The organism is Moorena sp. SIO3I6 (genome assembly GCF_010672095.1).
In genome coordinates this window covers 1-57,671 of record NZ_JAAHHU010000029.1, presented here as the reverse complement: position 1 = coordinate 57,671, position 57,671 = coordinate 1, and the positions used below count along the sequence as shown (strand labels likewise).

Below are 57,671 nucleotides of genomic sequence, written 5' to 3'. Positions count from 1 at the left end.
AGTCAATGGCCCCTGTCGGGTGATGTATCGCCCTGATAATCCGCTACATTGTGGCGCAAGGGTCTGGATTGAGACTATCTCGGATTTTAAAGTTATTTGAGCCAGGACTTTCACGGGGTGACAAGCAGCTTGAAAGCATGAACCAGTGAGCTTTAAATAACATTGACCAAGCGTAAAAATCAGGATTTGTAATTATCTTTTTCACGAAAAGGACAGGTATTGCATTTTTAGCTTAGATCTAAACCTAAGAGGTATTTTTTTATCCAATAAAACTCCGTATATCTTTCCCCTCCTGGGAGGGGTTAGGGGGGTTCCTCTTGCCTCTTGCCTTTTGCCTCTTGCTTTTTTATGGAATACATGTATTTACAATCCAGATACAAACGCGCTTATGCGATTGACCTTGGCCTTTTGGCCTTTTGGCCACGCTACGCGAACGGCCACGCTACGCGAATGGTCACGCTACGCGAACGCTTAAGAACGATGAACCCTCACCCGCTTATCAGGCTTTTGCTTTCTGACCCAGGCTAAAAACTTCTGCATCTGAGGGTCATTTTTTAAGGCTTCACAGGTATTCAATTCCAGAGCTAAACGAGTATTTGGGAATAAAGCATGTATTTGTCGGTGACAAGCAGGACAAATAGTAATCGTTGGACCAGGTTTCATCTTTTTTCGCTTAGTGTTTTGTCTAGGAATCAAGTGATGAACTGTCAATCGCTCTACATCTCTTCCGCAAAGTTCACAAGTCATTGATAATTATAAAAGTTCTGAATTGGGTGAGGTACTTTCGTCCTAGGGAGTAGGGAGTAGGGAGTAGGGAGTAGGGAGTAGGGAGTAGGGAGTAGGGAGTAGGCAAGAGGCAAGAGGCAAGAGGCAATAGGCAAGAGGCAATAGGCAATAGGCAATAGGGAAAAAATCCTGTGGACTTCATTACTACGATAACCGTAAAATCCTAAGTGTTGAACATCTCAAATAAACATGCTATATCATGAAAGCTTGGTCAATAATTTTATATCTAGTTATCGGTATAGTTATCGGTACTTTTTTAGGTATTATACTACAAAAGTCTGCTCAAGTAGACCAGTTGTTCAGACGCTACGGTATCCTCAGCACTTCCACCATTAAGGATAATCAAAGCAAACCAGTTCCTGCAAATTTTCAAGGGAAGATGTCCCTATTTATTTTGGCAGGACAGTCGAATATGTCAGGAAGTGGTAAGCTGACACCTGCTAGTTCTGTTACTCACCCCAGAGTTTTTGTCTTTGGAAACGATTACCGCTGGCATCTAGCCAAAGAACCGATTGATTCACCAAGTGGACAAGTTGATCGCGTCTCAGAAGATAAGTCAGCTGGAGTCAGTCCAGGGATGGCGTTTGCTACTGAATTGCTCAAATACCATCCTGAACTGATTGTTGGTTTAATTCCCTGTGCTAAATGGGATTCTAGTATTCAACAGTGGCAAAGACATCTAAGTGAAGATACTTTGTATGGCTCTTGCTTAAAACGAGCCTATGCAGCTTCACTAATGGGAGAAATTAAAGGTTTACTATTCTTTCAGGGAGAAAGTGATGCCCTTAATCCTCAAGCCTACCCAAGTCGAAGATTGTTCCCTAATCAGTGGGCTGATAAATTTGTTAGGTTGGTAAAAGATTTCCGTCAAGACCTAGGGAAACCTGAGTTACCAGTAGTTTTTGCTCAAATTGGCACCACTACTGATCCAGAAAAGCTCCCGAACTGGGAAACCGTGAAAGCGCAACAGGAAACAGTCCAGTTACCAGCTACTGGGATGATTACCACAGATGACTTGGTTTTGCAAGACCATGTCCACTTGACAAGGGAAAGTTATTTGATTGTTGGAAAAAGATTTGCTAAAGCGTTTTGGAAACTTACTGATCAGTGACATCATCTTTGGAATTTACTAGTCGAGGATTATGGCATCAATTAATTAATGAAAACCTGGACAGTTATTTCCTTTCTAGCTATCGGTCTTTTTATTGGTATTCTTCTCCAGAAGTATTATCCAGTCGGTAAGTTTATCAAACGCTACGGTATTATTAGTCGCTTCTTAGTTAAGCAGAAATCTGAGTCTCGGGAAATCAATGTGATTCCACCAGATTTTCAAGGCAAGATGTCCCTATTTATTTTGGCAGGACAGTCGAATATGTCCGGAACAGGTAAGCTAACACCTGCTAGTTCCGTTACTCACCCCAACGTTTTTGTGTTTGGAAACGATTACCGCTGGCATCTAGCCACCGAACCGATTGATTCACAAACCAAACAAGTTGATAAAGTTTCGGAAGATAAGTCAGCTGGGGTAGGTCCGGGGATGGCGTTTGCTACTGAATTATTGAAATACAATCCTGAGCTAATCATCGGTTTGATTCCTTGTGCCAAGTCTGGCAGTGCCATTCAACAGTGGCAAAGAAGCCTGAGTGAGGATACCCTTTATGGCTCTTGCTTAAAGCGAGTAGGTGCTGCTTCTGTGATGGGAGAAATCACCGGTATACTTTTCTTTCAAGGGGAAAAAGATGCTCAAAAGCCTTCTCAAGACTCAGATATAACGTTTTTCCCCAATCAGTGGGCTGATAAATTTGTTACCTTGGTAAAAGATTTCCGTCAAGACTTAGGTAAACCTAAGTTACCAGTAGTTTTTGCTCAAATTGGCACTACTACTGATCCAGAAACGCTCCCGAACTGGGAAACCGTGAAAGCGCAACAGGCAACAGTCCAGTTACCAGCTACTAGGATGATTACTACAGATGACTTGGCTTTACAAGACTATGTCCACTTGACAACCGAAAGTTATTTGATTGTTGGAAAACGATTTGCTAAAGCATTTTGGAAACTGACTCAAAGATAATACTCAAAGATAATAGGGTGCATCAAGACAGGGAAAACTAGAGGAAACGTCGCCATTGATTCCGGTCAAGCTTGATGAACATCTTATCTAAAACAGTTCCAGGGTTTTTAATTGGTAGCATCGCCATCATTGCAGCAATTCCCACAGTGGTGATATCAACACCAGCTGCGAAAAGTATTGCGCAACAGATTACTGTCCGGATTGATGGTCCAAAACAGGGTGGGAGTGGGATAATTGTTGAACGCCAAGGAAATATCTATTATATCCTGACTAGTGCTCATGTGCTACAAAAAGCTGGCATCTACAGGATTCAAACCCCTGATGGCAATCGTTATCCTGTAGACTCCCGTTATATCAGACGGATGCCAGGGGTAGATTTAGCGATCTTACCTTTCATTAGCACCTCTAACTACCCAGTTGCTAGGTTAGGGAATTCCCACCAAATCAGTGCAGGTCAAAGGGTTTATGTGGCTGGATGGCCTCGTTCTGGAGGTGCTTCTCAACAACGGCGGTTTATTAATACTGAAGGACTGCTGACGGATGCTGCTTCTAAACTTCCTAGGGGATATGCTCTGAGTTATACCAATTTGGTGAGAGTTGGGATGAGTGGTGGACCGGTATTAGACCATCAGGGGCGGGTAATTGGCATTAATGGCATGGTCAGGTTAGTGGGTGATTCTGACACAATTGTGGCATCTGGGATTAGCATTGACACCTATTTAACCTGGCGCTCTCAGCTGAAACTGCCAACTCCTGTAAAGACTCCTCAAGTCGCTGTCTCTCCTACAGCTGCCTCTGCCAAGACCGGAACAGTTTTCTACAAGTTGGCCAATACCCTTAAAGTAGGGACTGGCTCAGTGAGTTCTGTGGCAATTGGCACCCTTGCTCAAGGGAGATCAGTAAAGGGATTGATGGCCGCTAGTGGTCATAGTGATGGCACTATCTCCCTGTGGAATCTGTCAACTGGTCAATTAATTCGTACCTGGCGAGGGCACGGTGGCGCAGTGAATGCTGTGGTGATTAGTCCGGATGGTCAAACTTTAGTCAGTGGCGGTGATGACCGTATGATCAAGACCTGGAATCTTAACACTGGTAAACCGTTAGTTACCCTGACTGGACATCAAGATACAGTGGCGACTTTAGCCTTCAGTGGCGATAGCAAAACTTTAGTTAGTGGCAGCTGGGACAATACTATTAAGATTTGGCAGGTGGCTAAGGGTCAACTGTTGCATACCCTTACCGGACATTTAGGTTCGGTGAATTCTGTTGAAATCTCTCCTGATGGCAAAACCTTAGTCAGTGGTTCTCAAGATACCACTATTCGGCTGTGGAATCTAGCTACAGGTAAGTTAGTGCGTATCTTTAAGGGACATTCTCGATCGGTATCGTCTGTAGCGATTAGTCTGGATGGGAAGACCTTAGCCAGTGGTGGAGGAGACGGCACGATTCGCTTGTGGAATCTTAACACTGGTAAACTGACTAGAACGTTGACGGGTCACACAGATGGGGTGTGGTCAGTAACGATTACTAGAGATGGAAGTACCTTGATTAGCGGTAGTTGGGATAAGACCATTAAGTTGTGGGATATGAGGAGCGCTCAGTTGAAAAGCACCTTAAATGGTCATTCGGGCTATGTTGTGGCTGTTGCTTTGAGCCAGGATGGTCAAACCCTAGTTAGTGGTGGTTGGGATCAGCAGATTAGAATTTGGAGAAAGGAAATCTCTAATTAACTTGAATTAACTTGAGTTTAAGATAAGCGATTCGGCAAAGCCGTTCGCGTAGCGTGGCCTTCGGCCTCCGCTTCGCGAACGCACTCCTAGGCATTCCTAATATCAAGTCTGGTTGAATATCCATAATTAAGGAGAGGGTGGGGAGATGGGGAGATGGGGAGATGGGGAGATTTTTATTAAGGGTAATTACCCTGACATGATATAAAGCCGTAATTGATATCTGGTTAAAATTGCCATATTATCTCAATTAATATCTCAATTTAAATGTCGTTGTTGTCTACACCATCAACCGGTCAAATAATCCCACGCTTTAATAAATTCAACAATTTGGCTCACTGGAGGCAGGGTTGATACTGGTATTGATGGTGTTGTAGTGTCTTCAGATTGCTCGCTCCAGCTTGATTGATTCATCAGATACTTCCCAAAATATTGATTATAATAAATACTTAATGAGTAGTCTCTAGAGTTAGTAATAATTGTCTGAGTCGGAGCAATAAAGAAGTTAGCAGATGATTTTATTTCTGGTGCTAAATTAGCGGTTTTAATTGGTTTAAGCTGCTCAATAGTTTGGCAAATATTTGTAATTAATTTATGTATTTGCTGTTTGTCTTGATTATTTAAACTGTATATTGAGCGTGAGGGTAGGCTATTTAATAGGGTCACAATATTGCGATGAGTTTGACCTCCATCTTTGAAGGGGACAATTGCCAAGTAAGCGATAATGAATAAGTCAGCGTTGTTGCTTGTAAAGGTAATGGTTGTTCTGCGGACACCAACCTCAAGGCTGGGGGCTTGATTGAAGACTTCAGAAACATTAGCTATCTGATTGTAAATCGAGGCTAAAGCCAAATTCGCTTTGAGGTCTAACGGGGTATCAACGATAATTTTTACTGTTGGCAGGGTCTCGTTGAAAAACGTTTTGGCAGCTTCGGAAGACAGACGGATAATTTGACTTTTATCGCCATCGGGACTCAAGTCAACCCATTCACAGATCAATCCTTCGGTTTTGAGACCAAACCGGGAAACGGCATATAGTTTTGCCCCAGTGAGGGTAGCACCAGTCAAATCTGCTCCAATCCAATTGGCTTTAATCAGCCTGGCCTTACTAAGATCAGCGTGTACTAAACTGGTATTAACTAAATTGGCATTGCTCAAATCAGCCCCAACTAAGGTAGCTCCACTTAATTTAGCGTTGCTGAGATCAGCCCAACTGAGGTTTGCTCCACTTAAATCAGCCCAGCGTAGATTTGCCCCACTGAGATCGGCTCCCCTAAAATTGGCACAGGTGAGATTTCCTTGTCTGATTTCAACCCCTTTAAGATTGCTACCGCTGAAATCGGCTTTGTACAGATTTGTTCCATTTAAGTGGGCTCCCTTCAAATTTGCTTGACTAAGGGTTGCCCCGGCTAAATTGGCTTCATTGAAGGTAGCGCGGCTGAGATTAGCTTGTCTGAGGGTGGCTTCTCGTAAATCAGCACCAGAGAGGTTTGCTGCGGTTAGATTTGCTCCACTTAGGGAACCACGAACCATCTCAGCACGAATCAGTGATGCCTGAATCAGTTGGGCACCTCTTAAATCAGCCCGAATCAAATTTGCTACATTGAGCTGTGCTTGTGTTAACTTGGCTTTAGAGAGATTGGCACCACTGAGTCTAGCAACGTTTAAGTTGGCTCTGCTGAGGTTTGTGCCGCTCAAGTTAGCACCACTTAAGTTAGTTACCCTCAGGTTAGCTTCACTCAAGTCGGCACCACTAAGAGTAGCGCTGCTTAGGTTAAGTTCAGTAAGATCCGCAGCTGTAAAATCTCTTACCCCTGCTGCATATTGTTGGATAATTTCCCTGACATTCATTACAATCTAACAAAAATTAATATTTATCATGGCATAGGCTGAATCCCGCAACAGAGATAATGAAAATTGGTATTGTAGGACTGGGATTGATGGGTGGATCCCTAGGATTGGACTTGAGAGCACAAGGTCACCAGGTCTTGGGAGTCTCTCGTCAACCAAAAACCTGTCAATTCGCACGTGATCACGGCATTGTTGATGATGCGAGTATTGACTTAAGTATCCTAGCCACAGCAGAGGTTGTATTTATTTGCACCCCGATAGCCGCGATCGCCTCTACTGTCAAGGATTTAGTCAACTATCTTTACAAGGATACCGTAATCACTGATATTGGTTCGGTCAAAATGCCAGTGGTTAGAGAAATGGCTCCCCTGTGGGAAAATTTTGTAGGTGGTCATCCGATGTCAGGAAGGGAATACAGTGGTGTGGAAGCTGCGGTGTCGAATCTATTTGCCGGAAACCCTTACGTACTGACGCCGATTGAGACAACACCACCACCAGCACTTGAGAAGGTGGAGGAGATTGTGCGATCGCTTAAGTCATTGGTTTACATCACAAGCCCGGAAAACCATGACCAAGCGGTAGCATGGATTTCTCATCTACCGGTGATGGTGAGTGGGAGTTTGATTGATGCTTGTATGCAGGAGACTGACCCAGTGGTGTTGAGGTTAGCCCAACAGTTAGCTAGTTCTGGTTTTCGTGATACTAGCCGTGTTGGGGGTGGTAATCCAGAACTGGGAATAATGATGGCTCGTTACAATCAGGAGTCGATAATGCGATCGCTTGTAGGGTATCGCGATCGCCTTGACCAGATAATTGAGGTGATTGAACAGGAAGATTGGTCAAGTCTGGAAAAAATCTTTGAAACTACTCATGTAGCTCGGAAAAAGTTTGTTTCCTGAGTTTGTTGAGTTTGTTATTGAGCTAATTAGAAAGCCACCACTGCTAATCCCACCAAGCAGTGTTTATTTTAAGCTGACGGCTGAACGCTGACCGCTGTTCGCGTAGCGTGCGCGTAGCGCATATGCTTACCTTGTTACAGTTTTTCAAATGTAAGCAGGTACACAAAATTAATTACAAATTTGCAAAAACTGAAACTCTTTTAATTCAAGGGTTACAGAGAATTATAGTAGGTAATTAATTCGGCGCGCGGTACTTACTATGATACAGTAATAAGTTACTCTCTCATCACCTGATACTGCGTTCCTAAAAAATAAAGTTTTGTAAAAAAAAACTTCCTGTATACTAACTTGGTATATAGTGTAAATTTGGATATGCTAAGTAGGTGGGCGTAATTAAGTGTAAGAGTTGATTTAGCAGATGGGTGAAGTAGAGATTGGAGTCGGAACCAAAGGGGCCACCAACGTGCCTAGTAGCCCAAGCCATAGAACAGCCGGTACTAGAACTGGAAAATTGGGTAAAAATAGAACAACCCAATGTCCATGTCGATGAAACCCCTTGGGGGGTCATTGGGGTAAAGGAATGGTTATGGCTAGTCGCCAACCAGGATTTTTGCCTATAAAGAGCAGCAGATACACGTTCACGAAAAGAACTAGAGTCACTGCTAGGAGATAAGTATGGTGGAGTTCGAGCGCAGCGACGAAAAGCGTGTATACTAATGGTTACCCTGTAGTAGCCCAACAAAAGTGCTTGGCACATATGCGCAGGCATTTCAAGGGTTTAATTAAATGTCCTGGATTACACAATGAGAGTATTGGCAAAGCATTTATTAGTCTGCAAGATGTGCGCTTTTGAGCATTATCACTTATGGCAAACCCAGGCTGATCATAAAGCTTACGAATTATGGGCCAAGGAATTCAAATCCAAATTAAGTAAAGCTTTCAATAAATGGATACCGCAAGGGGGAGCAAGAGCTTTGAGGCTTTTAAATAATCTCCAAAACAAGTTTGATCAGTGGTGGTATTTTCGCCATGCATCCAGAAGTACCTCCTGAAACAATTTGGCAGAACGTTGTCATTGATTGGCTGTTACAAAGCGTAAGGGAGCGCGGAGGTTCTCGCTCCTTGGAAAGATTTGAAAACACCGCCAGACTTTTGACTGTTGTGCAAACCTGTCGTTCTCAGCAACGTTGTGTCGTCAACTTTTTTGCTGAAGCATTACGTGCCCACATCGGTCGTGACATGGGTTTTCCTTAACTTATCCCTATTTTTACGACCTGAATCCTTACCTCGAATGTTATTTCGAGACACCTGTATTGGAGTAAAAGTTATATTTTATAATTTATAAAATTTGTTGAGCAAAAAGTTTAAGCATTTCAAGCTCTTATAAAACAGGAGATTTATGACAGTAATCGAGAATCTTTTATCTGATCTCAGTCGTTTGGGAATAAAGCTATGGCTTGAATATAGTGATTCAACTCAAGCACCTAGGTTAAAATGTAGAGCTCCAGAAGGAGCTTTAAATCCAGCCTTACGAGATCAGTTGCAACAGCATAAAATAGCAATAATTGAGACTCTACAACAGTGGGATAAATATAAGAATCAAGCAGTTGAAACTATAGTAAAATTTCCTCGTGAAGGAAACTATAGTCTCTCCTTTGCTCAAGAAAGACTGTGGTTTCTAAATCAGCTTAATCCTGGTGATACTAACTACAATGTGGTTCATAATTTTCGAATTTCAGGAATACTCAATGTTTCAATACTTGAACAAAGTTTAAATGAGATTATTCGCCGTCATGAAGTACTACGAACCACATTTTTCATAAAAAAAGGGATCCCAATACAAGCAATTGCACCTGGTTTAAATCTGATCTTATCAGTTGTTGATTTACAATCGCTACCTAGCCAAGAGCAGTTGACTCAAACAGAACAATTCATTCAGGCAGAAAGTCAATATGCTTTTGACCTATCTCAAGAGATATTATTGCGAGCCACAGTGCTTCATCTGTCAGAGCATTTGCATATCTTACTATTAACTTTTCATCATATTATTACAGATGGCTGGTCTACAAAAGTTTTGTTGCGAGAACTCGGAAGTCTTTATACGGCTTTTTTGAATGGTGAGTCTTCACCATTACCTGAGTTACCAATTCAATATATAGACTTTGCCCACTGGCAGCGACAATGCTTATCAAAAGAACGATTGGCAAATCTGGTGGAGTATTGGAGACATCAATTAGCTGGTGCACCACCTTTGCTGGATTTACCTACTGATCATTCTCGCCCTCCAGTGCAAACCTTTCGAGGTGCGACTCAGCTTTTTGACTTCAGTAAAGACCTGACGCAACAAATTAAAGAACTGGGTTACCAAGCCGGAACAACACTATTCATGACATTGTTGACGGCTTTTATGGCCTTGCTCAGCCGTTACAGTAACCAGGAAGATATTATAGTGGGCACCCCAATCGCAGGTCGCAATCATCCTGAACTTGATTCGATGATCGGCTTTTTTGTCAATACGTTAGTGTTGCGGGTTGATCTCTCTGGTAATCCAAGCTTCCGAGAATTAATGGATCGGACACGACAGGTAACGTTAGAAGCTTATTCCCATCAAGATTTGCAGTTCGAGAAGCTTGTGGAAGAGCTACAACCCGAACGAAACCCTGGTTACAATCCGCTGTTTCAAGTAATGTTTGTTCTGCAGGAGAATGAGGTTGATGAGTGGAAGTTTTCGGATTTAACCCTGACTCCTTTACAAACGGAAAGGGTCACGGCCAAGTTTGATTTAACCTTATGTCTTGAAAATCGGGAATCTGGGCTGAGAGGGAAGTTAGAATACAGCACGGATTTGTTTGATCAGGACACTGCTGCTCGAATGATTGGGCATTTTCAAACGCTCCTTGCCGCAATTGTCAGAAATCCTGATCAATCGATCTGTCACCTGCCGCTTTTAAGTCTTGAGGAATCCTATCAACTCCTAGTTGCTTGGAATCAAACCCAAATGGATTCTCTGTGTGACATTTCTGTTCATTCACAGGTTCTAACTCTGTTAGAGCAGCAGGTATCTCAGCATCCAGATGCTATAGCTGTCCAGTTTCAACAGCAAACGCTCACTTATCAAGCATTGCATGATCGGGCTAATCAACTCGCTCATTATCTCCAAAGTCTTGGGGTTGGTCCAGAAGTTGTCGTAGGTCTTTGTGTCGAACGGTCTATAGAGCTAGTTGTGGGTTTTCTTGGCATCCTTAAAGCAGGTGGAGCCTATCTCCCTCTTGATCCGACCTATCCCCAAGAACGGCTCACTTATATGCTTGCAGATGCACAAGTTTCGGTGCTTGTGACTCAGCCCACTCTACTGACTAGACTTCCATCTCACCCAGCAAAAGTGGTGATGTTAGAGAGCGACTCTGCTGTTTTTGCCAACCAACCTGTGACAGCACCAACCTCTGCCATTACTGCAGAGACGCTAGCCTATGTAATCTATACTTCTGGCTCTACCGGACGACCCAAAGGAGTAATGGTCACGCATCGGGGGTTAAGCAATCTAGCAGCAACTCTGATTGCGACTTTTAAAGTCAACCCCCACAGTCGGGTCCTTCAATTTACCTCCTTGAGTTTTGATGTTTCAATCTCAGAAATCTTGATGGTTTTAAGTTCTGGGGCTTGCTTGTGCTTGAATCCATCAGAATCTTTACTGCCGAGTTTAGATTTAGTGCAACTTCTCCAGCAGCAGGCAATTACGCATTTGGCATTACCTGCATCTGCCCTGGCGACTTTACCGCTCATGCCAATCCCCAGTTTACAAGTGCTGATTGTAGGAGGGGAAGCCTGTCCTGTTCCGTTGATGCAAGAGTGGGCTAAGGGTCGGGAATTTTTTAATGCTTACGGCCCAACAGAGGCGAGTGTGTATACGACTATCGCCCTTTGTCAACCAGAGGACCCTATCATTACACTCGGTCGCCCCATTCCCAATGTCAACGTTTATATTCTAGATCCCTATGGTCAGCCGGTTCCGATCGGTATTCCTGGCGAGTTGTATATTGGGGGGATCGGTCTTGCACGAGGTTATCTCAACCGTCCTGATCTGACCCAGGCAACATTTGCCGCAATGCCTCACAGCTTAAAGAGGCTGCACGAGGATTTTGGCAAGGCTTTACCTGCAAACTCTCTAGCCAATCGTTTATACAAAACGGGTGATCGGGTGCGTTATCTTGCTGATGGCAGAATTGAGTTTTTAGGACGGATTGATCACCAAGTTAAGTTGCGCGGATTCCGGATCGAGCTCGGAGAGATCAGTGCAACCCTGGAACAACATCCAGCCATTCAGACTGCAATTGCCTTGTTGAGACCAGATCAACGTGGCGAACAACAATTGGTCGCCTATGCAGTTTTGCACAGTGGGAGTGATCAGCCTTCTGCTCCTGAACTGCGAAGGTTTTTGCGAGGACTCTTGCCTCACTATATGGTGCCAATGGCGATCATTTTGCTGTCAGAATTCCCCCTGACCCCCAATGGCAAGATCAACCGTGCTGCTTTGCCTGCTCCTGATTTGCAACACCTACAACAAGCTACCTTTGTTCCGCCTCGCAGTCCGGTTGAAATTGTTATTGCCAATATCATCGCCTCGGCATTGGGTTTAGAACAGGTGGGTCTGCAGGATGATTTCTTTGAACTGGGAGGCCATTCGTTATTAGCGACTCAGGTTATCTCTCGAATTCGTCAAAGTTTTGGGGTTGAGATCCCACTGATCACTCTATTTGAGCAACCCAGGTTAATAGACCTTGCTCAGGCTGTGAACTCTGTTCAGAAGAAAGATTTTTCTCCCTTACCTCCTATTCAGCCGATCGATCGCAACCCCTTAAGCGACCCCAAATCATTTCCCCTGTCATTTGCCCAACAACGGCTCTGGTTCCTCAATCGTCTTGAAGGGGTCAATACAACAAGCTATAACACGGGTAGAACTTTTCAGTTAACTGGGAATTTGAATCGACCCGCACTACAACAAAGTCTGCAAGCCCTCATCGAACGTCATGAAAGCCTACGCACTACCTTCCCCATTGATCGTCAAGGTATTCCCTGTCAACGGATTAATGAGCCTGGAACGATAACATTACCCGTGATTGAGTTGGAAGCAGGAGCACAAGAAGCCGAGATTAAAGAGCTAATTAAAGTAGAAAGTCAACAACCCTTTGATCTGACTCACAACAGGCTCATTCGCTTCAAACTGCTGCAATCGTCGCCTACTGATCATATTTTGATGGTCACGATACACCACATTATTTGTGATGGTTGGTCGATCGGGGTATTCCAACAAGAGCTACTCCAACTGTATCAAGCTTTTTGCCAGAATCAATCTTCTCCCCTTTCCCCTTTACAGATCCAATATGCAGATTTTGCCTGTTGGCAACGGCAATGGCTAACCGATCAAGTTTTAGAGGCTGAACTCAACTATTGGAAACAACAACTGGAAGGCGCTCCCCCTCTATTAGAACTGCCCACAGACTACCCTCGACCTGCTGTGCAAACATTTCAAGGGGGGGAGGTCAGTTTTCAGGTTGATGCATCCCTGAGCCAGAATCTGAAAGCCTTCAGCCAAAAAGCAGGCGTTACCCTATTTATGACCTTGCTTACTGTCTTTAAGATATTATTATCTCGCTACTCCAGACAGACCGATATTGTGGTGGGTGCGCCCATTGCTAATCGTAATCAGGCTGAAATTGAGCCTTTGATTGGTTTTTTTGTCAATACCCTGGTATTGCGTTCCGACTTGTCCGGCAATCCTAGATTTGTGGAACTGCTGAGACAGGTTAGACAAACCACGCTAGAGGCTTACACGCATCAAGACCTACCTTTTGAGAAATTAGTAGAGGAATTACAACCGAAGCGTCGTCTTGACCATCATCCGATTATTCAGGTCATGTTTGCTTTGCAAAATGTTCCAGATGCTGATTTAGAACTACCAGACTTAGAAGTCAAGTCCCTCAGATCAGAGGTTGAGACAACCCGCGAATTTGATTTAGAAGTTTACCTTTGGGAAAAACCTCAGGGGTTGGTCGGCTCCTGTATTTACAGGGGTGATTTGTTCAAAGTTGAAACGATCCAGCGGTTATTTGAACAATTTCAGAGGTTATTGCAAGCAGTGGTGATCGATAGCAGTCAAAGGATCGATGAGTTGCCCCTTCTGACTCTTGCTGAACAACACCAGATTCTAACGCAATGGAATCAGACTCAAAGAGACTACCCTCGTAACTCCTGTATTCATCAACTATTTGAGCAACAGGTAGAACGATCAGGAGATGCCATTGCCCTAGTATTTGAAGACCAACAACTTACTTATCAGGAGCTGGATTACCAGGCCAATCAGCTTGCCGCTTACTTACGGAACTGGGGTGTCGATCCAGACGTATTGGTTGGGGTTTGCCTGGAGCGATCGCCTGACCTGATTGTGGCCATACTGGCAATTCTTAAAGCTGGGGGAGCATATGTGCCCCTTGATCCAAACTACCCCTCAGAACGTTTGGCCTTCATTGCCGAAGATACACAAATACCGATATTAATTACTCAAACAGCTTTTCGAGCCCACCTTTCGGATTCTCAGACCTGTTTCCTCATTTGTTTAGATGAAATCAACTTAAGAGAGTTTGCTGCTCAACAACCGACTAACCGGAAAGAACACGATGTCCAGCCTGATTTGAAGAGAACGTTAACAGACACCATCTCTCCTACCCTAGAAACCCAGGCTGGGACTTCTTTGAGCGGAAAATCAATCACCGCTGACAATCTTGCCTATGTGATGTATACTTCCGGCTCTACAGGTAAACCCAAAGGTGTTGCAGTTTCCCATCGGGGAGTTGTTCGTTTGGTGGTCAATTCCAACTATGTTAACATCACCGCAGCGGATACCTTTCTACAACTCGCCTCCATTGCTTTTGATGCAGCCACCTTTGAAATTTGGGGTGCGTTACTCAACGGAGCTACCTTGGTGCTCGCTCCAGCCTCTCGTTCTTCTCTGGCTGAAATTGCTTACCTCCTGCAGCATCATCACATTACGATTCTCTGGCTCACTGCTGGGCTCTTCCATCAAATGGTGGAAGAGCATCTTGAAGCTTTCTCATCTGTTCAACAACTCTTAGCTGGAGGTGATGTTCTCTCTGTTGCTCATGTTCAAACCGTAGTTGAAGCCTTACCCAACACCCTGGTGATTAATGGCTACGGTCCAACAGAAAATACTACCTTTACCTGCTGTTACCCTGTTCGAGATCTTGATGATATCGGCACATCAATTCCGATCGGATCTCCGATTTCAAACACTCAAGTCTATCTGTTAGATCAAACTTTTCACCCAGTTCCAGTTGGAGTACCTGGAGAGCTTTATATTGGCGGAGACGGCTTAGCACGCGAGTATCTCAAGCGTCCTGATCTGACCGCAGAACGCTTTATCGTGAATCCCTTTCTCTCTGGCAAAGTCATAGAAAAGGATGAAGGGAGAGAATCAAAAGAACCCCTCCAGATTTCAACTTCGGACACACTTTACAGAACAGGAGACTTAGCTCGATACCTTCCTGATGGCAATATTGAGTTTCTTGGACGAGTCGACCATCAAGTTAAAATTCGTGGTTTCCGCATTGAACTGGGAGAAATTGAAGCAACGATTCGGCAGAATTCAATTGTCTCTCAAACCGTTGCTACGGTGCATAGAGATGCAACCAGTCATAAAAGTTTGATTGCTTATTTAGTGCCTGACTGGCGCGGACAAGGGATTGCTGCATTACTTGCTCAGGCAGAACAGGAATTATTAGAGGATTGGCAAACCCTCTACGAAGAAATCTACAGTCCATCCACTTCAGAACCGGATGAGACAGGCTTAACTTCTAACTTGGATTTCAATATTGTAGGCTGGAATAGCAGTTATACAGGTCAGCCGATACCAGCTATCCAAATGAGGGAATGGGTTGAGCATACCGTGTCACGAATTCAGCATTATCACCCTCAGTCAGTCTTAGAAATTGGCTGCGGAACAGGATTATTGTTAAGTCGAATTGCCCCCCATTGCAAACATTATGAAGGAACTGATTATTCCAGGGCAGCCTTAGCCTATAACCAAAATCTACAGCAAAGGAAAACGACCTTAAGTCATGTTATTTTGCATCATAAATTAGCCCATGACTTTGAAGGGATTCCTAAGCAAAAATTTGACACCGTTATACTCAATTCAGTCATTCAATACTTCCCCAGTATTCATTATCTTCTCCAGGTTTTACAAGGGGCAATAGATGTCATTATTCCTGGCACCCCCGGTCGCATTTTTGTGGGAGATATTCGGAGTTTACCCTTATTAGATAAGTTTCATACGATGGTGCAATACTTGCAAGCGGACGATTCAATGTTGTTACAGGAACTTACAACTCGATGTCAGCAGAGCTTGCAAGCGGAAGAAGAGCTTGTCATTGATCCAGATTTCTTTGTTACCTTACCTCACTATTTCCCTGAAATTAGCCATGTTGAAGTTCAACCGAAGCGAGGCAAACATCACAATGAGTTAACCCAGTTTCGTTATGATGTAACGCTCCATCTCAGCATGACTCAACCAAGGGAAAATGTAACAATTCCTTGGCAGGACTGGCAGGATGACCCAGACATGTTGACTCAAGTTCGGCGTGTGTTGTTGGAAGAACGTCCAGAATCGTTGGGTATTCGTCGTATTCCCAATGGGCGAATTCAACAGGCATTACAAGTCCAACAATGTCTGGAGCAATCGTCTCAGGAATTCAAAACCGTTAAACATCTCCGACAACATCTAATGGGTGTAATGGGTGATGGAGCACACAACAACTCCAGTGGCGTTGAGCCGGATATGTTCTGGGAATTAGCAGAAGAATTGGGCTATCAGGTGCATTTGAGTTGGTGGGAAGCCAGTTCAACAGGGTATTATGATGTAGTTTTTCTACGTGAGACTGTTCCCAAGGACCAGGATGTTGTCTCAGCTCTTCAAAAGGTTGCCTTTTGGCAAGAGCACCGAAGTCCTCTTAAGCTGAGGCAAGACTATGCCAATATCCCCCTACAAAGTAAGCTAACTTACAAACTGATTCCTGAAATACGCCAGTTTTTGCAAAACAAGTTGCCTGAGTATATGCTGCCTCAGCACTTTGTTGTCTTAGACCATTTACCTCTGACCGCCAATGGCAAAGTCGATCGCAGGGCTTTGCCAGTCCCCGATGTTATGGATGTGGCTCGAGAGGGAGAATTTGTTGCACCGAGGACCCCGACTCAAGAGTTGTTAGCTGCGATTTGGCGTGAGGTTTTGCGAATTGAACAGATTAGCCTTGACGATGACTTCTTTAAGCTAGGGGGACATTCTTTATTGGCAACTCAGGTGATGTCGCGGATTCGCCATAGACTAGGAGTTGAACTGCCTTTGCAAGTGATGTTCGAGCAACCGACATTGAGGGATCTCACCCAGGCAATAGAGACTGCTCAGCAAGGGGATTTAATCTCTTTTCCTGCCATTCAGCCCGTTTCTCGTGCAACACTCTTGCCCGTTTCGTTTGCTCAGCAACGGCTTTGGTTTCTAACTCAGCTCGAAGGCATGAGCGCTGGCTATAACGTCCCCAATGCTTTCAAACTTGAGGGTGTGTTGAACCACACCGCATTGGAGCAAAGTTTTCAAGCGATCATTCATCGTCATGAGACCCTACGGACCACCTTTAAAGCTGATGATACGGGTACACCTTACCAGTATATTAATGAGGCTGGAATCTTTACCTTGCCAGTGATTGAATTACACAGCGAACACCAAGAACGCCAAGTTAAAGATCAAATTCAAGCAGAAAGCCACCAGCCCTTTGATATTAGTCAAGATCAACTGATTCGTGCCAAGTTACTGTGTCTGTCCCCCACTACCCATGTATTGCTAGTAACCATACACCACATTGTCTCAGACGGGTGGTCATTAGGGGTATTCATTCAGGAACTATCTCAACTTTATCAAGCCTTTTGTCAAGGAAAGACCTCTCCACTCTCTCCATTAACAATCCAATACGCAGACTTTGCCCAATGGCAACGGCAATGGTTAGCAGGTCAAGCCCTGACAAGCCATCTAGACTATTGGAAACAGAAACTTGATGGTGCTCCTCCCCTGTTAGAATTCCCCACAGATCATCCTCGCCCAGAGGTAGCTACCTTTGAGGGAGGAATAGAGTGGTTCTGGCTGGATTCTAGCCTGACGCAACAACTGAAGACCCTAAGCCAAAAAGCAGGTGTCACCCTGTTTATGACCTTACTGGCAGCGTTTCAAGTGTTGCTCTCGCGCTACACCAGAAAATCAGATATTGTGGTTGGATCGCCAATCGCCAACCGCAAACAGGTTGAAGTTGAATCGTTGCTGGGCTTTTTTGTCAACACCCTGGTACTGCGCTCTGATCTGTCTAACAATCCTAGCTTTGAGGCGTTATTGGCTCAGGTCAGACAAACAACCTTGGAGGCTTATCTTCACCAAGATTTGCCTTTTGAAAAACTGGTGGAAACCTTACAACCAGAACGTCACCTCAATCATCATCCTATCGTTCAGGTCATGTTTGCTTTGCAGAATGCCCTGGGTGATAAATTAGAACTCTTTGATTTGAAAGTAGAACGTCTAGGCGTAGAACTGAAGACCATTCGTGAGTTTGATTTTGAACTTGATCTTTTTGAGAATCCTGAAGGTTTGGCAGGACGGTGTACTTACAATATTGGTTTATTTAAGGCTGAAACAATTCGACGGATGTTGGGCCACTTTCAGACTCTCTTACAAGCCATTGTTGTTGATAGTACTCAAGGAATTGCAGAACTTCCCCTCCTGACTCAGGCTGAACAGCAACTGTTAGTTGCCTGGAATCAAACTCAGAAAGATTATCCTCATGATCAATGTATTCATCAATTATTCGAAGCTCAGGTTGAGCGCACATCTGATGCCATTGCTGTAATATTCGAAGGGCAGAAACTAACTTACCGGGAACTGAATGAGCGATCTAATCAGTTGGCTCATTACTTACAGCAGCAAGGTGTAGGCCCCGAAGTATTAGTTGGTATTTGTGTTGAGCGTTCCCTAGAGATGGTGGTGGGCGTGCTAGGTATTCTTAAAGCAGGAGGGGCATATGTTCCCTTAGACCCCACCTATCCGAGTGATCGAATTGCTTACATGATGGAAGATTCAGAGATTGGGCTGCTCCTCACTCAACAATGTTTGCTAAAGGAATTACCGCTTCACCGACCTCAAATCATCTGCTTGGATGTAGAAGATGACGTTTTTGCTAAATACAGCACTGATACAGTTCACAGTAAGGTCCATCCTACTAACCTTGCTTATGTCATCTATACATCAGGGTCTACTGGACAACCCAAAGGCGTAGCGATCACTCATCATTCTGTACTGAACCTGGATCAGGGATTATTGCACGCTGTTTACAGTTCTCTGACTCATAGTAAGGAGAACCTTTGCATTAGTATTAATGGTTCATATGCCTTCGACACATCGGTTAAGCAGATTCTTCAACTTTTACATGGGCACACCCTAGTCATTGTTCCAGAAAGCGATCGATACAGCGGCTCAACTCTACTGCACTATCTCAAGCAATATCAGATTGATGTTTTTGACTGTACACCCATGCAATTCACCTGGTTGATAGAAGCAGGTCTCCTTAGCACAGATGAAGTACCCCTGAGAGCCATCTTAGTAGGTGGAGAACCGATTGCCTCCTCCACTTGGCTAGCGGTTCAAAGCTGCGAGACAATTCACTGCTTTAATCTCTACGGTCCAACAGAATGTACTGTAGATGCTACGATCTGTCGTTTACAGTCCGCTCATAGTGCTGGTACTATTGGTCGCCCTATTGTGAATACGCAGGTTTATCTGTTGGATAGTCATCTACAACCTGTTCCGATAGGAATTCCTGGCGAGTTGTATATTGGAGGGGCAGGGTTAGCCCGTGGCTATTTAAATCGTCCAGAGTTGACTGCCACAAAGTTTATTGCTAATCCCTTTGGTGCTGGGCGATTGTACCAAACTGGTGACCTAGCCCGTTACTTGCCTGATGGTTCCATTGAATACCTGGGTCGCTTGGACCAACAGGTGAAAATTCGTGGTTTCCGCATTGAGTTAGGTGAAATTACAACCGTCTTAAGCCAACATCCAGATATTAGTCAGGCTGTCACCATCGCTCGTGAATCTGAGACTAGAGATCGGCAACTGATTGCCTATGTGGTAGCGAAGGATAACGTTCATGTAGATCCACCAGTCTTGCGGCAATATTTGCAGCAAAGCTTACCAGCTTATATGTTGCCCAGTTCGTTTGTGTCACTGGCAGAATTACCCTTAATGCCCAATGGCAAAATAGATCGTAAAGCACTGCCTGCGCCCAACGTTTCTGATTTGCAGCGACAGACAACTTTTGTCCCTGCTTCCACCTCCACCCAGCAACTCTTAGTAATGGTTTGGGCCGATGTTTTAGGAGTGGACCAGATTGGTCTTTATGACAACTTCTTTAACCTTGGGGGACATTCTTTGCTAGCTGTTAAGGTTATTTCTCGCCTACAAGAAGCTTTGCAAATTAGTCTACCCGTTCAACTCTTATTTACCTCCAAAACACTGTTAGAGCTGGCTCAAGCTATAGATCGGATTCGAAATAGCGATCAGGATATTTCAAAACTTGGCACATCTTTTGTTGATTTAGAAGCTGAAGCCATTTTAGATCCAAACATCAAGCCTGCTAAGGCACAAATTTCTCGCAACCCAGATCACATTCTTTTAACAGGAGCAACAGGTTTTGTCGGTATTTTTCTCCTGCATGAATTACTCAAACAAACTTCAGCCAAGATTTACTGTCTCATGCGGACTGGCGATCCCCTTCAGGGTTGGCAGCGCCTGCACAAGCTCCTGAAATCTTTTGGTCTTTGGCATGAAACCTATCAATCGCGAGTGGTTGTGATTAAGGGAGATCTCTCACTGCCTAAGTTTGGTCTTGAGGAATCAGAGTACGAACAGCTCAGTCATCAGGTTGAATCTATTTATCACTCTGGAGCCTGGGTCAATAGCATGTATCCATACTCTTTTTTAAGTCCGGTAAATGTTGCAGGAACCCAGGAGATTATAAAGCTAGCATGTGCCAGTCGAGTCAAACCGCTGCACCATATTTCAACCCTTGGAGTTTTTTCTGCCGGAAGTTATTCTGGACAAAACCTTATTTTTGAGGATGATCCCCTGATTCATGCCAAAGGACTCAAAGGAGGATACAGCCAGAGCAAGTGGGTAGCAGAAAAACTTGTTATGGCGGCACGAAATCGTGGATTACCCACTTCAATTTACCGACTAGGGAGAGTCTTTAGCCATTGCCAGACAGGCATCATGAACATGCAGGACTTCCTTTGCATTTTCCTGAGAGGTTGTATCCAGTTTGGCAAATATCCCGACAGTGATCAGATGGTAGACCGATTGACTCCTGTAGATTACGTAAGTAAAGCAATTGTTCATCTATCTTTGAAAGGTCAGCTGGGTAAAGTTTTCCATATCAATAATCCTGAAACCGTAAATCTACAAACATTGTTTGAGTGGATCAAGGCTTTTGGCTATCCTTTAGAAGCTATCCCCTATTCAGAGTGGCGAACTCAATTTACACAACTAGAAATTTCTCAAGCGAGTAATAACAGTCTATATTCGTTATTTCCTGCGTTCTCACCCTATAATCCTCCTTATACAGGCAAGGTGCTGAGATTTGACTATCAAAATTTGACTAATGGTTTAGCTCAAAGTAATATTCAGTTGGAATCCATCAACCAGGCATATCTCAACCTCTTTCTATCTTTTCTAATTCAAGAGAATTACCTTGATGCTCCGGCAAGGTTGTGAGAACTATTTCAAATTTGCCAGGTAGGGTTTGTCACAGTAAAAGAATCTTCCTTTTTCTATCTCTCTTGCTTAGAAAAACTGCAAATTGTTCGGGCAGTGATGTACTGATAAATCAAATGACTGATATAAAGCAATCACGCATTAATGGTAGCAGCTTTCCCATCATTAACGCTTTCACGAAGCAATTTACTGCCCTAGAGGGTATGGAAATCTTCAGCTTCATCTGGCTCAGCCAGGTCGTTTCTCTACTTGGCTCCAGGCTTACCAGTTTTGCCATCAGCATCTGGGTTTATTCACACACGGATTCTGTCACCCTGTTTTCATTGCCTATTTTATCTACTTTGCTGCCTACTATTCTCATCAGTCCCATTGCTGGAGTTTATATCGATCGCTGGAATCGCCGATGGACAATGATAATCAGTGATTTCTGTGCTGGCTTGTCTACCTTGATAGTAGCTTGGTTGTACGTAACAGGTCATTTAGAACTTTGGCATATTTGCCTGACTAATATATTGCGATCTAGCTTTAGCACCTTTCAAGAATTAGCCTATCTTGCTGCAACCAGTTTGCTTGTCCCTAAAGATAAGCTAATTCGTGCTAACAGTATGATGCAAACGAGTCAAGCCATATCCAAGTTGATAGGACCTGCACTAGCTGCAGCTTTATTAGGGATCGTTCAGTTTGAAGGCATTGTGGCTATCGATTTCATTACCCTGGCCTTTGCCCTAGTATCTCTCTTAATCGTCAAATTCCCTGAGATTGCCGCTGAAACTGAGCAGCAGACTGAGCATGAGTCATTTATGCAGAGTTTAGCCCTTGGCTGGAATTACTGTAAAGAACGATCAGGTCTTCTATGGCTTACTTTTCTACTAACAGTCTGTAACTTTTTGATAGGAGCCCATGCTGTTTTAGAGGCTCCCCTCATTCTTTCTTTCGCATCAGTGATCGGTTTTGGCCTAGTTGTGTCCTGCTCAAATGTTGGTATGGTTGCAGGAGGTCTAGTGGCAATGAGCAGAGGAGGTAAGCAAAATCAAATGCGCACCATTCTGATTGGCATGGCTTTAATCGGCTTATCCATTCTGCTTGAAGGTATTCGTCCCTCAATTTGGTTAGTTACGATCTCAAGTTTTTGTTTGCTTCTACCTGTCCCCTTAATTAACAGCTCCATTATTAGTATCTTTCAACGTAAAGTAGCCCCTGAATTACTAGGGCGGGTTTTAGCGTTATTAAGATCAGTTGCTCGCTCTGGAATCCCTATTTCTTTTCTTCTTGCTGGCTTCCTTGCTGATCATTACTTTGAACGCTTTATGAGTGGAGATAACCCAGGTGCTAGACTGATTGGTCAAGCGATCGGGGTAGGTCCTGGCCGAGGTATTGGTTTGCTTTATATTTGCATGGGAATCTTAACGCTTACCATGACTTGCATCGCTTATTTTTTACCTCGGTTGAGATACCTTGAGGATGAGCTACCTGATGTAATTGGAGATGATTCATCTGATGTTATTTCTGAGGTTGAATAACAAACAAGTTTTTGAACCAACCTGTAAACCTATCGTGATTAATTGAGAATTTCGAAAGTTGCTGAAATGGGTAGAGGTTTTGATGAATAAAGTTGATCAGAAGATCGTGCGGCTGGCGACTGCTTTCAAGGGGAAAATTCGGATCGTCGATGCCAGTTGCTGGGTATTCGTCATATTGGCAGTATTGAGTTCCAAATAAGTAATCCCAGATAATTAAAATTGAGCCAAAATTGCGATCGCGATGTTGTGGTTCAATTGAATGATGAATGCGATGAGACTGAGGGGTAATCATGATATGCTTCAACCAACCATAATTGAGTTTTAGATTGGCATGATAGATACGTAAATACCACTTTTGCAACACTTTAAATAGAATGATAGAAGGCGCAGAAATCCCAAGCGCGATCATGGGTAAAGCAACAATGATATAAGCAATTGCTTTATCAACGATATGAAAGCGTAGACCACTCAAGAGGTTCAGTTCGGTTTGGGAGTGATGGACAGCATGAAAATACCAAAAGGCTGGGATATGGTGGCGTAGAATATGTCCAAACCAAATTAGAAAGTCGCTAAGCAGAAAGCCGAGCACTAACATGATTGGTGGAGGAAGTATTGTTGCGCTATCAAAGATAGGGAAACCGACACGATTGCTCAAAGCGTAAAGAACGGAGATGCAAGGCTTCAGAAAAAGAATCGTTTCGACAAGGTCACCTAGCAACCACAAGGAGTCTTGACAGAAACCAACGGACAGCCGAGCCTGCTGACGTGCGGGTAACCAGATTTCGATCAGTAGAATCATTGAGACAATCCCATAAAACCACGGATTAAGGGAGATATCGTGGCTAAGAGTTATGAGAATTTCTTCGGCCAATGTCCTAATGTAGGCAAGGTCACTCCAGGCGATCGCGGTTTGCACTAGAAAACAGATCACTACCAATCTTAAAGTTATCCCAGCGACATTCTGACACCCTCGCCATAGAAACTGAATTCGAGATGATTGCAGTAAATCTAACATCGTAATTGCGAAGTGGGGGAAGTAGGCGTCTAGCCAAGCAATCCTTATAGGATATCATTCACCTGTTTCTGAAGCAGAATTTTTTCGCCTTGAAGCCGTGGTAAAATTCTGTAATCATTTGAAAAGTAATAATTTATACCCTCAAGGTTAAGGTAACGTGTGAACTACTCTTACATCCTATTAACCTTTTCTAATTGAACAATCGAAAAACGTACATTGTAACACCTTTTTCAAGATCTCTCTGGAAAAAACCATGAATCAATTAATGAAAAGTAATGACCTGAAAGATTTAATCATAATTTCAGATACTACCCTCCGTGATGGTGAACAGACATTTGGCATTGTCTTCAGCAATGAGGAAAAGTTGGAAATTGCTAGACAACTTGATGCACTAGACATTCAGGAGTTGGAAGCTGGATTTCCAGCTCAAGAAGGAAGTGAAAGGACCTACCTGCAAGAGCTGATTTCCCGTAAAACCAATGGGCGTATCTCAGCACGGGTGTTAGGCTGGCATCGGCCATTGCGTGAAGAACTATCCTGGTCAGTTAAGTTGGGCCTAGATGGCTGCTGCTCTTCTACTCCGATTACCCCTTATATGATTGATAGCATCCTGAGATCTACACCGGACAAAATCTTACAAGCTCAACGGAGTGCATTAGCTTTCATCAAGGAGAACGGCTTATACGCTGTTTCTGACTTTCAGGATGCTTTTAATGCTGATCGCTCATTTTTATTTGAGATGATCCAGATGTCAGAAGAAACAGGTGCAGATCGAGTACGGCTCTGCGATACCGTAGGTCGCACTGATCCCTTCATGATCTTCGATATCATAACGGATATTCTCAATAACTCGGAAATCGATGTGGAACTCCATGCCCATAACGATCTGGGTATGGCGGTTGCCAACTGTGTGGCTGCGATCAAAGCATTTGATCTCTGGTATGAGGCCCAAAAAGAACGACCAAGCCGGAAGCTCTATTTAACCACTACAGTGAATGGAATTGGTGAGCGAGCTGGTAACACTGATTTGGCTACATTAGTGGGTGCATTGAAAGTTGGGCTAAATATAAATCTATCTGTACAGGAATCGAGACTCTCCAGCGTTTGTGATTATGTCTCGCAAGCAAGTAGTCGCCCGATCCCGATTAATGCACCAGTAGTAGGTCCCAATATTTGGTCTCATTCCTCAGGTATTCATGTAGATGGTGTGTTGAAAAGCCCTGCAAATTACGAGCTGATAAGCCCTGAATTTGTTGGCAAAACTAACACTGCTCGACGTTTAGGTATCAATAAACATTCTGGCAAACGTGCCGTCCAGCATAAATTTGCTGGGTTGGGGATACCGTTGACTGATGAAGCTGCTCTCAAACTGTTGCCCCAGATTCGTGAAGGGACAATTCAGAATAAGCGAATGCTATTTGATCATGAATTGGTTGATTTAGTGAATCGATCCCAAAAACCTTCATGATCTCACTGCAATCGTGATTTTTGATAAGTAGGTGGGCGTAATTAAGTGTAAAATAGCGATGGAAATTCAAAATCATGAAACCCCTATGAATAGAGGATTCCAGCTTCATTTTCGGATTTTGAGTTTTAACGTTTATTTATGCCCACCTACTTATCGGTGACCCTCTACCCTTAACCTACCAATCGGTTCTTTAGTTATGATCACCCCCCCATTGCCACTCTTTCAACTCCAAAGCAAGAACCTGGTGAGGAAAACTTACTGATGAATCTGAAACATCAAGTGTTGCCTGAACAAAGAAACCAATGTATCTATCAACTGATAGATGCTTATGCCCACAATATACCTAACAAAACTGCTGTAATTTGTGGAGGTCAGACCCTGACCTATCGCATACTCAATCAGCTTGCCGATCAAGTTGCTGAGCATTTGCAGCATTTAGAGATTGAATCCGGAGGATTGATCGGGCTGTATATGGATCGATCGTTGGCTATGATTGTTGGTTTATTGGGAATTTGGAAAGCGGGTTGTGCCTATGTTCCACTTGATAGTCAATATCCCAAGCAGCGTCTCGAATTTATGCTGGCAGAGACTGAAGCAGCGATAGTCTTAACTGAACCTCAGTTGTGTCAGGATTTACCAAAACTATCAACAATTGCACAGGTGATCACGTTAAAGGTCGAGACCGACGGTCGTTTGTCCCTTGCTTCAGTAATCTCATCGAAATTAAAACCATCTGTCTCGACAGCGATTTCTGCGCCAGTGACGGCCAAGGATCTTTCCCCGTCGAAGGTGGAAGATCCTCCTTCTGTAGATCAGTGCAGTGAAGGCCGCGATAAACTGAGCTGGGACAAGCGAGCCAAATCTTCTCCTGAAATCAACCCCCTCGATCGCCTCGCTTATATTATTTACACCTCTGGTTCAACGGGCAAACCCAAAGGCGTAATGATCAGCCATCGGAATCTGGCACATTACTGTTGGTCGATCGTTCAGCCCATGGCTCTGCAATCCACTGATATTTATTTGCACCTTGCCTCCATCTGCTTTGCCACATCTGCCCGTCAGTTATTGTCACCCCTATCACATGGGGCAACTGTTGTTATCGCGACCTCGGAAGAACGTCAAATCCCGCTCAAAGTGCTACAACTGGCAAAGGATCAGCAGGTTACCTTAATGGATATGGTGCCATCCTATTGGCGAATTCTAAATTCAACCCTACAGCATTTGCCTCCTGATACGCGCCAGAAACTTCTGACCAACACTCTACGATTTGTTAACGGTCATGGGGAACCTGTCCCCCAATATATTCCTCAGATCTGGCAAGAGAGGTTACAGCATCCTGCTGCGACGTTGAATCTATATGGTCAAGCAGAGGCAACAGGTTCGGTTGCCTTTTGTTTTTACCAATCCGGAGAACCTGGCGCTGTGATGCCGATCGGTCAGCCATTACCAGGGATGAAACTCTACATCCTTGATGATAATTTAACCCCTGTAGCGCCTGGAACTTGCGGGGAAATCTACGTGGGAGGACCAGCGGTATCTCAGGGATACTTTAAACGCCCAGAACTGAATGATGAAAGGTTTATCGTTAATCCCTTGATTAATCATAAGTCCGGCAATAGTGAACAAGAACTTGACCAGACTGTTCCATTCTACCTCTACAAAACTGGAGATTTGGGGCGATGTCGGAGCGATGGGGTTTTTGAAATGTTGGGGCGTGTAGATCGTCAAGTTAAGATTAATGGTGTTCGAGTTGAAATAGACGAAATTGAAGCAATTCTCTCTCAACATCCCACCGTTAGGGAAGCTGCTGTTTTAGATCTGAAAACGAACCTGAATGAACCTTATTTAGTTGCTTATTTAACCCTCGAACCAACATCCCTGTCTCGTGAGGATAACAATTGGGAGCAAATTGAAATCGCCCTCCAAACGGTAAGATCTGGCAAGTCTGTGAAGATAGATAGTCTTACCGTTGCTGAGTCAAACTCAGAGCTGATCCATCAACTCAAGACATATCTCCAAGCCCAAGTATCTCGCTATGTGGTGCCATCCAAGTTTGTGATTCTGGAAGATCTTCCCCTAACTCCGAATGGCAAAGTCGATCGTAAGGTGCTGCTTGCACAACAAGAAGCGCAGTTTGAAAACCGAGAATTGATTGCTCCCCGTACAGAGACCGAAGTGAAGCTTGCCAAGATTTGGTGTGACATTCTCAATCTTACTCAGATTAGCCTTGACGATAACTTCTTTGAATTGGGTGGACATTCCCTGCTTGCAACGCAGGTGATTTCTCGGATCAGGGACGTATTCTTCATTGAATTACCTCTGGCTCAAGTGTTTGCTTATCCCACTTTGATGGAATTAGCCCAGTCGATCGACACTATCCAGCCAACAGACTCAATTAAACTGACAACCATTAGTTCAGTTCCCAAAGACACCAAGGTTCCTTTATCTTTTGCTCAGCAACGTCTTTGGTTTCTTGATCAATTAGAAGGACCTAGTTCAACTTATAATATTTCAAATGTCTGGCAACTGGAAGGAGACTTAAATCTATCAGTACTGACCCAAAGTCTTCAAACAATTGTGCAGCGCCACGAAGGGCTACGGACCATTTTTCCGAGCGATAATGCTGCTCCATATCAAAAAATTCAACTTGACGTTACAGTTCAGGTTCCCCTAATCGACTTACAATCGCTTCCCCCAACAGAACTAGAATCTCAGATTCAGATTTTGATTAATGCTGAGGCTCAAACACCGTTTGTCCTTGCCCAAGATACGCTTGTTCGTTGCAAGCTTTTGAAATGCAGTACAACAGTCCATGTGCTTGTGATTACAATCCATCACATCGTTGCCGATGATTGGTCACTGGGCATCTTTCAGCAAGAACTCTCCGAACTCTATACTGCTTTTTGTCAATCGGAACCTTTACCGCTGGCACCCTTGCCCATTCAATATGCAGATTTTGCCTATTGGCAGCATCAATGGTTACAAGGACAAGTTCTGGAGACCTTACTCGACTACTGGCGAAACCAACTTGCAGACAGTCCACCCCTGCTAGATTTACCAACCGACTACCCACGTCCAGCAAAACAAGTTTTTCGGGGTAGCACGATTGAATTCCATTTAGATGCTCAGTTAACCCAAAAATTACAACTTCTCAGTCAACAATCTGGCACTACCCTCTTCATATCACTTCTGAGCGCGTTTTCAATCTTACTCTATCGCTACAGCAACTCAACTGACATCGTCATTGGGTCGCCAATTGCCAATCGTAATCGTCAGGAAATTGAGCCTCTCATTGGATTCTTTGTCAATACATTGGTGTTGCGTAACAACCTTGAAGGGAATCCAAGCTTCTTAGAATTGTTGCAACGAACTCGCCAAGTTGCCTTAAATGCTTATGCCCATCAGGATCTCCCGTTTGAGAAGTTAGTAGAGGAATTAAATCCAGATCGCAACCTGAGCTATCATCCCCTGGTTCAGGTCATGTTTGTATTGCAAAATAGCATCCCATCCCATGCCTTGAGTTTTCCAGGCGTAACTGTGAGTCCACGAAGGGTAGAACGGACCACTGCAAAATTTGATTTGATTTTGTCAATGCGGGAAGCTTCTCAAGGGTTGCAAGGGGTTTGGGAGTATAACAGTGATTTATTCACATCTAACACAATTCAACGATTGCATCACCACTTTCAAACCTTGCTTAAAGGGATTGTTGCCAATCCAGATCAATTAATTTCTGAGTTACCCCTGCTAACCGAAGCAGAACAGCAGCAATTACTGGCACAATGGAGCCAAGCCCATAGAGATTATCCCGGTGATTCCTCCATACACCATCTATTTGAACAACAAGTAGAACGTACACCAGATGCGGTTGCCTTAGTGTTTGGAGAACAACAGCTCTCTTATCGAGAACTGGATCGCCGTGCAAATCAGCTTGCCACTTATTTGCAGACCTTGGGTGTAGAACGAGAAGTATTGGTCGGCCTTTGCCTGGAACGATCACCAGAGTTGATTGTTGCCATGCTAGGAACTCTCAAAGCTGGAGGAGCCTACGTTCCCCTTGATTCCAACTATCCTTCGGAGCGCTTGGCTTTCATCTTAAATGAAACGCAAATTCCCGTATTAATTACGCAAACGACTTTGCGCTCCCGATTAGCCAATTATGAGCAGTGTGTCCTGATTTGTCTCGATGAGATTGATTTGACACAATCCAATGGATTGCAATCTTATGAAGTGCAGTCTGATAGCTCGTCAGAGCCGCAATTGGTGACAAGAGAGAGTCTAGCCTATGTAATCTATACTTCTGGCTCTACGGGTCAACCCAAAGGAGTTAGTATTCCCCATCAAGCAGTGATACGTTTGGCGATCGATCCTAACTATGTGACAATTTGCTCAGACGACACATGCCTACAACTAGCTTCCATTGCCTTTGATGCGGCCACCTTCGAAGTTTGGGGGGCTTTGCTCAATGGAGCAAAATTAGTCCTAGCTCCTGCTGCTCGTCCATCTCTGGCAGAGATCGCACATCTGCTATCACATCACCAAATCACTGTAGTTTGGCTCACCTCTGGACTCTTCCATCAGATGGTAGAAGAGCATTTGGAGTCTTTCACCTCAGTTCGACAACTTCTGGCGGGGGGAGACGTTCTGTCAGTTACCCATGTCAAGAAAGCAGTTCGAGCCTTACCGAATACCCTTGTAATTAATGGTTATGGTCCGACGGAGAATACAACTTTTACCTGCTGTTACCCAATCCGAAATCTTGAAGCCATTGGCACGTCGGTTCCAATCGGTTGTGCGATTTCAAATACTCAGGTTTATCTGTTGGATGACAGCTATCATCCAGTTCCTATAGGAGTTTCGGGAGAGCTTTATATTGGTGGCGATGGTTTAGCACGCGAGTACTTTAACCGTCCTAATCTGACAGCAGAACGATTTATCTGCCATCCTGCTTTGGGTCGCCTCTACAAAACTGGTGATCTTTGCCGCTACCGTTCAGATGGAAATCTCGAATTTATAGGACGGATTGATCATCAAGTTAAGATTCGGGGTTTCCGCATTGAGTTAGGAGAGATCGAAACAGTGCTCGGTGAGCATCCTGATTTACAGGCAGTCGTTGTGTTAGCCCGAGAAGATAATCCAGGAGATAAGCGGTTAGTCGCTTACTTTGTAGTTGAGGCAGATAAGCAAATTCTCCCTAATCAACTCCAACAGTTTCTCAAGCAGAGGCTACCAGATTATATGATCCCCTCCGCCTTTGTACAATTAAGAACCTTGCCTTTAACCCTAAATGGCAAGGTAGATCGTCGATCTCTGCCGATTCCTGACTTTTCTCAACTCCCTCACAGGCTTGAGTTTACTGCACCCCAAACTGAAACTGAGTACAGGATTGTTAAAATCTGGTCTGAAGTCATGAAATGCGATCGCATCAGTATTCACGACAACTTCTTTGAATTGGGTGGTCATTCTCTCCTTGCTACTCGGGTCATTTCAAAGCTCCGTCAAACTTTGCAGATTGAACTGCCAATCCAAAGCCTCTTTGAATATCCAACGGTAGCTGGGTGGGCTAAACACATCGATCTAGTGCTATGGTTTGGTCGAGATGCAGTGGACCTTGCAGCAGTTAAAAACACTGAGGAAATTGAGATATGACCTAAGCTACAGATGGGGAATTCCGCGCATCCGGAGTGGTAACGAGAGAGGCTTGGTGGCTGGCATTGTATGTTACAGTACTGAACACATCAAGTACAAAAACAGTGGGAGGGGCACAGGATAACCTACACTACCACACTATAACTCAAGCGCACTGCACTGGAAAAGTGAATAAACGATTACATCAAGACCATGAGAACTTTTGCGCTCCGAATGGAACGGTTAGGCACTGAAGCTGCCTTTGAATATCTCGCCAAAGCCAAACAATTGGAGGCCCAAGGACGAGATATAATTCATATGGAGATTGGACAGCCAGATTTTCCTACTCCTCCTCACATTTGTAAGGCAGCCTACCAAGCCATGCAAGCGGGCCACACGGGTTATGGTCCTGCAGCAGGACTACCAGAACTGAAGTCAGCGATCGCACGCCACATTTCCAAAACCCGGCATTTGTCAGTCGAACCCGATCGGGTTGTCATAATGCCAGGGGCAAAACCCGTAATATTCTTGACTATTCTGGCTCTGGTTGATCCCCAAGATGAGGTCATTTACCCAAATCCAGGGTTTCCCATTTACAAATCAGTTATTGACTTTGTCGGAGCTAAACCTGTTCCGCTACCTTTGCGAGAAGTCGTGAACTTTCGCATCCAAATTGAGGATTTGAAAACCCTAGTCAACGATTGTACCAAGTTATTGATCCTCAACTCTCCTCAAAACCCAACTGGGGGAGTGCTGACGTCTGAGGATCTAGCTGAAATTGCTACCCTTGCTCAGCAATACGACTTCTACATTCTCGCAGACGAAATCTATTCTCATATTCTCTACGACCAGACCCATACTAGTATTGCAAGTTTGCCAGGCATGGAGGAGCGCACTATTTTACTAGATGGTTTTTCTAAAACCTATGCTATGACTGGCTGGCGTTTGGGCTATGCCGTTGCATCTCCAGAAATCAGTGAAAAGCTAACTCAACTCATGATCAATACCAATTCCTGTACCTGTTCGTTTACTCAATTGGCAGGGGTGACTGCCCTGGAAGGAGACCAAACCTTTGTTGAGAAGATGGTGATGGAATTTCATCGGCGTCGAGATATGATTGTCACCAGGATCAACCAAATAGCTGGTATCAGTTGTCAAATGCCAAGAGGGGCATTCTATGCATTTCCAAATGTCTCCCAGTTACCGTTAGATGATCAAGCCATAGCAGATTATTTGATGACTGAGGCTGGGGTGGTAGTGTTACCTGGTTCTTCTTTTGGCAATCAAGGTCAGGGATATTTACGCCTGTCCTACGCAAACTCATTCAGCAAGATTGAAGAGGCATTGGATCGAATTGAGCAGGCAGTTCATACTCTCATTTAACATCTTCCCCGACCTAAAGGCACGGAGATTCCCTAGTGTTGCCTCTTGCCTGTTCCCTATTCCCCATTCCCTGTTCCCTTATTTCTTAAGACTTTAACATAAAAATTCTCAATATAAAAAATGGTTGTTGCCCAAAATAAAACTAAAGATATTGAAGCAATGTATCCCCTTTCCTCAACGCAAAAAGGGATATTATTTCAGACATTGTATCACCCGGAACATCGGGTATATTTCGACCAATTTAAGTTGACGATTCACGGCAAGCTGAATCCGAAGTTCTTTGAACAGGCTTGGGTGAGACTGGTAGAAAGACACCCAGTTTTGCGCACCTTATTTGTTTGGAGAAACCGTAAGCAGCCGGTGCAAGTTGTACGTAAAACCTTCAAGCTAACCTGGATTGAGCATGACTGGCGAACCCTATCTCCTGAAGCCCAAACAGCCAAGATGGATGATTTTTTAGACAGGGATCGACAACAAGGGGTTGAACTGGGGAAAGCCCTGGTTGACTTACAAAACTCTGAAATGGCTTACTGGTACGTTGGGATTTTGAACTCTAACTAAGGACGCAAATAATATCACAATTAATGGACAAATAAAAGACAAATTATCAATTCCCACAACACTAACTATTTCCAATACCTTGACCTCCTAACCAACCCGTTGTCCAAGCACTCTGAAAATTAAATCCCCCGGTAATTCCATCAATATCGAGAATTTCCCCAGCAAAGTAAAGACCTGGACATTGGCGGCTTTCCATAGTCTTGAAATTCACCTCTTTGAGACTAACACCACCACAAGTAACAAACTCTTCCTTAAAAACCCCTTTACCTTGAATCAAATAGCGTCCTTGAGTCAGTTCTTGAACTAACTGATGTACGGTTTTTTTCGATAACTCAGCCCAACGGTTTTGTGCTCCCACTCCCACACTAGTAACTAAGCTCACCCAAAGGCGCTTTGGGATAGGAATGGGACAACTAGTAGTAATGAAGCGTCGAGGTAACTGGGATTTAACATCAAGGAGTAATTTGCGCAATCGGTCTGGATTATACTCAGGAAGCCAATTCACTAACAAGGGCATTTGATAATGGTGTTCGTGCAACACTCTCGCCCCCCAAGCAGAAAGCTTGAGTACCACTGGACCACTTAAACCCCAGTGGGTAATTAGCAATGGTCCCGTTTGTTCCTTCAACGTTTTACCAGCATCGGGTAATTTGAGGCACACCTGTTTAACACTTACCCCAGCTAAATCCTGTAAACGGGAGTCTGGGATATTAAAGGTGAATAAAGAAGGAACGGGGGTTTCGATGGTATGACCTAAGGCTTTTGCCCAACGGTAGCCTAGGGGATTGCTACCGGTAGCAATCAAAACGCGATCGCATTTTATAATCTCACCATTCCTCAACCCAATTTCAAATCCTCCTGGGGTCTGGTGTGGAGTGTCAGGAGTTGGGTGTTGGGAAGATTGCCGAGAGATCGACTTAACCGGATTACTGGTGCGAATCTTTACCCCTGCCCTCTTAGCCACTTGTAAGAGACAATCAACAATCGTTTCGGAACTATCAGTAATCGGAAACATCCTGCCATCAGGCTCAGTTTTCAGCTCAACACCGTGAGCACCAAACCAAGCAATGGTATCCTTCGGTTGAAAGCGGGTGTAAGCCCCTCGCAATGCTTTGCTTCCCCTCGGGTAAGCTTGCACCAACTGGGCTGGGTCAAAACAAGCATGAGTAACATTACAGCGTCCACCACCAGAGATGCGCACCTTCGATAATGGCTGGCGTGAGGCTTCTAGGAGAGTGACATTGGTATGGGGATGAGTAGTGGCACAGGTAATTGCCCCAAAAAAACCAGCGGCTCCACCACCAATGACTACAACATGGAGATTTCGTGAATTATCCAAGGGAATCGGGAATCGGGAATTGGGAATTGGGAATCGGGAATCGGGAATCGGGAATCGGGAATCGGGAACAGGGAAAAAATCTTGTTTACCTTATTAATATGAGAACCGATAATTACCCTTAATAAAAATCTCCCCATCTCCCCATCTCCCCATCTCCCCATCTCCCCATCTCCCCATCTCCCCATCTCCCCACCTCCCCATCTCCCCACACTTCCCACACTTCCCAATTAGGATCGTCCTGGCAAAGAGTACTTAAAGTCCCTTGAGCCTTGATAGTCAGTGACATTAGCCAATTCTTCTAGAGTTCGGACACCAGGGAGCAATTCGCCATTAATTTGCCAAGTAGGATAGGATTGAATTCCAGCAGCGATACAGGCTTCTGTCTGAGCATTTTTGCCATCACGAGCACACTCTATATAATTGATTTGAGAGAATGCCTGTTTTCCAAACAGTTGCTTCTGCTCATAGCAGTGGGGACACCAGTAAGCTCCGTATTTCTTTGCACCAACTTCAGTCAAATGACGAGCCAGATCAATTTCCGATTGACCAGAGGTTGTGGTAACTTTCCAGCCACCAATAGCTGCGTTTGGCGCACCAGAGGCTGTGGGAATTGGACCACCATTGTCTGCTGATGTGGCCACGGATTCTCCAACATTAGCATAAACTCCTAAGGTACCCACCAAGGTGATCATGCCTACGATCAGACCGATAAAGAAAATTTGACCAATATCTTCCCAACTGCGACCCACAAGGGTTAGGACTAGCAGGCTAATGGCAAATAATGCTGAAGTGATGCAGTATATACAGAGTGCTTGGATCTCAAACGCTAGCAAGTACATCAAGTAGCTACTGAAAACTGTCATAGCTGCTGCGCCTGCTAACAGCAGTAACCAAGTCCAATTTTCTAGTTTTGAGCGAAGTCCCTTCTTTGGGTCTCCCTTTACTAACAACGGAGCCAAGGCAAATGTAGCCATACTGGTGTATGCCAAGAAACCAAACAAGGTTAGTGGCAGACCAAATATACTAGCATAAGGGCTGGAAAGGACATCATTACAGCTAGAAGCATTAGCTGCACCCGCGCTGCAAACTGCAGTACCACCTGTCAGTTTAACCACAGTCAGATAAGCAGTTAACAGGGCACCCACGACAGCGATCGCAGCAATCAGCTGACGGGACCAACGATAAATCCAGGGGGCAGAACGCCGACGACTCACACTCATAATCTAGATTAATGAGGAATAGGGGTTGCTTGAAAGTTCTAACTATTACGTTATCAAGTCAAACAACCAATAGACAGAAACCAAGGTGACATACTGTTGAAAGTCAACCGGCCAACCTTGGCCTATTGGCCACGCGTGCGCGTTCAACCTGATAACCTTGGCCTATTGGCCACGCGTGCGCGTTCAACCGGCCAACCTTCAACCTTCAACTGGCCAACCTTCAAACAATTGGTTTTTCTTCTTGTTTAGCAGACACACTACTGCGTACTGCTTCGACAAATTGACTGACCCGAATCGGATCAATAGGTTGATCAATTTGTCCACGACGCTTGAGGGAACTAGAGACAATTACCCCATCAGCATATTGCATCAGGGTGGAGATATTTTCCCAATTAGCCCCACTGCCAATAAACACTGGTTTGCCCTTAGCCGCCGCCGAGGCTAACACCAGGTCTTGGGGATTAGTAGGAGTACCGGTTCCCCAGCCAGAGAGAATCACACCATCAGCTAACCCCCGCTCTATGGTTTCTTGTACAGCTATGGTGATATTCGGTGACTCCAAAGGTTGTCCATGTTTGACTAGAACATCAGCAAGAATCTTAACATCACTACCCAGTGCCCGACGGTAGCGCAAGAGTGTATGAGCCTGTCCCTCAATTAACCCCTGGTCTGTTGCCATAATCCCAGTCAGAACATTAACACGGATAAATTTAGCCCCTACACAAGTAGCAATTGCTAAAGCACTATGAGCATCATTGCGTAAAATATTGATCCCTATTGGTATGGGAACCAGGTTCATCAGTCGCTGGACTATGATCGTCATGGTACTGACTACTGCTGGATCGACCTGGTTTTTAGTAAATGGGGCGTCGAAAAAATTCTCAACAATCACCCCATCGACTCCACCAGACCCTAAGGCGGTGACCTCTTGCTCGGCTCGGTCAATCACAGCTTGCAGGCTACCCCCCCAGCGCGGGGAAGTAGGGAGTGGCAGCAAATGCACAACTCCTATGATCGGATTCGGTGTCTGGAAAATTTGCTCTAAGTTCACAATCGTGGGATGTTTGGAAGCCCCATCTCATCAGGGAGCGGGGAGGAAAAGCTACAGATAGAGCGCCTCAGCGCCCCCTGTAGAAAACTTGGGAATTGAGAGGTCGGATGCCTTGTCTTGATGCAGTCGCTCATGGGGGAAACCCCCAAGACCGCGCTGCATCGCTTTCTGGCATCGGTCTACCACTGGCATTAATGGTAAAGCTATGGTGCTTACTCTATTTGATGAAACCTGGGATTTAGTTCTCCCGGTTGCTAAAACCAGTCGCTCAAACCAATTGTATCGGTCAGTGCTATCCCCAAAGCAAGCACCTTAATTCCTGAAGACGATTTCTAGTGGTGGTAGGTTAACAGAGGTGAGCCCTAAAACTACTACATCTGTTTTTGATGCCTACTGATGCTAGGTCAAGGGTAAAATAGGATTATATATAGTACCAGTAGATTGTACCTTTGTCCTGTCAACTTTGAGCTTTTCGAGCTGCTTGTGGTTAAGAGCCCAGATCAGCACTACTCGATTTAATCCCTGTAGGAGCTCAGCCCCCCGCTCCCCCATAGAGGGAGCTTACCAACACGAGCCCGTTGGAGTCACGATCCCCGCGAGCCCATGATTTTCTGTGAGGGATATTTTTAGATTTCCTCATATTTTTTTGAATATTTTAATAAAATTTAATTTAGAATGAGTGTATAGGTTTTGATAGTGAAATCAACATGGAACATCAGTACTAGTAGATTAGCAGAGCAGATTAGGAGTTGAGCACATCACTTACACACTAAGCTCAATCACACCAAGCTCAATCAATGGTGTAAGGTTCTGGTAAAGGGCAGTAGGTTATGTGACTAAGCCGTAGTACAATATAAAATGATGAATGAATGGGCAAAAAGCCAACTGTAGCAATATCTCACTTGGGGTGCGAGAAAAATCGCATTGATACCGAACATATGCTGGGTCTGCTGGTGCAGGCAGGATACCAGGTAGATGCCAATGAAGAATTAGCTGAGTATGTTATTGTAAATACCTGTAGTTTTATAGAAGAAGCGCGGCGAGAATCAGTGCGCACGCTGGTAGAACTGGCGGAAGCTGATCAAAAAATTGTGATTACCGGCTGTATGGCTCAACACTTCCAAAGCCAACTATTGGAAGAGTTGCCAGAGGCAGTGGCAGTGGTGGGAACCGGGGACTACCATAAAATAGTAGATGTAATCCAAAGAGTAGAAACAGGCGATCGCGTTCAAGAGGTTTCTACTGAACCAACCTACATTGCTGACGAAACAACGCCACGCTACCGAACAACTTCTGAAGGGGTTGCTTACCTGCGGGTCGCAGAAGGGTGTGATTACCGCTGTTCCTTCTGTATAATTCCGCACCTCCGGGGAAAGCAGCGATCGCGTACCATAGAATCCATTGTTGCGGAAGCCGAGCAGTTGGCATCTCAAGGGGTTCAAGAGCTGATTTTAATTTCCCAAATCACCACCAACTATGGTTTAGACATATACGGCGAACCGAAACTGCCAGAACTGTTGAGAGCATTAGGTGAAGTAGACATCCCCTGGATTCGGATCCACTACGCCTATCCCACCGGTTTAACCCCATCCGTCATAAAAGCCATTCAGGAAACTCATAATGTTCTTCCTTATCTCGATTTGCCTCTACAGCACTCCCATCCAGAAATCCTCCGCTCCATGAACCGTCCTTGGCAGGGACGAGTAAATGACGCTATAATCACGCAACTAAAAACTGCACTTCCTGATGCAGTGTTGCGAACCACCTTTATTGTCGGGTTTCCCGGCGAGACAGAGCAGCACTTTGAACACTTGCTGGAATTTGTCCAGCATCATGAATTTGACCATGTTGGAGTGTTTACCTTTTCTGCGGAGGAGGGAACAGCAGCATACAAATTGCCTAATCAGTTGCCCCAAGGGGTGATGGATGCCAGACGGGATGCCCTGATGGCAGTTCAACAACCGATTTCCTTGAAAAAAAATCAAAACTGTCTGGGCAAGATAGTTGATGTTCTCATAGAACAAGAAAATCCCTTAACGGGTGAATTTATTGGTCGCAGTGCCAGGTTTGCCCCTGAGGTGGATGGATTGGTCTACGTTCAAGGTGATGCCTCTTTAGGAACCATAGTATCAGTAGAAATTACTGATTGTGATTTCTACGACTTGTATGGTTCTGTAGTACTACCTCCGTAAACAAGCCACAGGCTTTAACTAGGGGCTGGAATTAAACACTCCACCACTAGGGCAAGTAATCTGGTCAATCCTGAACCAGACATAATCCTTGGTCTTTTAGATTATGGAGCTTTTCACAAGGCCTCTAGCCTTATCAAAAGCAGGTGTCTGTCGCCCATAGTAATGGCACACTAAAGCGCACACTAAACGGCAGCGTAAACGGCACACTTAAAAGACCTGCTTAGGGGGTAAAAACTAGCTGAGCGGTGCATCAATTCAGCTTTGAGGGTCAAATTTGGGATGATTTAACCCACCCCAATCCAACGGGCAATACCTAGCTAAGGAGCCACCCTCAACCTGACAACTGTGTCTAGGGCATTAACCATTGCGTCTGTAAGACGTGTTCTAGTGGGATGAACCTAATCTCAAGCTTTTAGACACACTAAATAGGTCGCAACAGACCCCAGCTGATGGTGAAGCGCGATGCAGCCCCGACCTGAGGGGGTTTAAGCCAAAGCGCGACTGCCTATGGGACAAGGTGCAACTTAGGAGTTGATGCCTATCAACAGGTGCGACCCGTGGCGAATTTAATTCGCCAACGGAAAGCGCACCTAACCAAATGGGTGGAAACTAAACCGCTTTCTACTCATCTAATCTCATCATAGGTTTGTCAAGGCAAAAACCATGGTGAGTAAAACCTGAAGGCTCACTGTCTTTATAGCCATGACAGTGTTTCCTCACACGTTCAACTACTAACTTTCTGACTTACCAGAAAAAAACCACAACTAACCAACGAAAAATCGAAAAATAACTTATGACCGTTTCTTTCCAAAGCCTGGGATTGTCTGAAACTTGTGTAAGCCAACTCGAAAAAATCGGCTTCACTACACCTACTACTATCCAAGCCCAAGCTATTCCTGAACTGCTCAATGGCCATGATGTACTCGGTATGTCTCAAACCGGTACTGGCAAAACAGCAGCGTTTTCCCTACCAATGCTAGATCGCATTGACTTGGACAAGCGAACCGTACAAGCCTTAATTCTAACCCCAACCCGAGAGTTAGCCCAGCAAGTTAACCAAGCGATTCGGGACTTCAGTGAGGACCGTCGATTGCATATACTAACCGTCTGCGGTGGTCAGTCCATTGAGCGGCAAATTCGGATGCTCTACAAAGGCGCTCAGATTGTGGTAGGAACTCCCGGACGGGTGATTGACTTGCTAGACCGGGGAGACCTGAAGCTGGAAAACCTGAGCTGGGTGGTACTCGATGAAGCGGATGAAATGTTAAGCATGGGCTTTATCGATGATGTTAAGAAAATCCTGCAACAGACTCCCGAAGAGCGTCAGACTACTTGCTTCTCAGCAACTATGCCCCGGCCAATTCAGGACCTAGTCAGCAAATTCCTGAAATCCCCGGTCACTGTTAAAGTTCAGCAATCGAAAGCAGCACCAGCGCGCATTGAACAGCGAGTTTACATGGTACCCCGTGGCTGCTCAAAAATCAGGGCTCTCCATCCGATTCTGGAACTGGAAGACCCAGAAGCTTCAATCATTTTTGTGCGAACACGAAAAGCGGCTGCTGAACTAACCAACCAATTACAAGCGGCTGGTCACAGTGTGGATGAGTACCACGGTGATTTGAGTCAGAGTCAGCGGGAGCGGTTATTGTATCGGTTCCGGAAAAATCAAGTGCGTTGGGTAGTAGCAACCGATATTGCTGCCCGTGGTCTAGATGTGGATCATCTGACCCATGTGATCAATTTTGACCTGCCAGATCAAGTAGAAAGCTATATTCACCGCATTGGTCGTACCGGTCGTGCTGGTAAGACAGGAACAGCAATTACCCTGATTCAACCCTTTGAACGCCGTAAACTCTACCAGATTGAGCGCAAGGTGCGGCAACGGTTGGAAGTTACCCGGATTCCGACCCGCTCACAAATTGAAGCCCGGCGCTTAGAAAGACTGCAGGCAGAGTTACGGGAAGCTTTATCAGGGGAACGGATGGCTTCTTTCTTGCCAGTTGTACGGGAATTGGAAGAAGAATATGATGCTCATGCGATCGCAGCGGCAGCATTGCAGTTGTTCTATGACAAAACTCAACCCCCCATTAGTGACGATATCGAAGAACGAATGGTGGAACGTCCCAAACTGCGGCTTAACACAGACAAACGCCATCGGTCAGAAAAACCGAGAAAGCCTGTGATTCAGAATCAGTCAAGATAAGATAGACAAAGATGAAGTGTAAAGGATGAAGGCGTATTGGATGAAGTAGCACAATATACCAGTTGCTGAGTAAGCAATAAAAATCAATGGAAGGGTTGACAAATCATAACCTTCATGCTTCATACTTCATGCTTCATACTTCACACTTCACACTTGATACTTCACCCTGAATACTTCCCTAACCAAACGTGGCTTTAAGTCTGTCTGTTTCTACTTCACTCAACTGGCCTGGCTTAGTTGAGGCTTACCGTCCTTATTTGCCAGTCACTGACTCCACACCAGTGGTAACCTTACTCGAAGGTAACACTCCTTTAATTCCTGTCCCCACTATTGCCAAAATTATTGGCAGAGGAGTAAAGGTACTGGTGAAATATGATGGTCTCAATCCTACCGGTAGTTTTAAAGACCGGGGCATGACCATGGCGATTTCAAAAGCTAAGGAAGCAGGAGACCAAGCGGTAATCTGTGCTAGTACCGGAAATACCTCGGCATCAGCAGCAGCCTACGCTCGTCGGGGGGGAATGCGGGCATTTGTAATTGTTCCTGATGGTTATGTAGCTCTGGGGAAATTAGCCCAAGCGTTGGTATATGGAGCGACAGTAATCGCCATTAAGGGAAATTTTGATGACTGCTTGACAATTGTCCGGGAAATGGCATCCAAGTATCCCGTGACCTTGGTCAATTCCCTCAATCCTTATCGCTTAGAAGGTCAAAAGACAGCTGCGTTTGAGATAGTGGACAACTTAGGTGATGCTCCTGATTGGCTGTGCATACCAGTGGGCAATGCTGGTAATATTTGTGCCTACTGGATGGGCTTTTGCCAGTACCATCAGCAGGGGAAATGCGATCGCTTACCCCAAATGATGGGATTTCAAGCATCTGGAGCATCTCCGATTGTCGCTGGCAAAGTCCTAGAGCATCCCGAAACCATTGCAACGGCAATTCGGGTGGGTAACCCAGCTAGCTGGGAAAAAGCGATCGCAGCCCAAGAAGCTAGTAAAGGGGCATTTAATAGTGTTACCGATCAAGAAATTTTAGATGCCTATCGGTTATTGGCATCCCAAGAAGGAATTTTTTGTGAACCAGCTAGCGCCACATCAGTCGCTGGTTTGTTGAAAGTAAAAGACGAGGTACCCACAGGAGCAACCGTGGTTTGTGTACTGACAGGTAATGGTCTTAAAGATCCAGATACTGCAATCGCGCACAGCAAAAACCCATTGACAGAAGGGATTGAGCCCACAACTGCTGCTGTGGCAGAGGTGATGGGGTTAAAGCCGAAAGAGGCTTAAAGATGAGTGGTAACGTCAGTTGTTATGTTGTTCGCCTTTGGCGTTCCCGAAGGGTAGGTTAACCGGTTGAAGGTTAACCGGTTGAAGGTTGTTCGCGTAGCGTGGCCAATAGGCCAAGGTTCGTCGGTTGTTCGCGTAGCGTGGCCTATTGGCCAAGGTTCGTCGGTTGTTCGCGTAGCGTGGCCAATAGGCCAAGGTTCGTCGGTTGTTGGCGTAGCGTGGCCTATTGGCCAAGGTTCGATGGTCTTATAGCGCTACCTCCCGACTCCCGACTCCCGACTCCCGACTCCCGACTCCCGACTCCCGACTCCCGACTCCCGACTCCCTATAACCCAGGACTAAAGTCCCTTATCCAATTGAGAGCTGCTATATAAAGTGGGATAATCTAAAAGTCTAGTTCTCTCAAACCCAATTGGCAGTCGATTTAATCGACTTAATTCCTTATCAATGTGATTAATAAAGTATTTCATTTCTCTAGGATTGCCATCGATATCTTGACCTGTGACTAAGTAGCTAGTTACCTCATTCTCTAGAGACGCATAGTTCAGGTATAACTGTTTGTTATTGACAATACTGTCCTCATACCGGAATAATCCAGGAAGATTTCCAAACAGAATAGCTGAGGCTGAAACCACTACGAAGATATTAATCACATAAGGGTGAGTACTATTCCAACCTGATCGAATAATAAACAGTAAACAAATTCCTGCTACAATTGCTGTACCATAGGTCATTAACTTAGACATATAGTAATTGTTGTAGAAGAATGTCATCATTTTAAAATGCCTTTGGTCTCGCGCTTGGATTTCTTGGATTTGGTCACCAATTCTTTCTTGTTCAAGGGGAGCAGCATCAGCGATGGTCTCAGTATAGGCAACTGGTTCTCTTGGGGGCAACAACCACTTTTGAGTTTGGTAGTTACCTAAGGAATAGAGAAATATAACTCCTACAGTAATCAGTAAAACCAATACAGAGGTTAAGGCGATATGTCCAATCAGTGGCTTCGACCAAAATTTGGGCTGAGTTAAGCCTATTTTGTTAGTTTCCTTATTTTCGGTTTTGACAACAGTTTCTATGGTTTCCTGATTATGAGTTTTTGTCGAATTTCCTTTATCGATGTCGATAGCTGAAGTTTTATTAAACTCTAACATTAGCTTGACCTCCAAGGGGCGGACTTTTGGTTTTTGATTGGGATATGGATTTAGCACCATCAACTTTAAAAGGGTATTTAATCACTACTCGTTTGTCAATTTAAGGCAAAAGCAAAATGGTAATTAGCAATTAGCAATTAACAATTAATAATTAACTAATCATTAATCACTAATCACTAACGTAGAGGAAGCCGACCTACCAAATTCTTCTGGGGCATAGTTGAGGTGTGCTTGGGCAGGGGGCCATAAATAGGTTCCTGGTGTCACTGACCGCACCAGATAATGTAAATTATAGACACCAGCTTCCAATCGATCGGCATAAGCCACAATGCGATCGCGATGGATTTTCTGATAATCGATTTGCCAGCTATCCTGTTGAGCTTGGAAGTAAGGGGTAGCAGTTTGGAAACTAGTATCGACGGCTTCTAAGCCAGCTGGTAAGAGATCTTCGATCACGACATGATCCACTGGATGATCGGTAATCACCTCCACGCCAATATCAAACACTTGTCCCGCTGGTACTGTTAATGGCTCTTTGAGAGCATACAGTCCAATCTTTCGCAATACCTTTTCCTGATTAGCGGGACGTATGGTCTTGTTTACTCGTAATCCATTAAACCGACCGGGTTGATTGCCTTGTAAGCGATAACGATAGCTGGTTAAGTAGTGTAGAGTCCCTGAACCAGATTTTTTGACAATCAAGTCATGGCGACCTCGGGGTAAGTTATCCATTGTAACCTGAATCGATTGACTAGGTTTCTGATACCCCTGGAACTGGGCTGAGCCAAGTTTTTTCCCGGCTAGTTGTACCGTTGCTCCAAAGCTCGGGGGTGTAGGCTGTAATCGACTATAGTCTACTAAGGCACTCAAGGCTTGGGCATTATCGTAGCTAGTTTGCCAAGTGCCGTCTCGCCGTAACTCTAATAACCCTTGTAATAGTTTACTGCGAACCTCGGCTGAGCTGTTTTGGGCGATATATAGGCGCAAGGCTTGAGCTTGTGCAGTTGTAGAAGAATCCAGCCAACGCCAGCTTTGGGGTAAGTTTATCCGAGCTGAACGCCCAGTTTGATAGATGCTTTCCTGAAACTGATTGACTAAAGTTTGGGCTTGGCTCCGCCACTGAGGAAACTGGAATAAGTAACGCGCTAATTTAATCTGAGTGACCCGGTCGAAGTTACTGCTCTGTTCAGAAAGGTATCCTAGGAAGTCACTGCGGGTCTGACCGAGTTCTGCTAACCCCATCAGTGCTTCTAATCGCACCTTACTCTTACACACTACGCTCTTGCAATAATCATACTGACCAGGATTTGCCAATATTTTCTGCAAGTAGTTCTGGAGACGGCTCACCATCCCAGCATCTACTGGTAATCCTGCTGCTTTCGCCCGAGCTAGAGCAGTAGCAGCATAGGGAGAAACAAAGGGGTCTGAGGATTTTCGTCCGGGCCATCTGGCAAAGCCACCATCTGGTCGCTGAAGTTTCTGTAACTGTTTGATAGCCTCAGTGCCTTGTTGGCTAGGGTTAAACTCAGCAAAGGTCTGACCATATTGTTTGCCGAGTATTTCCAAATTGGATGCGATCGCTAATTTACTTGCTACCGGTTCTAAGAAGGGTAAGTCTTCGTTATCCAAGACTTGCTTAGCCGGAGCAGTAATTTCAGGAATCAGAGTGCTAGCCAGGGAAATCTCTAACCCTCCCCTGTCAGGTACCACGTTACTAGCTATATTCACTGGGATTTTTACTTGAGTCCTGGTTACTCCCGATTCCACCACTTGCTCAGTCATGTCAACCGGTTTAACAGCTAAAGGTACTTCAAACCCATCCTGATTACCATTGAGCTTAGTCGTAAACTTGACTTTAGCTTTACCCAAGTTATTGGCTACCATCGGAAAACGATAACCACTGGTTCCGGTCTTGGCTGAGGTTTTTTGATTCAGCGTAGGCCCTTTACCACCATCAAACTGAACGGCACCGGTCAGTTGTCCATTAATTTGTAAATCTCCCGTTTGCCCAGTATTATTAATTAGCGCTATCCCAGCTTTAAAGCGATCGCCTGGACGAGCAAATTGAGGTAATACTGGATTAGCCATCAGCCGCTTGGTGGTGATAAAGGTAGCCTGGCCATTACCAAAGTGTAGGTTGCCATCCGTTGCTACTGCCATCACCCGCCAAGTGGTTAAGTTATCTGGTAGTTTAAAGGTTACCCTTGCTTTACCATTGGCATCTGTTACCAGTGAACCATTGTAGTAGGCTAAGGGTTTGAATTCCGTGCGAATCCGAGTACTAGCTGCCCCAGAAGACTGTCCTCCACCATAGCCCCAGCCTTTTTGCGTCATTTCCATCGCTAGCTTTTCTAGCACCACCTTAGGACGGTTATCACTGAAGCGAGTGGAAATATCTTGCTGAGCATACACGGTCTCTACTAAATCCGGTATTTGGTAGCCACTCAGTTGCAAGATAGCTTCATTGACAACCATCACGGTAAACTGTCCCTTTACCGGTTTACCCTTAGAATCTTGCAATGCTAATTCCACAGTTTGCTTAGCACCAGGTTCAATGGACTTAGACTGCAATGTCTCTGTTACCTTGAGATAGTTATCATCCAAGCTGGTATTAAAGGGAGCAAAACCAATCCGCACCAGATTTTCTACACTCCCCGGCTCAACTTGGGAGAGGGGTTTGCCTTGGCGCACTACTACTGCTTCTACTGCGGCATTAGGTACCATCTCGGGAGTCACTTTGAACTTAATCTCTGGGGCACCCCCTTTAACTTTGACTACTTTGCGATAGAGGGTATTGTTGCGAACTACTGAAAAATACAATTCCCCTTCGGCATAGGGAGATTGAATCAAGGCTGTGGCTGTTTCCCCAAGCTTATAGCTATCCTTGTCTAGTTTGATATCCAGGCGAGAGTTATCATAGCGAGACCCCCAGTACACTGCGTTTCCACCGGTTGCCCAAATTTGCAAGTCTGTTGCTGCTAAGTCATTTTTAGCCTTAGCAAAATTAGCGCGAATTCGATAAGAACCGGATGAGGGGGGAGTGAGCTTGATGGATTTCGGACTACTACCGGAACGGACAGTTACCTCTTTCACGGTTTTGTATTCCACCTGATTCTTTTCTCGCTGACTCCCTGCCAAGACCTGGGTGACACTGCTGTATTTCATTTCTTGCAGTTCCAGGCGTACTGATTGTCCTTTGATTAATTTACCCGTGGGGTCAGTAACAATCACTTCTAGAGGGAATGGTTTTCCGGCATCCGCCACCCAATCCCCTTTTAATCCAATTAGTTTATCGCTAGGTAAAGCTGTAAATGTTTTAGAATCGGATACCGACAGATTCGAGACATCGGTAACTTGGGCATCCACCCGGTAAGTCATGGGATAGGGCAGGTCTTTCGTCACCGGAATAGTTAGACTACTTTCCCCAGACTCACTTAAAGTTTGATTAGTTTGGAGGACATCACTGGTAACTTGCGGTCTTTCCTGGGGCCAAAACCACTGCTGACCAAAGGAAAACTCTTCCCATCCTGCTGGAGTAAAGTAGAAGGGGGTGCGGGTGACATAATAGGCAACCTTACCCCCATCTACATTTGAACCAAACCAATAATTTCCTTGGACATTAGCGTCCACCTTCTCGCCCATGTTAGCAAATTTTTGAGCAAGGGTCAGGTCAACTTTAAAGTTAGGAGGATTAAACTCAGCTACTCGGAAACCACCTGAAATTTCTCTGCCATTGCTTCCCCTGGCTTCAACGGTATAGAAACCTAGGGGTTGATTCTCTTTCAGGGGTAATTCTAAGGAGAAGGTACCAAATTCATTGGTTGTCTTAGTGCCTAAGTCTGTCTTCTTACCATTGGGTTCGACCAGCGTGACCTGATAAGATGCATTTTTGTCTTGGGTGAGGTTATCTTTTTCCAGATAATAGGCTGCTGCGGTGAACCAAGCCTTTTCTCCTGGTTGGTAAAGCTGTCTGTCTGAGAAAATAGTGCCTCGGGATTTGGGTTTGCCATTGTCCCAGTCTGAATAAATCCCGTAGCCATAATACCCACTATATTCATTGGTTCGAGTAAATGCCCAGTCTTTGCCTTCTTTAGCTATTACCAGTAATTGCGGACCTTTATTAAAGCGCGTTGCCCCATTCATACATTGCCGAAGAGCCTGGCTGTTTAGGGCGATGGTGCCAGTTCTGTCAGTTTTTGCGATCGCACAGGGTTTTGGTGTGCCTCGATAGGAAGCATTCAGCTCAGACTTATATATCTCTACCGTTGCTGCTGCTGGTGAGCCATTGGACAGATGATTCACTTGCACCAAACCCGAATCAGGAAACCATTGCGCAAACACTCCCAAATTGGTCAGCTGCACCATGCCATAATACTTTGGTTCCCACCACTTTTCGTTTCCATTCCCATCTTGATAGCGATAGGTTTTCGCTTGCACCCCATAGGCCAACATTCCCGTTGAACCTCCCAGTCGTTTCCTCAGGGAAACCGCGATATTAGTGGTTTTATTTTTCTTTCCCGCTACCCGGAAACGCTCCCATTGACTTGGTTTCGGTAATAAATCATTGCCCTTGCCACTGGGATAAGCAGAATCTTTATAGACCAAGTCAGTAGGTTGAACGATGCGATAAGCCGCTTTATACTCTGGTTGCGGTAAATTGACCGTAGAAATATTCAACTGTAGGGACTCGGAATTGCGTTTTAGGGTAGAGGGAAAGATATGCAAATCCGAGGGAGCCCAGATATCCCCTGCTAAATCCCCTGTTTGGTATTTAAAGGTTACAGGTTCACCCAAGGTTTGCCCAAATTGGTCAGTGAGATTAGCACCCAGAGTAACTGTATAGGTAGTTTCTGGTTCTAATGCCCAAGGATTAAGGTTAACGAATCGATTGCCATCATAAGCTTGCACCAATTTGGGAGCTTCCTTGGGAGCAGGCTCAACCGTAATATGCTCCATGGCGGAAGAGGCCAGCAAAGGATTATTAAATTCCAACTGAGCTGCCCCTTTCACAAACCGTCCATAAGCGCCTCCCGCCTCTGGCTGTCCGTAAAAGGTAATTTTTTTATAGGTCAAGGGGTCAAAGGTTTTGACTTGACTAACGAAAGCGGTTTCGGTAGGGATATTGCCGCGAGCGGGACGCACTCCAGGGGCAAAGGCTAATTTGTAATCGGTAGCTTTAGTGAGGGGTTGCTTAGGGGTGATCGTATAAATCCATTGCCGCAACGAAGGGTTAAATTCCTGAGCGGGTTGCCTATACTCATTGGAAACATCTGCTTGTTCCTTAAGGGCTACATCTAGCTTGACACTCTGAGTCTGACCTTTCGGTGTCATGGTCAAGTGCTGGTTTACTGAAGCGAGATCCAATTGGGTATTGGAGGTAAACTCTAACTTAGGCTCGAGAGCAATCGGTTCTGGTTCCGCTTCTGGATTCCGCTGAGTTGCTGGCAAATTGGTTAACTGGATCGGGGCAGTATTGAAGGTCCAGGCTAAGTCTTGTTCTAGACTATGATTGTTTAGGTCAGCTAATCCTGCTTTGATGGTAACTTGGACACGAGCGGCTAGAGGCAGAGCTTGGTCAGCTTGGAATCCTACCATCCGTGGGGTTAAGAAACGAAATTTCCCAGGGATAGGGGGTATGATTTCAAATTTCTGTAAGATTTCCCGCTGATTCGGACTTCCCAAGCGTTCAACGGGAATCAGGGGGTCTTTGAAGCGAATCCGAATTTGGGAAAGGGGCTCAGCCATGCCGATGGGACTAATTTGTTCAATCCACTCTGGGATTTGAGGCATCGGTAGGGGAGCTACTGCTGGTAAGGGTTGAAACCCTGACGTTAGTTTAGCGCTATCACAGCTTATTATTCCTAGGATGAGAGATAATCCCAGTAATAACCCTATGGCTGTTTTAATTACCCTACCCATGGCGTGCCTAGATTTTCCTTTTGGAGCTTCCATTTTTGATTAAAGCTCAGATTTTTTAATTTGGCAGGATTGCCCTAAGTTTCGTTAACTCGCCGGGGTAGGGCGCTTGTTGCAGCTAAGTATCAATAATGGAATGATTTTAATAGTTAGGTGGAATGGGCATCTTGCCCGTTCGGCGATCTTGGTAGAATGGGCATCTTGCCCGTTCGGCGATCTTGGTAGAATGGGCATCAGGCGTGGAACAGGCATCTTGCCTGTTTCATTCCCGGGCGGGCAGGATGCCCACTCTACTCCTATTCAGCGCGAAGATTCAGCAACGCCCACTTTGTTTAGGGCAGTGACTCACAAGCGATACCATCTTTATCACGGTCTAGCCGGTAGGGGTCGCCGGGAAAGCCATCAAGCACCTGTTGGGCTTCAGCTTGAGTACTGAAATCTGAACAATTGCAATCTGAATTCACGCAATTGGGAAATTCAGTTTGTGGAGCAGAAGGCGGCTTAGATGTTGTGTTACTAAGCATCTTGGCAAAACGAACCTCAGATAAGCCAATCAGACTTGTCGGTCCATAGTTGGAGACAACATCGATTCTGGCAAACTGAGCTTTCACATTAGGAAAAGAGAAGATAGTAGCCGGAATATTGGTTGCAGGTCCTTTAGGCAGAGTTAGGGTTGAAGATTCAAAAACTGGATCACTAAAATCTGCTTTGTTAGAGAGAACTAATATAAAGTCTTTGATACCCCGATTAGTTGCCGTTGTATTGAAAGCATTGTAATTCCAGAGGGCTAGTGTATTCAAGACGACTGGGCTGCCAAAGTCAAAGTCAAAGTTTACATCAGCTGCCGTTGCACAATGATTTAGCTTCGCTGAGAGAAAGTTATCTGAATTTCCTCCAGCTACGTGGAGTTGATCCAGTTCCGTGCCGCTACCAGTCAGTCCATTGCCATTGAAAATGTTAGCTACAGCTCCAAAATTAGGTGTGAACGAGCCATTATTTAGGTTAACAAAACCAGTTGGATGTAGGATTTCAACCTGAGAACCAGGGCTGGAGAAGTTAAGATATGTTTGGGCTAGGGCTAGATCGGGGTAACTAGTCAGTGATGCTACTATCGAAATCATCAACAGAACTGTCATCAAAAAAGATTGAAAGCTTCTCAGTAAATTTTTTTTCACTATTCTATGATTTAGATGACTTTCAAGACTTTACGTTAATTTTTCAAATTTGTCAACTAAAATACACACTTCAAGATGTAGTATATTAATAACACGTAATCCGTAATAAAATTACCTATTTTTTTTATAAATAATCATTGTTTCCTTGTTTAATTTGTGGTAGTTGTCTGATTTATCGGGATTTAACTAGAGGGGAAAACTAAGGTTGGCAGCAACTATCCCCTCTTTTAGAGGTTTTTTATTGGTTAATTCCCGATAGTCCCAAACTAATCAATTCCCAAACTAATAGATTTCCAAAAAACCATCAATCCCTCTCCCTATCCCTCACATCCGTTAAGCCATCCGTTGCCAACAACACCTTATAAAATTCCCCCAAGCCGAAAACCCCGTGTTTTTAAACCGGGGATGAAGGCTCGCCGTAGGCGACACTTCGTGAACGCAGCGGCTTTAGCCGCCGTGAGAAAAATATTATTGAAAAATTCTGAATCTTAGTCTGAGTGTTGTAGAATAAAGTAAGAAACAGTTGAGGTCGAAACTGATGATCATTTTAGAGTTCAAGGCGTACGGCAAAAAACATCAATACTCCGCTATAGATGAGGCTATTCGGACAGTTCAATTCATCCGAAATAGCTGTCTGCGTTACTGGATGGACAACAAGGGGGTTAATAAGTTTGACCTCAATAAATACAGTACTGTTCTCGCCAAAAACTTTCCTTTTGCTAATGAACTGAACTCTACTGCTCGCCAGTCTAGTGCTGAAAGAGCGTGGTCATCAATCTCCCGATTCTTTGATAACTGTAAGAAAAAAGTACCTGGAAAGAAAGGTTTTCCAAGATTCCAGAAAAACTGCCGCTCAGTAGAGTATAAGCAGTCTGGATGGAAGTTGTCTCCCGAGAAAAAGTCGATAACGTTCAGGGACAAGAAGGGAATAGGGAAGCTCAAGCTCAAAGGTACATGGGATTTGTGGCGCTTTGACAAAAAACAGATCAAGCGAGTTCGGATAGTCCGTCGAGCTGATGGTTACTATGTCCAATTCTGCGTTTCAGTTGACATCAAAGAGGAATTAGATCCAACTGGCACAGTCCTAGGGCTAGATGTGGGATTAAAGGACTTCTACACTGACTCTGTTGGCCAGACTGAACCTAATCCCCGATTTTACAGAACAGGGGAAAAGCGCCTTAAGTTCTATCAGCGTAGAGTTTCTCGAAAAAAGAAAGGCTCTGCTAATCGTAGAAAAGCCATTAATAGACTGGGTAGGACGCATCTCAAGATAAGTAGGCAGCGCATAGAACATGCCAAGAGACTGGCACGTTGCGTAATCCGGTCTAACGACCTGGTTGCTTACGAAGACTTGAGAGTTAAAAACTTGGTCAAAAACCACTGTCTCGCTAAGTCTATTAATGATGCAGGTTGGTATCAATTTCGGGAATGGATGGAGCACTTTGGCACTAAATTTGGCAAGATAACTGTCGCGGTAAATCCTGCCTATACTAGTCAAAATTGTTCCAGTTGTGGCGAGGAAGTGAAAAAGTCCCTATCAACTAGAACTCACGCCTGCAAGTGTGGCTGTCAGTTAGATAGAGACCACAATGCCGCAATCAACATTCTTAAAAGAGCCTTAGGTACGACGGGGCACGTCGGAACCTGGATCTTAAAAGATCTGAACGCTTCGGGAGATTTGGCCTCTACTCTTCCTGGTTCCGGCCTGGTTGAGCAAGTCGAGTCGTTGAGCGAAGAATCCCCGCGTCTTTAGACCGGGGAGTGTCAATTCAAGTGTTGGGAGTAATCTTCAGAAGATTCAGGGTTCAACTCCCAGCGGAGGTGATCGCGAACCTCTAACTTGTCTCGAGTTTGCACAGCTTCACCATCAACTGAAGAAATTCCCATGGACTCCAGCAAGTCTTCAGTTACATTTTGGTCAGGAGTGGGCGTTTCTCCTCCAACTGCTTCTTCACCCACCACTGCAGCCTGATACCAATTATCATAAATATCGCCACCGGTGACATTGCCACCGGATAGTTTACTACTTCTCAACTTCTCCAAGGTGCGTCCCATCCCAGTGTCACGGTCAACCACACCCTCAAAAATCCGGTCAGGGTCTTCTATTCCAGTCAGGTCTGCTAAAAAGACTTCTTCTGTATTACGGTTGTCAGTATACCCTTCCTCTCGTTTCAGAATTTCATAAGAGTTGACTACATCGTTGTTCTTGTAATCTTTCATAATCGTTACTCCTGATTAGTGTCATTGCTTGATTCATAACTAGTCTCCTTCTACTTAAATTGTACTGCTAAAATAGCTATAATTCCAAAGCACTCTCCCTATGACCATCACTCCCTTTACCCCAGCATTATAAGGAATATAACGCGATGGGATCAGTTAGCAACACTATTAAACATTACTCAATAAATTGTAAAACTATCGCTGCTTACGCCTTACCTACAATCGTGGGAAGCTAGAAATTATGGCTCCTTCCCCTGAACATGAACTTTATAAAAAAGTGATGGGTCGCTTTGTTGAAACCCTAGCTGAAGAATTTAAAATTAGGATTTATCCTTTAGGTTAACCTACCTTTAGACTAATTACCAGTTATGTAAGTTATGCGATCGCTATTTTTTTATACACATAAATTATCCGTCGAATTACCAGTTATGTAAAAAAAGCGATCGCTTTTTTTTAATACACATAACTGGTAATGTTTCAAGAACTAATTTCAGAGGGTTAAGCTGGAAAATTATAAAAAATTGCTCCTCTTTTAATTAGCTCAAGCTTGGTGGATTCATCAATTCCTAAAATATATGCGAATCGGGCATTTTTGACTTTAGCATCCCTGAGCTGGGCACGAGTGAGGTCGGCACCATTAAGGTTAGCACCACTGAGGTTAGCACCACTGAGGTTAGTACCACTGAGGTTGGCACCAGACACCCTCATCGGATTCAGGAAGGCACCACTAAGGTTAACACCACTGAGATTGGAATCACTAAGGTTGGTAGCACTGAGCTCAGCACCCCTAAGGTTGGCACCAATCAGGTTGGCACCAATCAGGTTGGCACCAATCAAATTTGCACCACTGAGGTTAGCACCGATCAAGTTTGCACCACTGAGGTTAGCACCGATCAAGTTTGCACCACTGAGGTTAGCACCACTAAGATTGGCAGCAATCAGGTTAGCACGAATCAAGTTAGCACCACTGAGGTCCGCATCACTCAGCTTAGGACGAATCAAGTCCGCACCACTCAAGTCGGCATCACATAGATTAGCACCACTCAAGTCGGCATCACATAGATTAGCACCACTAAGCTTCGTATTACTGAGGTCCGTATCACTGAGGTCTGCACCCCTCAAGTCTCGACCCACAGCTCCACTGCTGGCAATCTCTTGCACTAGACGCCATTTATGATCAAGGTTGCTATTTTCTTCATCATCTGACCTTTCGTTCAAAATTTGAATATCTTTAATAGGAAAACCGCTTAATTCTTTTAGGTCTTCTGATTTTATCCGAGCTTCAAGCTGTTCAATCGCCTCTTGAGAGCACTCTAGGATTAAGCGGCTTGGTTTTAATATCAATAATGTTGATCGTGTATCCTGAAGATTGTTGTAAAATAGATTCAATCAGTTTTGAAGGTTGAACTGAATTTATATCTCCTTCTAATACAAGAACAGCTTTAATTGCTTGACTTTGTCTCTGGATTACAGTCTCTTGGTGCGTCAGGGGTTGACTTTGCTCCACACCCTCCACCGGCTCTGAGCTACTGCCATCATTTTTGTTTACTTGTTCTGATGATTTTTCTTCTGCTATTCCCGCAATTTCTTTCCAGTCTAGGGTCAATCCCTCGCATATCCGTTTAAATAAATCAAGCTGAATGGGCTCTGATTTAAAAAATTTGGTAACTGTATAGTGACTTATCCCTTGTGACTTGGGAAAGTTATTTTTTAACTCAACCCCTAGCTTATCTAAAGCTTTTTTCGCTGTTTCAATACCTTTTGACGAGGCGGCGATAGTTAGTTTTTTAGTTTTATTACCCTGGCTAAACTCTGTCATAGTCTTGCTGATTTAGCATAACTATAGCATCAGAAGTTTTGAACAGAGAATAGGCAATAAGGAATAGGTAACAGGGAATAGGTAACAGGGAATAGGGAATAGGGAACAGGGAACAGGGAACAGGGAATAGGGAACAGGGAACAACCAGTAGTAAAATAATTATATGTACCTCATGAGTCCTATAAACGCTATAATTTCAATTATTATTACATAGTCTCCCTGCTCCAATCATTTTTTTTAACTATCTCTAAAACTTCCAAATAAAAACTTATAAAACCCCTTGACAAATTAAATTATAATCATTACAATAATTAATATAAAGCCACAATGATTTCAAGTTCTGACTTATGTCAAAATACTCTAACCAAAACTTCAAGAAACAACCTGTTGAGCACACTCTAGTGCGATTCGTTAGCTAGAAACCTTAGCCAATAATGCTTCGGGGGATTAGCTGCTTGGTTTATGAACCATGATAACTTGATAACCATGATGGTGAGAAACCATCCCTCGTGAAATCCGAGTGACCGCCTTACCCTGATTTCATGGGCATAACAAACCTATGAGATTAATGCAAGGGTCGAATAGTGAAGCATCCTAAACCTGACACGATGTTAGTAACAGGCAAAAGACTCATGGGCACGAGAGAAAGGTACAACTGAATCATCGTAAGCTCAGAGTAGCGAAAGAAGGGTGATACGCTACAGATAAAAAATCAAAGGAGTGAGGTGACAAACATTAGAGTAGTTTGTCAAGATTTCCCACAAAAACTCCCGGTGAATAGTACCGCCCTAAAAGTCTAAAGAATGGTTATCAGGAACGAAGTAACTCCCATATGTACTCTCAGAAAGGTCGAATATTCTGAGTAGGTAATTAGCCGCAAGTCCTATGGGGGCAAGATTGAGTCAAAAGCTAATGCCTAGGGTAATGCCTAGGATATGCCGACAGACTCACGTTATAGGAAAAGATATAGTTGTCAGTAACAATTGATATGTCCAAAACTCGGGGGTTCGCCCCACAGTCGGAATGGAATAGAGTCAACTGGCGAAAGCTCGAACTAACTCTATTTAAGTTGCAAAAACGAATATATCAAGCCTCACAACGTGGTGACGTCCGCGTGGTAAGAAAGCTACAAAGACTCCTGATGAAGTCCTGGACTGCCAAAATGATTGCGGTTAGACGGATAACCCAAGAAAACAAAGGTAAAAAAACTGCCGGAATAGACGGGCAAAAAGCTTTAACCAATAAGCAGCGCCTCGCCTTAGTAGTCAACCTTAAGGTCAATTGTAAAGCTCAGCCAACAAAGAGGGTATGGATACCAAAACCGGGACGAGCTCAAAAGAGACCACTGGGAATCCCAACAATGTATGACCGTACATTACAGGCACTTACCAAGATGGCCATAGAGCCAGAATGGGAAGCAAAATTTGAAGCCAATTCATATGGTTTCAGACCAGGACGCTCATGTCACGATGCTATCGAAGCAATATTCAAACAAATATCCCAAAAACAAAAATGGGTATTAGATGCAGATATTGCTAAATGCTTTGACAAAATCAACCATAATGCTCTATTGACAAAATTAAATACCTATCCATCCATGAGACGTCTAATAAAGTCATGGTTAAAAGCCGGTGTGATGGATAAGGGAACATTTTCGACTACGGAAGAGGGTACCCCACAAGGCGGAGTAATATCTCCCTTGTTGGCTAATATAGCCCTCCACGGAATGGAACAAGTCATATGGAAGTATGCATGTTCCAACAGAAAGAAATCTCTCTATGAAAGAGGGGGATTCAGCCTAATCAGATATGCAGACGACTTCGTGATAGTCCATTCTTACAAAAAGGTAGTTGAAAAATGCCAAGAGATAATAAAGGAATGGTTGATAGACATGGGATTAGAATTGAAGCCAAGTAAAACCAGGCTAGTACACACAACTGAAGGGTTTGACTTCTTAGGATTCAACATCCGACAATATAGTGTAGGCAAAACCCAATCCAAACAAGGCTTCAAAACCATCATTAAACCATCGGTTCAAGCTATCCAAAAACATTATAAGCAGCTCTCTGAAGTCATAGATAAACATAGAGCTGCTCCACAGAAAGCTTTAATAAGTCGTCTGAAACCTATGATAAGAGGGTGGTTTCTTTACAACAGGTCAGTCTGTAGTAAAGAAACCTTCAGCAAAATAGGAAAACTGTTATGGAGCAAGCTGAAAAGATGGGGAAACAGGAGACATCCCCAAAAATCAAGAACTTGGGTAGCTAATAAATATTGGGGAACCATTGGAGAAGACAATTGGGTCTTTATGGAGGGAAAAGATAACTACCTTCCAAAACATGCCAAAACAGAAATAATCAGGCATGTAAAAATCCAAGACATCAGAAGCCCCTACGATGGAGACCTAATTTATTGGAGTACCAGAATGAGAAAGCATCCTGAGATGACCACTCAGAAGGGAAGGCTTTTAGAACGGCAAGAAGGGAAATGCGCTCATTGTGGTCTTACCTTCAGAGACGGAGATTTAATGGAAAAGCATCACATAATACCACGTGCTCTAGGTGGAAACAATAAAGATAAAAATCTTGAACTGTTACATCTACATTGTCACGACAATAAACACGGAAAGAATATCGATTCTGCGGAATTAGATGAAAATCCTTTCTAGAGGTACCAATGTCAGTGTGTTCCTATAATGAGGAGCCGTATGATGCGAAAGTGTCACGTACGGTTTTGAAGACGAGTTAATGGGGTGACCTATTGGCTTAGTTTAATAAAGGTCCTCGTCAAGCCGTAATCCATAGTATGCAAAGGTTTTATTCCCTTGGCTATGGGGAGATTGCCGACTGGAGCCCTTTGGAACCTACTGAAACTCCAGGGGAAGTGAAGACAACCATGATGAAGTATTGGCTGTTGCCATAACACCTTAATTTCTGGGGGGGCTTCCCCCCAGAGCCTTGGCTCCGGTCTGGTCCCGTAGGGTGGCCGAAAGACCAAGCTCAATCAAATAAGATCACATCAGTTTCGGTTTGGGAACTCAGTGACATAAGTCATTTAAATAGCCGTGGATAGTATTTCTACGGCTATTTTTTTGGCGTTGCTGATTCTGGGTATGGTTTTGCCCCCCTAGGGCGTGTTTTCAAAGTTTTCCGCAAGATTATGATCCCCCCCAGCCCCCCTTAAAAAAGCTATGCTTTATAAACATATTTCTTTACAAAAAACTTGACAAAAGTAACTTGATATGATTAGTGTGATCAAAAAACTTGACGTCCCACGTTCTCGCTCAGTTTGTATAGGAAAAGCCTTTTGCCAAA

Annotated in this window: 38 protein-coding genes (1 of these 38 running past the window's edge); 20 read left to right on the top strand and 18 right to left on the bottom strand. The window is 44.4% G+C overall.

What is annotated here, in order from left to right; all coding sequences use genetic code 11:
* On the top strand, positions 1-100 hold the 3' portion of the coding sequence (locus F6K49_RS11065; RefSeq protein WP_293021371.1) for a helix-turn-helix domain-containing protein. Its footprint begins 317 nt before the window's first position; the window shows 100 of its 417 coding nt (coding positions 318-417); the start codon falls outside the window, past its left edge; it ends in the stop codon at positions 98-100.
* 231 nt (positions 101-331) lie between these two features.
* Positions 332-475: a hypothetical protein gene (locus tag F6K49_RS11060; protein WP_293040310.1), complete on the top strand. Its 144-nt coding sequence runs from the start codon at positions 332-334 to the stop codon at positions 473-475.
* Here F6K49_RS11060 and F6K49_RS11055 read toward each other — a convergent pair.
* Both F6K49_RS11055 and F6K49_RS11050 read right to left on the bottom strand, forming a co-directional pair.
* Complete coding sequence (locus tag F6K49_RS11055) at positions 472-747, bottom strand: HNH endonuclease (RefSeq protein ID WP_008177627.1); 276 nt, start codon at positions 745-747, stop codon at positions 472-474. The genes F6K49_RS11060 and F6K49_RS11055 overlap by 4 nt on opposite strands.
* Complete coding sequence (locus F6K49_RS11050; RefSeq protein ID WP_293096594.1) at positions 737-928, bottom strand: hypothetical protein; 192 nt, start codon at positions 926-928, stop codon at positions 737-739. The genes F6K49_RS11055 and F6K49_RS11050 overlap by 11 nt, the downstream gene beginning before the upstream one ends.
* Positions 929-985: 57 nt before the next feature.
* Here F6K49_RS11050 and F6K49_RS11045 point away from each other — a divergent pair, with 57 nt between their 5' ends.
* The 3 genes from F6K49_RS11045 (at position 986) to F6K49_RS11035 (ending at position 4,587) form a co-directional block, all read left to right on the top strand.
* On the top strand, positions 986-1,897 hold the full coding sequence (locus F6K49_RS11045; protein WP_293096591.1) for a sialate O-acetylesterase: 912 nt from the start codon (positions 986-988) through the stop codon (positions 1,895-1,897).
* 48 nt (positions 1,898-1,945) lie between these two features.
* The gene (locus tag F6K49_RS11040) at positions 1,946-2,857 is read left to right on the top strand and encodes a sialate O-acetylesterase (protein WP_293096586.1); all 912 of its coding nucleotides are present in this window, start codon (positions 1,946-1,948) and stop codon (positions 2,855-2,857) included.
* Positions 2,858-2,931: 74 nt separating this feature from the next.
* Positions 2,932-4,587, top strand: coding sequence for a trypsin-like peptidase domain-containing protein (locus F6K49_RS11035; RefSeq protein ID WP_293096583.1), 1,656 nt, complete (start codon positions 2,932-2,934; stop codon positions 4,585-4,587).
* Here F6K49_RS11035 and F6K49_RS11030 read toward each other — a convergent pair.
* On the bottom strand, positions 4,580-4,711 hold the full coding sequence (locus F6K49_RS11030; RefSeq protein WP_293096580.1) for a hypothetical protein: 132 nt from the start codon (positions 4,709-4,711) through the stop codon (positions 4,580-4,582). The genes F6K49_RS11035 and F6K49_RS11030 overlap by 8 nt on opposite strands.
* Before the next feature lie 161 nt (positions 4,712-4,872).
* Positions 4,873-6,435: a pentapeptide repeat-containing protein gene (locus F6K49_RS11025; protein WP_293096577.1), complete on the bottom strand. Its 1,563-nt coding sequence runs from the start codon at positions 6,433-6,435 to the stop codon at positions 4,873-4,875.
* Between the two features lie 59 nt (positions 6,436-6,494).
* Between F6K49_RS11025 and F6K49_RS11020 the strand changes: the two genes are divergently transcribed.
* The 5 genes from F6K49_RS11020 (at position 6,495) to F6K49_RS11000 (ending at position 22,730) form a co-directional block, all read left to right on the top strand.
* On the top strand, positions 6,495-7,334 hold the full coding sequence (locus F6K49_RS11020) for a prephenate/arogenate dehydrogenase (RefSeq protein ID WP_293096574.1): 840 nt from the start codon (positions 6,495-6,497) through the stop codon (positions 7,332-7,334).
* A gap of 434 nt (positions 7,335-7,768) precedes the next feature.
* On the top strand, positions 7,769-7,954 hold the full coding sequence (locus F6K49_RS11015) for a hypothetical protein (RefSeq protein WP_293021380.1): 186 nt from the start codon (positions 7,769-7,771) through the stop codon (positions 7,952-7,954).
* Positions 7,955-8,339: 385 nt separating this feature from the next.
* Positions 8,340-8,588 carry a hypothetical protein gene (locus tag F6K49_RS11010; RefSeq protein WP_293096571.1) on the top strand — a complete coding sequence of 83 codons (249 nt, stop codon included), beginning with the start codon at positions 8,340-8,342 and terminating at the stop codon, positions 8,586-8,588.
* Positions 8,589-8,733: 145 nt separating this feature from the next.
* On the top strand, positions 8,734-21,210 hold the full coding sequence (locus tag F6K49_RS11005; protein ID WP_293096568.1) for a non-ribosomal peptide synthetase: 12,477 nt from the start codon (positions 8,734-8,736) through the stop codon (positions 21,208-21,210).
* Between the two features lie 65 nt (positions 21,211-21,275).
* Positions 21,276-22,730, top strand: coding sequence for an MFS transporter (locus F6K49_RS11000; protein WP_293021383.1), 1,455 nt, complete (start codon positions 21,276-21,278; stop codon positions 22,728-22,730).
* On the opposite strand, the gene F6K49_RS10995 is transcribed toward F6K49_RS11000, so the two are convergent.
* Complete coding sequence (locus F6K49_RS10995) at positions 22,711-23,601, bottom strand: sterol desaturase family protein (protein WP_293096565.1); 891 nt, start codon at positions 23,599-23,601, stop codon at positions 22,711-22,713. The genes F6K49_RS11000 and F6K49_RS10995 overlap by 20 nt on opposite strands.
* 397 nt (positions 23,602-23,998) lie before the next feature.
* On the opposite strand from F6K49_RS10995, the gene F6K49_RS10990 reads away from it, so the two are divergent.
* From F6K49_RS10990 to F6K49_RS10975, 4 genes are all read left to right on the top strand, one after another.
* Positions 23,999-25,213, top strand: a complete 1,215-nt coding sequence (locus F6K49_RS10990) for a hypothetical protein (RefSeq protein WP_293096562.1) — start codon at positions 23,999-24,001, stop codon at positions 25,211-25,213.
* Between the two features lie 261 nt (positions 25,214-25,474).
* A complete protein-coding gene (locus F6K49_RS10985) occupies positions 25,475-30,859 on the top strand; it encodes a non-ribosomal peptide synthetase (RefSeq protein WP_293096559.1) in 5,385 nt (1,794 codons plus the stop codon).
* 192 nt (positions 30,860-31,051) lie between these two features.
* On the top strand, positions 31,052-32,221 hold the full coding sequence (locus F6K49_RS10980; RefSeq protein WP_070393215.1) for a pyridoxal phosphate-dependent aminotransferase: 1,170 nt from the start codon (positions 31,052-31,054) through the stop codon (positions 32,219-32,221).
* Between the two features lie 120 nt (positions 32,222-32,341).
* Positions 32,342-32,782, top strand: coding sequence for a condensation domain-containing protein (locus F6K49_RS10975; protein WP_293021389.1), 441 nt, complete (start codon positions 32,342-32,344; stop codon positions 32,780-32,782).
* Between the two features lie 61 nt (positions 32,783-32,843).
* On the opposite strand, the gene F6K49_RS10970 is transcribed toward F6K49_RS10975, so the two are convergent.
* The 4 genes from F6K49_RS10970 to btpA form a co-directional block, all read right to left on the bottom strand.
* On the bottom strand, positions 32,844-34,121 hold the full coding sequence (locus F6K49_RS10970) for an NAD(P)/FAD-dependent oxidoreductase (RefSeq protein WP_293096556.1): 1,278 nt from the start codon (positions 34,119-34,121) through the stop codon (positions 32,844-32,846).
* Entirely contained in the window at positions 34,091-34,306 is a 216-nt protein-coding gene (locus F6K49_RS10965; protein ID WP_293096552.1) for a hypothetical protein, read from the bottom strand. The genes F6K49_RS10970 and F6K49_RS10965 overlap by 31 nt, the downstream gene beginning before the upstream one ends.
* A 42-nt stretch (positions 34,307-34,348) precedes the next feature.
* Positions 34,349-35,341: a vitamin K epoxide reductase family protein gene (locus F6K49_RS10960; protein WP_293096548.1), complete on the bottom strand. Its 993-nt coding sequence runs from the start codon at positions 35,339-35,341 to the stop codon at positions 34,349-34,351.
* 220 nt (positions 35,342-35,561) lie between these two features.
* On the bottom strand, positions 35,562-36,392 hold the full coding sequence (gene btpA, locus F6K49_RS10955) for a photosystem I biogenesis protein BtpA (RefSeq protein WP_071104593.1): 831 nt from the start codon (positions 36,390-36,392) through the stop codon (positions 35,562-35,564).
* A 107-nt stretch (positions 36,393-36,499) separates the two neighbouring features.
* Here btpA and F6K49_RS10950 point away from each other — a divergent pair, with 107 nt between their 5' ends.
* From F6K49_RS10950 to thrC, 4 genes are all read left to right on the top strand, one after another.
* A complete protein-coding gene (locus tag F6K49_RS10950; protein WP_293068311.1) occupies positions 36,500-36,634 on the top strand; it encodes a hypothetical protein in 135 nt (44 codons plus the stop codon).
* A gap of 627 nt (positions 36,635-37,261) precedes the next feature.
* Entirely contained in the window at positions 37,262-38,584 is a 1,323-nt protein-coding gene (gene rimO / locus F6K49_RS10945; protein ID WP_293046747.1) for a 30S ribosomal protein S12 methylthiotransferase RimO, read from the top strand.
* A 793-nt stretch (positions 38,585-39,377) separates the two neighbouring features.
* Positions 39,378-40,787: a DEAD/DEAH box helicase gene (locus tag F6K49_RS10940; RefSeq protein WP_293021397.1), complete on the top strand. Its 1,410-nt coding sequence runs from the start codon at positions 39,378-39,380 to the stop codon at positions 40,785-40,787.
* Positions 40,788-40,975: 188 nt separating this feature from the next.
* Positions 40,976-42,076, top strand: a complete 1,101-nt coding sequence (gene thrC, locus F6K49_RS10935; RefSeq protein WP_293096544.1) for a threonine synthase — start codon at positions 40,976-40,978, stop codon at positions 42,074-42,076.
* A gap of 15 nt (positions 42,077-42,091) precedes the next feature.
* On the opposite strand, the gene F6K49_RS10930 is transcribed toward thrC, so the two are convergent.
* The 5 genes from F6K49_RS10930 to F6K49_RS10910 form a co-directional block, all read right to left on the bottom strand.
* Positions 42,092-42,310 (bottom strand): hypothetical protein, encoded by a 219-nt coding sequence (locus F6K49_RS10930; RefSeq protein ID WP_293096541.1) that lies wholly within the window; start codon positions 42,308-42,310, stop codon positions 42,092-42,094.
* A 104-nt stretch (positions 42,311-42,414) separates the two neighbouring features.
* Positions 42,415-43,287, bottom strand: a complete 873-nt coding sequence (locus F6K49_RS10925; RefSeq protein WP_293096538.1) for a hypothetical protein — start codon at positions 43,285-43,287, stop codon at positions 42,415-42,417.
* A gap of 102 nt (positions 43,288-43,389) precedes the next feature.
* The gene (locus F6K49_RS10920; RefSeq protein WP_366514164.1) at positions 43,390-49,179 is read right to left on the bottom strand and encodes an alpha-2-macroglobulin; all 5,790 of its coding nucleotides are present in this window, start codon (positions 49,177-49,179) and stop codon (positions 43,390-43,392) included.
* 51 nt (positions 49,180-49,230) lie between these two features.
* Entirely contained in the window at positions 49,231-49,395 is a 165-nt protein-coding gene (locus F6K49_RS10915) for a hypothetical protein (RefSeq protein WP_293082477.1), read from the bottom strand.
* Between the two features lie 80 nt (positions 49,396-49,475).
* Entirely contained in the window at positions 49,476-50,279 is an 804-nt protein-coding gene (locus F6K49_RS10910; protein ID WP_293096535.1) for an excalibur calcium-binding domain-containing protein, read from the bottom strand.
* A 577-nt stretch (positions 50,280-50,856) separates the two neighbouring features.
* On the opposite strand from F6K49_RS10910, the gene F6K49_RS10905 reads away from it, so the two are divergent.
* Positions 50,857-52,071: a transposase gene (locus F6K49_RS10905; RefSeq protein ID WP_293040915.1), complete on the top strand. Its 1,215-nt coding sequence runs from the start codon at positions 50,857-50,859 to the stop codon at positions 52,069-52,071.
* Between the two features lie 11 nt (positions 52,072-52,082).
* Here the strand turns inward: F6K49_RS10905 and F6K49_RS10900 are convergent, their stop codons facing one another.
* The 4 genes from F6K49_RS10900 to F6K49_RS10885 form a co-directional block, all read right to left on the bottom strand.
* Positions 52,083-52,538, bottom strand: a complete 456-nt coding sequence (locus F6K49_RS10900) for a DUF6335 family protein (RefSeq protein ID WP_293096532.1) — start codon at positions 52,536-52,538, stop codon at positions 52,083-52,085.
* Positions 52,539-53,036: 498 nt separating this feature from the next.
* Complete coding sequence (locus F6K49_RS10895) at positions 53,037-53,882, bottom strand: pentapeptide repeat-containing protein (RefSeq protein ID WP_293096529.1); 846 nt, start codon at positions 53,880-53,882, stop codon at positions 53,037-53,039.
* Positions 53,830-54,357 (bottom strand): hypothetical protein, encoded by a 528-nt coding sequence (locus F6K49_RS10890; protein WP_293030420.1) that lies wholly within the window; start codon positions 54,355-54,357, stop codon positions 53,830-53,832. The genes F6K49_RS10895 and F6K49_RS10890 overlap by 53 nt, the downstream gene beginning before the upstream one ends.
* A gap of 21 nt (positions 54,358-54,378) precedes the next feature.
* The gene (locus F6K49_RS10885; RefSeq protein WP_293030417.1) at positions 54,379-54,501 is read right to left on the bottom strand and encodes a hypothetical protein; all 123 of its coding nucleotides are present in this window, start codon (positions 54,499-54,501) and stop codon (positions 54,379-54,381) included.
* Positions 54,502-55,345: 844 nt separating this feature from the next.
* On the opposite strand from F6K49_RS10885, the gene ltrA reads away from it, so the two are divergent.
* On the top strand, positions 55,346-57,025 hold the full coding sequence (ltrA, locus tag F6K49_RS10880; RefSeq protein WP_293096524.1) for a group II intron reverse transcriptase/maturase: 1,680 nt from the start codon (positions 55,346-55,348) through the stop codon (positions 57,023-57,025).
* The last annotated feature ends 646 nt before the right edge of the window (positions 57,026-57,671 follow it).

Excerpts from the sequence above, each read along its gene's own strand:
- F6K49_RS11055 (WP_008177627.1), bottom strand. The coding sequence starts at position 747 with ATGACTTGTGAACTTTGCGGAAGAGATGTAGAGCGATTGACAGTTCAT.
- F6K49_RS11050 (WP_293096594.1), bottom strand. The coding sequence starts at position 928 with ATGAAGTCCACAGGATTTTTTCCCTATTGCCTATTGCCTATTGCCTCT.
- F6K49_RS11045 (WP_293096591.1), top strand. The coding sequence starts at position 986 with ATGAAAGCTTGGTCAATAATTTTATATCTAGTTATCGGTATAGTTATC.
- F6K49_RS11040 (WP_293096586.1), top strand. The coding sequence starts at position 1,946 with ATGAAAACCTGGACAGTTATTTCCTTTCTAGCTATCGGTCTTTTTATT.
- F6K49_RS11035 (WP_293096583.1), top strand. The coding sequence starts at position 2,932 with ATGAACATCTTATCTAAAACAGTTCCAGGGTTTTTAATTGGTAGCATC.
- F6K49_RS11030 (WP_293096580.1), bottom strand. The coding sequence starts at position 4,711 with ATGGATATTCAACCAGACTTGATATTAGGAATGCCTAGGAGTGCGTTC.
- F6K49_RS11025 (WP_293096577.1), bottom strand. The coding sequence starts at position 6,435 with ATGAATGTCAGGGAAATTATCCAACAATATGCAGCAGGGGTAAGAGAT.
- F6K49_RS11020 (WP_293096574.1), top strand. The coding sequence starts at position 6,495 with ATGAAAATTGGTATTGTAGGACTGGGATTGATGGGTGGATCCCTAGGA.
- F6K49_RS11005 (WP_293096568.1), top strand. The coding sequence starts at position 8,734 with ATGACAGTAATCGAGAATCTTTTATCTGATCTCAGTCGTTTGGGAATA.
- F6K49_RS10990 (WP_293096562.1), top strand. The coding sequence starts at position 23,999 with ATGAATCAATTAATGAAAAGTAATGACCTGAAAGATTTAATCATAATT.
- F6K49_RS10985 (WP_293096559.1), top strand. The coding sequence starts at position 25,475 with ATGAATCTGAAACATCAAGTGTTGCCTGAACAAAGAAACCAATGTATC.
- F6K49_RS10980 (WP_070393215.1), top strand. The coding sequence starts at position 31,052 with ATGAGAACTTTTGCGCTCCGAATGGAACGGTTAGGCACTGAAGCTGCC.
- F6K49_RS10975 (WP_293021389.1), top strand. The coding sequence starts at position 32,342 with ATGGTTGTTGCCCAAAATAAAACTAAAGATATTGAAGCAATGTATCCC.
- F6K49_RS10965 (WP_293096552.1), bottom strand. The coding sequence starts at position 34,306 with ATGGGGAGATGGGGAGATGGGGAGATGGGGAGATGGGGAGATGGGGAG.
- F6K49_RS10960 (WP_293096548.1), bottom strand. The coding sequence starts at position 35,341 with ATGAGTGTGAGTCGTCGGCGTTCTGCCCCCTGGATTTATCGTTGGTCC.
- F6K49_RS10950 (WP_293068311.1), top strand. The coding sequence starts at position 36,500 with ATGCCTTGTCTTGATGCAGTCGCTCATGGGGGAAACCCCCAAGACCGC.
- rimO (WP_293046747.1), top strand. The coding sequence starts at position 37,262 with ATGGGCAAAAAGCCAACTGTAGCAATATCTCACTTGGGGTGCGAGAAA.
- F6K49_RS10940 (WP_293021397.1), top strand. The coding sequence starts at position 39,378 with ATGACCGTTTCTTTCCAAAGCCTGGGATTGTCTGAAACTTGTGTAAGC.
- F6K49_RS10925 (WP_293096538.1), bottom strand. The coding sequence starts at position 43,287 with ATGGTGCTAAATCCATATCCCAATCAAAAACCAAAAGTCCGCCCCTTG.
- F6K49_RS10920 (WP_366514164.1), bottom strand. The coding sequence starts at position 49,179 with ATGGAAGCTCCAAAAGGAAAATCTAGGCACGCCATGGGTAGGGTAATT.
- F6K49_RS10915 (WP_293082477.1), bottom strand. The coding sequence starts at position 49,395 with ATGCCTGTTCCACGCCTGATGCCCATTCTACCAAGATCGCCGAACGGG.
- F6K49_RS10910 (WP_293096535.1), bottom strand. The coding sequence starts at position 50,279 with ATGACAGTTCTGTTGATGATTTCGATAGTAGCATCACTGACTAGTTAC.
- F6K49_RS10905 (WP_293040915.1), top strand. The coding sequence starts at position 50,857 with ATGATCATTTTAGAGTTCAAGGCGTACGGCAAAAAACATCAATACTCC.
- F6K49_RS10900 (WP_293096532.1), bottom strand. The coding sequence starts at position 52,538 with ATGAAAGATTACAAGAACAACGATGTAGTCAACTCTTATGAAATTCTG.
- F6K49_RS10890 (WP_293030420.1), bottom strand. The coding sequence starts at position 54,357 with ATGACAGAGTTTAGCCAGGGTAATAAAACTAAAAAACTAACTATCGCC.
- ltrA (WP_293096524.1), top strand. The coding sequence starts at position 55,346 with ATGTCCAAAACTCGGGGGTTCGCCCCACAGTCGGAATGGAATAGAGTC.